Annotated in this window: 50 protein-coding genes (1 of these 50 running past the window's edge); 29 read left to right on the top strand and 21 right to left on the bottom strand. The window is 34.6% G+C overall.

The window, feature by feature from the left end; translation table 11 throughout:
• Positions 1–3,093 carry the 3' portion of a TraB/GumN family protein gene (locus tag Q0992_RS10395; RefSeq protein WP_299523529.1) on the top strand. It extends 438 nt beyond the left edge of the window, so the window shows 3,093 of its 3,531 coding nt (coding positions 439–3,531); its start codon lies off the left edge, out of view; its stop codon occupies positions 3,091–3,093.
• 2 nt (positions 3,094–3,095) lie between these two features.
• Here the strand turns inward: Q0992_RS10395 and Q0992_RS10390 are convergent, their stop codons facing one another.
• The gene (locus Q0992_RS10390; RefSeq protein ID WP_299523526.1) at positions 3,096–3,995 is read right to left on the bottom strand and encodes an AraC family transcriptional regulator; all 900 of its coding nucleotides are present in this window, start codon (positions 3,993–3,995) and stop codon (positions 3,096–3,098) included.
• 200 nt (positions 3,996–4,195) lie between these two features.
• Between Q0992_RS10390 and hemA the strand changes: the two genes are divergently transcribed.
• From hemA to Q0992_RS10355, 7 genes are all read left to right on the top strand, one after another.
• Positions 4,196–5,443: a glutamyl-tRNA reductase gene (gene hemA / locus Q0992_RS10385; RefSeq protein WP_299523523.1), complete on the top strand. Its 1,248-nt coding sequence runs from the start codon at positions 4,196–4,198 to the stop codon at positions 5,441–5,443.
• A complete protein-coding gene (gene hemC, locus Q0992_RS10380) occupies positions 5,436–7,013 on the top strand; it encodes a hydroxymethylbilane synthase (protein WP_299523520.1) in 1,578 nt (525 codons plus the stop codon). Before hemA ends, hemC begins: the two co-directional genes overlap by 8 nt.
• Positions 7,014–7,151: 138 nt before the next feature.
• Complete coding sequence (hemE, locus tag Q0992_RS10375) at positions 7,152–8,213, top strand: uroporphyrinogen decarboxylase (protein ID WP_299523517.1); 1,062 nt, start codon at positions 7,152–7,154, stop codon at positions 8,211–8,213.
• An 83-nt stretch (positions 8,214–8,296) separates the two neighbouring features.
• The gene (locus tag Q0992_RS10370; protein ID WP_299523514.1) at positions 8,297–9,079 is read left to right on the top strand and encodes an EI24 domain-containing protein; all 783 of its coding nucleotides are present in this window, start codon (positions 8,297–8,299) and stop codon (positions 9,077–9,079) included.
• Positions 9,080–9,616: a GNAT family N-acetyltransferase gene (locus tag Q0992_RS10365; RefSeq protein ID WP_299523511.1), complete on the top strand. Its 537-nt coding sequence runs from the start codon at positions 9,080–9,082 to the stop codon at positions 9,614–9,616. It abuts the gene before it with no gap.
• Between the two features lie 3 nt (positions 9,617–9,619).
• Positions 9,620–10,525 (top strand): oxygen-dependent coproporphyrinogen oxidase, encoded by a 906-nt coding sequence (hemF, locus tag Q0992_RS10360; RefSeq protein ID WP_299523508.1) that lies wholly within the window; start codon positions 9,620–9,622, stop codon positions 10,523–10,525.
• An 8-nt stretch (positions 10,526–10,533) separates the two neighbouring features.
• Positions 10,534–10,965, top strand: coding sequence for a PaaI family thioesterase (locus tag Q0992_RS10355; protein ID WP_299523505.1), 432 nt, complete (start codon positions 10,534–10,536; stop codon positions 10,963–10,965).
• 39 nt (positions 10,966–11,004) lie between these two features.
• Here the strand turns inward: Q0992_RS10355 and Q0992_RS10350 are convergent, their stop codons facing one another.
• Positions 11,005–13,641 (bottom strand): DEAD/DEAH box helicase family protein, encoded by a 2,637-nt coding sequence (locus Q0992_RS10350; RefSeq protein ID WP_299523502.1) that lies wholly within the window; start codon positions 13,639–13,641, stop codon positions 11,005–11,007.
• Between the two features lie 76 nt (positions 13,642–13,717).
• Between Q0992_RS10350 and hemB the strand changes: the two genes are divergently transcribed.
• The 13 genes from hemB (at position 13,718) to bglX (ending at position 28,820) form a co-directional block, all read left to right on the top strand.
• On the top strand, positions 13,718–14,707 hold the full coding sequence (gene hemB / locus Q0992_RS10345; protein ID WP_299523499.1) for a porphobilinogen synthase: 990 nt from the start codon (positions 13,718–13,720) through the stop codon (positions 14,705–14,707).
• Positions 14,708–15,132: 425 nt separating this feature from the next.
• Positions 15,133–16,530, top strand: a complete 1,398-nt coding sequence (locus Q0992_RS10340; protein WP_299523497.1) for a sensor histidine kinase KdpD — start codon at positions 15,133–15,135, stop codon at positions 16,528–16,530.
• Between the two features lie 12 nt (positions 16,531–16,542).
• Positions 16,543–17,232: a response regulator transcription factor gene (locus Q0992_RS10335; RefSeq protein ID WP_299523494.1), complete on the top strand. Its 690-nt coding sequence runs from the start codon at positions 16,543–16,545 to the stop codon at positions 17,230–17,232.
• 105 nt (positions 17,233–17,337) lie between these two features.
• Positions 17,338–17,877 (top strand): hypothetical protein, encoded by a 540-nt coding sequence (locus Q0992_RS10330; protein WP_299523491.1) that lies wholly within the window; start codon positions 17,338–17,340, stop codon positions 17,875–17,877.
• Between the two features lie 164 nt (positions 17,878–18,041).
• The gene (locus Q0992_RS10325; protein WP_299523488.1) at positions 18,042–18,476 is read left to right on the top strand and encodes a hypothetical protein; all 435 of its coding nucleotides are present in this window, start codon (positions 18,042–18,044) and stop codon (positions 18,474–18,476) included.
• 2 nt (positions 18,477–18,478) lie between these two features.
• Positions 18,479–19,597, top strand: coding sequence for a CNNM domain-containing protein (locus Q0992_RS10320; protein ID WP_299523485.1), 1,119 nt, complete (start codon positions 18,479–18,481; stop codon positions 19,595–19,597).
• Positions 19,597–20,070: a methylated-DNA--[protein]-cysteine S-methyltransferase gene (locus Q0992_RS10315; protein WP_299523482.1), complete on the top strand. Its 474-nt coding sequence runs from the start codon at positions 19,597–19,599 to the stop codon at positions 20,068–20,070. The genes Q0992_RS10320 and Q0992_RS10315 overlap by 1 nt, the downstream gene beginning before the upstream one ends.
• The gene (locus Q0992_RS10310) at positions 20,070–20,585 is read left to right on the top strand and encodes a DUF4442 domain-containing protein (protein ID WP_299523480.1); all 516 of its coding nucleotides are present in this window, start codon (positions 20,070–20,072) and stop codon (positions 20,583–20,585) included. Before Q0992_RS10315 ends, Q0992_RS10310 begins: the two co-directional genes overlap by 1 nt.
• A gap of 15 nt (positions 20,586–20,600) precedes the next feature.
• Positions 20,601–21,740, top strand: coding sequence for a serine hydrolase (locus Q0992_RS10305; RefSeq protein WP_299523477.1), 1,140 nt, complete (start codon positions 20,601–20,603; stop codon positions 21,738–21,740).
• Between the two features lie 91 nt (positions 21,741–21,831).
• On the top strand, positions 21,832–24,057 hold the full coding sequence (locus tag Q0992_RS10300; protein ID WP_299523474.1) for a S41 family peptidase: 2,226 nt from the start codon (positions 21,832–21,834) through the stop codon (positions 24,055–24,057).
• On the top strand, positions 24,057–24,770 hold the full coding sequence (locus Q0992_RS10295) for a 3'-5' exonuclease (RefSeq protein ID WP_299523471.1): 714 nt from the start codon (positions 24,057–24,059) through the stop codon (positions 24,768–24,770). Before Q0992_RS10300 ends, Q0992_RS10295 begins: the two co-directional genes overlap by 1 nt.
• 61 nt (positions 24,771–24,831) lie before the next feature.
• Positions 24,832–26,523: an ABC transporter ATP-binding protein gene (locus tag Q0992_RS10290; protein ID WP_299523468.1), complete on the top strand. Its 1,692-nt coding sequence runs from the start codon at positions 24,832–24,834 to the stop codon at positions 26,521–26,523.
• A gap of 2 nt (positions 26,524–26,525) precedes the next feature.
• Positions 26,526–28,820 carry a beta-glucosidase BglX gene (bglX, locus tag Q0992_RS10285; protein WP_299523465.1) on the top strand — a complete coding sequence of 765 codons (2,295 nt, stop codon included), beginning with the start codon at positions 26,526–26,528 and terminating at the stop codon, positions 28,818–28,820.
• 31 nt (positions 28,821–28,851) lie between these two features.
• Here the strand turns inward: bglX and Q0992_RS10280 are convergent, their stop codons facing one another.
• The 10 genes from Q0992_RS10280 to Q0992_RS10235 form a co-directional block, all read right to left on the bottom strand.
• Positions 28,852–28,977, bottom strand: coding sequence for a hypothetical protein (locus Q0992_RS10280; RefSeq protein WP_299523462.1), 126 nt, complete (start codon positions 28,975–28,977; stop codon positions 28,852–28,854).
• 244 nt (positions 28,978–29,221) lie between these two features.
• A complete protein-coding gene (locus Q0992_RS10275; RefSeq protein WP_299523459.1) occupies positions 29,222–29,875 on the bottom strand; it encodes a 3-oxoacid CoA-transferase subunit B in 654 nt (217 codons plus the stop codon).
• Positions 29,876–29,877: 2 nt separating this feature from the next.
• Positions 29,878–30,579, bottom strand: a complete 702-nt coding sequence (locus Q0992_RS10270) for a CoA transferase subunit A (RefSeq protein ID WP_299523456.1) — start codon at positions 30,577–30,579, stop codon at positions 29,878–29,880.
• 93 nt (positions 30,580–30,672) lie between these two features.
• Positions 30,673–33,024 (bottom strand): transglycosylase domain-containing protein, encoded by a 2,352-nt coding sequence (locus tag Q0992_RS10265; protein ID WP_299523453.1) that lies wholly within the window; start codon positions 33,022–33,024, stop codon positions 30,673–30,675.
• 8 nt (positions 33,025–33,032) lie between these two features.
• The gene (locus Q0992_RS10260; RefSeq protein WP_299523450.1) at positions 33,033–33,530 is read right to left on the bottom strand and encodes a gliding motility lipoprotein GldH; all 498 of its coding nucleotides are present in this window, start codon (positions 33,528–33,530) and stop codon (positions 33,033–33,035) included.
• Positions 33,514–34,698, bottom strand: a complete 1,185-nt coding sequence (locus Q0992_RS10255) for a regulatory iron-sulfur-containing complex subunit RicT (protein WP_299523447.1) — start codon at positions 34,696–34,698, stop codon at positions 33,514–33,516. The genes Q0992_RS10260 and Q0992_RS10255 overlap by 17 nt, the downstream gene beginning before the upstream one ends.
• 102 nt (positions 34,699–34,800) lie before the next feature.
• Positions 34,801–35,739, bottom strand: coding sequence for a radical SAM protein (locus tag Q0992_RS10250; RefSeq protein WP_299523444.1), 939 nt, complete (start codon positions 35,737–35,739; stop codon positions 34,801–34,803).
• Positions 35,740–35,822: 83 nt separating this feature from the next.
• The gene (locus tag Q0992_RS10245; protein ID WP_299523440.1) at positions 35,823–36,053 is read right to left on the bottom strand and encodes a ferredoxin; all 231 of its coding nucleotides are present in this window, start codon (positions 36,051–36,053) and stop codon (positions 35,823–35,825) included.
• Complete coding sequence (locus tag Q0992_RS10240; protein ID WP_299523437.1) at positions 36,053–37,297, bottom strand: peptidase U32 family protein; 1,245 nt, start codon at positions 37,295–37,297, stop codon at positions 36,053–36,055. Before Q0992_RS10240 ends, Q0992_RS10245 begins: the two co-directional genes overlap by 1 nt.
• Before the next feature lie 2 nt (positions 37,298–37,299).
• Positions 37,300–38,394 carry a rhodanese-related sulfurtransferase gene (locus Q0992_RS10235; protein ID WP_299523434.1) on the bottom strand — a complete coding sequence of 365 codons (1,095 nt, stop codon included), beginning with the start codon at positions 38,392–38,394 and terminating at the stop codon, positions 37,300–37,302.
• Between the two features lie 372 nt (positions 38,395–38,766).
• Here Q0992_RS10235 and recA point away from each other — a divergent pair, with 372 nt between their 5' ends.
• The 4 genes from recA to Q0992_RS10215 all read left to right on the top strand — a co-directional run bounded on the left by recA (position 38,767) and on the right by Q0992_RS10215 (position 42,420).
• Positions 38,767–39,771: a recombinase RecA gene (recA, locus tag Q0992_RS10230; protein WP_299523593.1), complete on the top strand. Its 1,005-nt coding sequence runs from the start codon at positions 38,767–38,769 to the stop codon at positions 39,769–39,771.
• 97 nt (positions 39,772–39,868) lie between these two features.
• A complete protein-coding gene (locus Q0992_RS10225; protein WP_299523431.1) occupies positions 39,869–40,288 on the top strand; it encodes a hypothetical protein in 420 nt (139 codons plus the stop codon).
• 51 nt (positions 40,289–40,339) lie between these two features.
• A complete protein-coding gene (locus Q0992_RS10220) occupies positions 40,340–40,885 on the top strand; it encodes an RNA polymerase sigma factor (RefSeq protein ID WP_299523428.1) in 546 nt (181 codons plus the stop codon).
• Positions 40,886–40,887: 2 nt separating this feature from the next.
• Entirely contained in the window at positions 40,888–42,420 is a 1,533-nt protein-coding gene (locus Q0992_RS10215; protein ID WP_299523425.1) for a hypothetical protein, read from the top strand.
• A gap of 105 nt (positions 42,421–42,525) precedes the next feature.
• Here the strand turns inward: Q0992_RS10215 and Q0992_RS10210 are convergent, their stop codons facing one another.
• A complete protein-coding gene (locus Q0992_RS10210; RefSeq protein WP_299523422.1) occupies positions 42,526–43,260 on the bottom strand; it encodes a 1-acyl-sn-glycerol-3-phosphate acyltransferase in 735 nt (244 codons plus the stop codon).
• A 103-nt stretch (positions 43,261–43,363) separates the two neighbouring features.
• On the opposite strand from Q0992_RS10210, the gene trpS reads away from it, so the two are divergent.
• Positions 43,364–44,335 (top strand): tryptophan--tRNA ligase, encoded by a 972-nt coding sequence (gene trpS, locus Q0992_RS10205; protein ID WP_299523419.1) that lies wholly within the window; start codon positions 43,364–43,366, stop codon positions 44,333–44,335.
• Here trpS and dprA read toward each other — a convergent pair.
• On the bottom strand, positions 44,332–45,462 hold the full coding sequence (dprA, locus tag Q0992_RS10200) for a DNA-processing protein DprA (RefSeq protein ID WP_299523416.1): 1,131 nt from the start codon (positions 45,460–45,462) through the stop codon (positions 44,332–44,334). The genes trpS and dprA overlap by 4 nt on opposite strands.
• 108 nt (positions 45,463–45,570) lie before the next feature.
• Here dprA and Q0992_RS10195 point away from each other — a divergent pair, with 108 nt between their 5' ends.
• The 3 genes from Q0992_RS10195 (at position 45,571) to Q0992_RS10185 (ending at position 47,462) form a co-directional block, all read left to right on the top strand.
• Complete coding sequence (locus tag Q0992_RS10195; RefSeq protein ID WP_299523413.1) at positions 45,571–46,509, top strand: SPOR domain-containing protein; 939 nt, start codon at positions 45,571–45,573, stop codon at positions 46,507–46,509.
• 59 nt (positions 46,510–46,568) lie between these two features.
• Complete coding sequence (locus Q0992_RS10190; protein WP_299523410.1) at positions 46,569–47,078, top strand: acyl-CoA thioesterase; 510 nt, start codon at positions 46,569–46,571, stop codon at positions 47,076–47,078.
• A gap of 162 nt (positions 47,079–47,240) precedes the next feature.
• Complete coding sequence (locus Q0992_RS10185; protein ID WP_299523406.1) at positions 47,241–47,462, top strand: DUF6515 family protein; 222 nt, start codon at positions 47,241–47,243, stop codon at positions 47,460–47,462.
• On the opposite strand, the gene Q0992_RS10180 is transcribed toward Q0992_RS10185, so the two are convergent.
• The 7 genes from Q0992_RS10180 to Q0992_RS10150 all read right to left on the bottom strand — a co-directional run.
• Positions 47,463–50,540: a choice-of-anchor D domain-containing protein gene (locus tag Q0992_RS10180; RefSeq protein ID WP_299523403.1), complete on the bottom strand. Its 3,078-nt coding sequence runs from the start codon at positions 50,538–50,540 to the stop codon at positions 47,463–47,465.
• Between the two features lie 4 nt (positions 50,541–50,544).
• Positions 50,545–51,606 carry a hypothetical protein gene (locus Q0992_RS10175; protein WP_299523400.1) on the bottom strand — a complete coding sequence of 354 codons (1,062 nt, stop codon included), beginning with the start codon at positions 51,604–51,606 and terminating at the stop codon, positions 50,545–50,547.
• A 115-nt stretch (positions 51,607–51,721) separates the two neighbouring features.
• A complete protein-coding gene (locus Q0992_RS10170; protein ID WP_299523397.1) occupies positions 51,722–53,398 on the bottom strand; it encodes a lipopolysaccharide assembly protein LapB in 1,677 nt (558 codons plus the stop codon).
• A gap of 64 nt (positions 53,399–53,462) precedes the next feature.
• Positions 53,463–54,686: a peptidoglycan DD-metalloendopeptidase family protein gene (locus tag Q0992_RS10165; protein WP_299523394.1), complete on the bottom strand. Its 1,224-nt coding sequence runs from the start codon at positions 54,684–54,686 to the stop codon at positions 53,463–53,465.
• Positions 54,686–55,477: a DUF4292 domain-containing protein gene (locus Q0992_RS10160; RefSeq protein WP_299523391.1), complete on the bottom strand. Its 792-nt coding sequence runs from the start codon at positions 55,475–55,477 to the stop codon at positions 54,686–54,688. The genes Q0992_RS10165 and Q0992_RS10160 overlap by 1 nt, the downstream gene beginning before the upstream one ends.
• Positions 55,478–56,839, bottom strand: coding sequence for a tetratricopeptide repeat protein (locus tag Q0992_RS10155; protein ID WP_299523388.1), 1,362 nt, complete (start codon positions 56,837–56,839; stop codon positions 55,478–55,480).
• A gap of 37 nt (positions 56,840–56,876) precedes the next feature.
• Positions 56,877–57,671: sugar phosphate nucleotidyltransferase (locus Q0992_RS10150; protein WP_299523385.1), on the bottom strand; the 795-nt coding region annotated here is incomplete at its 5' end.

The following is a 57,671-nucleotide window of genomic DNA, read 5'->3' as shown; positions in this document are numbered from 1 at the left end:
ATGTTTATTTATCAGGCTGGTAAAAAGAATGGCAAGGAAATTTACGGTTTAGAAGATTTGGCAGAATCGCGCTATTTAACTACAAAAGCAGCTTATAATGTTAATAAAAAGGACTTGGACCCTTGGCTTCAGAAACTTTATGCCAAGGAGAACCCTTATTTAATTCAAGAAAATCTTTATCGCGACAGAAACTTAGACCTTTTGGATTCCATTGGTGCTGGAGTCAATACAGAATTTTATAGAGAAAACATGCTCTATATTCGTAATGAAAACATGGTCAATTCTTTAGTAGGCTTAATGCCCAATAAATCTGTATTCGCTGGTGTCGGTGCCGCACATTTACCTGGCGATAAAGGCATGATAAATATGTTGCGTCAACGCGGTTATACCGTTAAAGCATTGACATCAGAACAAACGGATTACAGTAAAACCGAAAAAACCAAACTCGATAGTCTTTTCATAGCACCTACGTTAAAAATTCACAAAACACCTGATGGTTTTTTAGGCATAAATGCTTATGATGAATTACGTGAATTTTCTTATGGAGGTCAAAAGTATTATTTAGATCCAGATATGACCAATGGCGCATATTTAACCGTTAATAGAATAAGCCGTTTTATGTATCTCCCCAACGAAAAAGAGAATATAACACTTCAGGATATTGATGATTTATTGTATGAAGATATTCCTGGCGATATTGTAAAAAAAGGGGCGTTAAATACCCCATATCCTGGCTTAAGTATTGTCAACAAAACTAAAAAAGGAGAATTTCAAAAATACCATATCTATCAAACTCCTTTAGAGATTATCATTATAAAATATGCTGGTCGAAGTGATTTTGTATTAAAACATGAGGCTAAAATATTTAATTCCATTAGTTTGAAAACTCCTTCCGATTCAAATAAAAAGTTTGTTTCCCCAAATAAAAAATTCGAGGTTGATTTCCCTGCATATTATATAACAGGTAATATGCAAAATAAGGGCAAGAAGTTGTTAGAAGGCTATAAAAACGGTGCTTACTATTTTGTCAAAGAAGCGTCTCTACATGATTTGGGTTATATAGAAGAAGATAGCTTTGAAGCAAAATATTTTCACCATGCACTTTATAAGAGCTATAAGCTAGAAGAAGCCGAGGGTGGATTTAAAAAAGGCATCTACAAAACCTATGAGTCTCGTGCTGTTTTAGACTCAACTTCTGGTAAGAATTTGCATTTAAAAACCATAGTTAAAGATGGGAGTTATTATCTATTAGGTTATGTTGGGAAACATGAAGCCGAAAAAATAGACTTTTTTAATTCTTTTAAATTCAACACAACCGACTATGTAGGCTTTGAAAGAGTTATTGATACCTCTTTACATTTCTCAGTAAACACCAATACCAAGGCACCTTTGCCTAATCCTTATGGCTATGGTGGCATGTACAGCAACAATAAGGACACCAAGGATTATCAAGAAAAGAAAAAATCAACTACCTATTCTACCAAAGCCAATGAACAAATAGAGATTACAAGAACAAAGTTTCATGATCTTCAAATGTACCATAATGTAGATAGCTTATGGAAAGATACTGAACGCAAAGTAAACTATGGAAAACGACGTTATTATTTACCTAAAAAGAAATTCAGAATTGGCAATCGGGTAAAATCAAATAAAGGAGACATCTATACTTATAGCTTTACCTATGCAGATTCTAATAGCGCCAAGCAGGTAATGGTAAAGAATCTTTTAAAAGAAGGGGTTCTTTTTGAGCTTAAGACTTTAATCGACTCCATAAGTGGTCCGTCCAAGTTCGTCACCGAATTCTATGATTCATTTACTCCAATAGACACCTTAATGGGGAAAGATGTTCTTAAAGACAAAACCAGGCAATTCTTTGATGCACTTAAGGAAAATGATAGTATTGTTTTAGAGTCTTATAACCTGATTAAATTCAAGAAATACAATAGTAGGGATATTGTCTCAATACTAAAAGACTTTGAATTCGACAAAGAGCGCTTAAAAATTAAATCGCATTTGGTGAGTCAGCTTATTGAAATCGACTTAAAAAATAATCTCGATTTTATTGAGCAGTTGTATTATGACAGTTACTCTGATCCTCAGACTCAGTCTTCTATCTTAGAAGGCTTATTCAATTCTAACAAAAAAGAGAACTACGACTTGGCTATGAGTTTGATGGAACGCGATTTACCTCTAGGTGGTATTGGTGGTATTTTTTACAACTATTATCGCAAGGATTCTTTAGAATTGAAGGCTACATTGTACCCTAAAATTCTTCAATATAGTACCATTAGCGAATATAAGCAACCACTTTACGATTTATTGGCTCGCATTAAAGACAGTGGCTATATAAAAACTAAAACTTATAGCAAATACAAGAACCAAATCATTAATGATGGTAAGATTGAGGTAAAGCGCAGCTTAAGTAATTCAGGCTATGGTTATAATTCGTATTCCGATGATTTATCCACTTATGTCAATTTGATATATCCTTACAGGAAAGAGCGTACTGCAGAAGACTTTTTTGACAAAATGCTTAATGTGGATGAAACCTCTGCATTAGTAAGATACTATATTTTACTATCTAAAAACAAGGAGAAAATTCCTCAACAACTTATAGAAAAATTGGTTGAAGATGAAGAAAATCAGTACAAGCTTTTAGAAGAACTCGATGAGGCAAAACTGCTAAATAAGATAAAATCGTTAAATATTAGCCAACAGCAATTTGCCAAATCAAAGTTGTTATCACAGGCTAATTATGAAAAAGAAAAAGACTCGGTAACTTATCTTATGAAGCGTGATTTTAAAACCGAAAAAGGTAAAGATGCCGTGATGTATTTCTTCAAAATCGATAAGGATGATGAATACTCAGGCAAGTCCGAAGTATTGCATTATATCTCTTTTATTAAACCTAATGACCCTAAGCAATTGATTGTGGATTATTATAACAAGTCCGACAATTATGGGACCACGGTAGATGAAACCAAAGAATTAGAGGAACAATACAAGGAAATTATCAACTTAGCCATCTATAAAGACCGCAAACGGGTGACACCTAGTACTAATGGAAGTTATAATGGGTATTATGATTATTAGATCTAACCAGAGGCCGTAATATACTTCTTAGGCGTTGTCCCAAATTTCTTTTTAAAAGCCGCAATAAAATGGCTGGCCGTGCTATAGCCAACTCTTAGGCCAACTTCGTTAACATTATAATCACCAGATTCTAAAAGCTTCCGCGCTACTTCCATTTTATAGTCAAACAGAAAACCATAAACCGTATCACCATAAATCTGCTTAAACCCTTCTTTAAGTTTTTTTAGGCTTAAGTCTACCTGTTGGGCTAAATCTTTAAGGCTCGGGGGTTCTGCCATATGGGCTACAATAATGTCCTTGGCCTTCTTAAGTTTTGCGACATTGACCTCATCGACCAAAAATGGACATTGTTCAATGTCTGCATCTTCGTTTCTATTAAAATACAAGCTCAATAATTCATAGACTTTGCCTTTAAAATATAAAGGCTTTATGGAGGCATTAAGATTAAAGCTTATTAATTGGTTTAAAACCACAGCCATCGAAGGATTGATTTTACCATCTGTGTAGTATTTTTTGTTTTTATTCTCTTCAGATAGAAACGTGACATAATTAGCATCTTGAGAGAATAAGCCATGAAACTTCTCAATAGAAATAACGAAAGATACCAACCAAGAATGGGGTTGCAATGCTAAATGTATTGGTAAATCTTGTTGAGGATTGTACAACAGCAAAGAAGTTTCTTCTTTGATATTAAGTGTATAGTTACCATTATTAAACACAAAATCTGCTGAACCCTTAGTACAAAAATGAAATTGAATATACGTGCTATCAATTTCTCGCTCAAGAATTTGAACCGTATCATTTTCGTTTTTACAGGTTAACACAAAAAAGCCATCTCCGATAAAAGTTTCGTCAAAAGTACCTCTAGCGACACTTTTTGAGGCTATATTTTCAAAATTCATTCTATTGTTATTTAGATTCGTTCTAAACAAAAGGCTAAAAACCCCTTGATTTCACTGCAAAAATATGACAAAAATCATGTTTTATTAAAAAATGATCCCAAAAAACCAGAAACGATATTTTATGTTCTTCTAGCGTTATTTTTTTACTAGTAACAAAATTACATTTGCGTCGTTAATTCCCGAGTCAGGTAAACGAGCGAATGCAACAACACAAAACCACATACTTTTACGCGATTGGCCTTAGCTATCAAAAAGCTGATGCTGAGGTTCGTGGTCATTTTAGTCTAGGAGATGTAGAAAAGCAGAACTTATTGCTTCAGGCAAAAGCAAATGGCATTGATAGCTTAGTCGTCATTTCTACATGCAACCGTACCGAACTTTACGGCTTTGCCGAGCATCCTTATCAACTTATTCATTTGCTATGTGAAAATACTAAAGGTACTGTTGAAGAATTTCAAGAGGTAGCTTACATTCATAAAGGCAAAAACGCCATTCATCATATGTTTCGCGTTGGTTCTGGTTTAGATAGTCAAATCCTTGGTGATTTCGAGATTATTAGTCAGCTTAAATTCGCTGCTCGAAAATCCAAAAAAGCAAGCTTACTTAATTCATTTACTGAGCGTTTGGTCAACTCAGTGATTCAGGCCAGTAAACGCATAAAAAACGAAACAGAATTATCGTCTGGTGCAACTTCTGTATCCTTTGCGTCGGTGCACTACATTTTGAATAATGTTCAAAATATTTCAGAAAAAAATATTTTGCTTTTTGGCACTGGTAAAATCGGAAGAAACACTTGTGAAAATTTGGTAAAGCATACTAAAAATCCACATATCACTTTAATCAACAGAACCAAAACCAAAGCTGAAGAAGTTGCCGGAAAGTTTAATCTCTTGGTAAAAGATTATATTCAACTTGAAGAAGAAATTAATAATTCTGACATTCTTATTGTTGCAACAGGAGCATTAAATCCAACCGTTTATAAATCACTTATCACTACTAAAAAATCACTGTTGGTTTTAGACCTTTCTATTCCTAAAAACGTTAATGAGGACATTACGCAACTTTCAAACGTTACTTTGGTACATTTAGATGATTTAGCCAAAATCACAGATGATACTTTAGAAAAGCGTAAATCTTTTATTCCCGAGGCAGAGGCAATTATCGATGAGATTATGTCCGAGTTTAATGCTTGGTTGGATACGCTTAAATTTGTGCCCACCATTCAGGCTATAAAACATAAATTAAACGGTTTCAAAACCTCTGAATTAAATACACAACGTAAAAAAATGGCTGATTTTAATGAGGATCAGGCCGAGTTGATTACCAATAACATCATTCAGAAAATCACAAACCAATTTGCACACCATCTTAAAGCAGATGGTTCTTCGGATGAAAGTTTAGAGCTTATCAAAAAAATTTTCCAGTTAGAAACTATAGATAATGCCTAAAATTATCCGTATTGGCACACGCGATAGTCAATTGGCTATGTGGCAAGCAAAAACGGTTCAATCTCAACTTGAACATTTAGGTTATAAAACGGTTTTAGTACCTGTAAAGTCTACTGGAGATTTAGTATTAGACAAACCTTTGTACGAACTTGGCATTACAGGCATTTTTACGAAAACACTAGACATTGCCATGCTCAATGAAGAGATTGATATAGCAGTGCATTCACTTAAAGATGTTCCAACTGTACTGCCAAAAGGTATTGTACAAGCCGCTGTCTTAAAACGCGGCAATGTTAATGACACTTTAGTCTTTAAAAAGAATGAAGAGTTCCTGTCCACCAGAGATGCCATAATAGCTACTGGCAGTTTACGACGTCGTGCGCAATGGTTAAATCGTTATCCAACCCATACCGTTGTTGGTCTACGTGGCAATGTTAACTCCAGATTGCAAAAATTGGAAGACAATACGGATTGGAATGCGGCTATTTTTGCTGCTGCTGGTATTGGACGACTTAACATAAGACCAGAAAATGCAATAAACCTTCATTGGATGATTCCTGCACCTGCACAAGGAGCTATTATGGTCACAGCTTTAGAAACCGATAGCGACATTAGAGCTATTTGTGCTGAAATTAATCACGAAGAAACAGAAATATGCACTTCCGTTGAGCGCAAATTCTTAAATCTGTTAGAAGGTGGTTGTACGGCTCCAATAGGAGCTTTGGCTTTTATAAAAAACAGTGAAGTTAACTTTAAAGGAGTTTTGTTAAGTAAAGATGGTACTAAAAAAGTTGAAATCTCTAAAATTGTCCCGTTAGGTAAACATGGTGATTTAGCAGAATTCTGCGCCAATTATGTCATTGACAAAGGTGGAAAAACACTTATTGACCAACTGCAACGAAGTGATAAGTCTACGAACATCTATTCTACTAAAAAGTTGACTGACAACCAGCTTTTGTTATTTCATAATGAGGTTGTTGCAGAGAGTAATGATGCGATTAAAATTAGCTTGAATCGACTGTCGAAAAGTATCATTAGAAATGAAATTGAACATGTGATTATTACTAGTAAAAATGCTGTTGAAGCCCTATTGACTAATTTTTCAGCTCTAGAGTTACAATTCAAAAATATTTATTGTGTAGGTCGACGCACTAAACGTATGATAGAAAATCGAATTGGTAAAGTGACACATACCGAAGCTAACGCTAAGAAACTTGCCCAATATTTAGTGGAAAATCTAGAGAAAAAAGAGGTCACTTATTTCTGCAGTGATTTGCGTTTGGATGACTTACCCAATATTCTAAGTGAACACAATATTGTGGTTAATGAAATTGAAGCCTACCAAACCAAATTTGATGCTGACAAGGTTGAAGGAAGTATAGATGGTGTGATGTTTTACAGCCCATCTACAATTGAGAGTTTTTTGAAGCAAAACAAAGCGAATGGTATTGCTTTTTGCATTGGCGAAACAACTGCTAAAGCTGCCAAGCAACACTTTAAAGAAGTACGTGTAGCTAAAGTCCCAACGGTTGAAAGTGTTATTGAATTAGTGAACGAACATTATGTGTAGTTTTCATTACGAGGAACGAAAGTGATGTAGTAATCTCATTTCATAAATAAACGGATTGCCCCATCAAGCTAAAGCTTGATTCGCAATGACAGAAAAATTATAATAAAAGATTCCTGCCTTAGCAGGAATGACATAAATATGGAAAACAAAGAAAAAGAGATACCTGCTTCCGCAGGTATTCGCAACGATTTATACTTAAGAGCCTTAAAAGGAGAAACGGTAGAACGTCCTCCAGTATGGATGATGCGCCAAGCCGGTCGTTATTTACCGGAATTTATGGAAATAAAGGCCAAATACGACTTCTTTACACGTTGTCGTACTCCAGAATTGGCTAGTGAAATTACCGTACAACCGATACGACGCTACGAAATGGATGCAGCCATTCTATTTTCTGACATTTTAGTGATTCCTCAAGCCATGAATATTGAGGTAGAAATGAAACCCAACTTTGGGCCTTATTTGCCAAATCCAGTACGCTCGCAAAAGGATGTGGATAATGTTGTTGTCCCAGATGTTAACATTGAACTAGACTATGTAATGCAAGCCATAAAAGCGACAAAGGAACTACTTAATAATGAGATTCCTTTGATTGGTTTTGCTGGGTCACCTTGGACTATTTTGTGCTATTGTGTACAAGGTCAAGGCAGTAAAAACTTTGATAAAGCCAAAGAATTTTGTTTTATCAATCCGGTTGCGGCCCATCAACTCTTACAAAAGATTACAGATACGACCATAGCCTATCTTAAGGCAAAAGTAGAAGCTGGTTGTAATGCCGTGCAAATATTTGACTCTTGGGGAGGGATGCTATCACCTACGGATTATCAAGAATTTTCATGGCAATACATTAATCAAATTATCGAGGCCTTAAAAGATGATGCGCCAATGATTGCTTTTGGAAAAGGCTGTTGGTTTGCTCTAGGTGAAATGGCAAAATCTAATGCCTCAGCTTTAGGAATTGATTGGACCTGCTCACCACGTAACGCACGATATTTAACTGGCGGGAATATTACCTTACAAGGTAATTTTGACCCCTCGCGATTGTTCTCACCTCCTTCGGAAATTAAAAAAATGGTGCATGAGATGATTGATGCTTTTGGAAAAGATAAATACATCGTAAATTTAGGTCACGGTATTCTACCTAATATTCCATTAGATAATGCAAAAGCATTTATTGATGCTGTTAAGGAATATGAAGCTTAATTGTATAGAGCTTTTTTCGTAACAGTAAAGTGTTTAAAACGTCTTGTTTAAGAGTGAATGTCAATTAATCAAAAAATTGAATAATGATTCGTAATATATTTAGAGGACTTCAAATGTATTCAGGTGCTTATGGCTTAATTTCAAAACTGAAATTATGGAAGTACTTCGTTATCCCAATTATAATAAGCTTGGTTGTTTTTCTACTCATTTTTGTATCAGCTTATGGTTTATCTGATAATCTTGGCGAATGGATAGCCGGTATTTGGGTTTGGGAATTTGGCAAAGCCACCTTTACAGCGATTTCTACGTTTATTTCGGGCATTATCATTTTCGCCATTGGACTCATTATGTACAAGCATATCATCATGGCGTTATCATCACCTTTTATGAGTCCTGTTTCCGAAAAAATTGAAGCCTATTTTACGGGGAAACCTGCTAAAAATTACGTGAAAACTAATTTTTCCAAACAACTTATTCGTGGTATAAGAATAGGCTTAAGAAACTTGTTTAGAGAACTGCTTTACACTATTCCAATCCTATTGTTAAAATTTATACCTGTAGTCAATATTTTTTCTACGGCACTATTGTTTTTAGTACAAGCTTATTATGCCGGTTTTGCCAATATGGATTATACCTTAGAGCGGCATTTTAAATACAAAGAAAGTGTAGCCTTTATTCGACAGCATCGCGGTTTAGCTATAGGTAATGGAATTGGGTTTTTGCTGTTGTTGTTAATTCCTGTTGTTGGAGTAATCCTCGTATTACCATTGAGTGTTACCTCAGCTTCGGTCATAGCCGTTGATTTGTTATTTGACGATGATGAGGAAATCGGTTTTGAACCTTTTGATAAGATAGAACTCAACTAAATGATTGCTGCGTTTAACGGTTTTGAAATTAGCCCCATTCATGGAGGTGATGCGTGGAAGATTTGCAATCTCATGATTGCTAACGAAGATCGTTTTAAGTGCTATTTTCCTAAAACCTTAGAACAAAACTTAACTCCAACATTATCACAACTATTTGTTGAGAAGAAAGTAAAACAGTATGAAAAGAAAGAAGAGTTTCTATATACACTTAAGCATTCTGAAACCAGAGTACTTGCAGGGCTGATTTACATCAAGGAATTAGATTGGGACAAAAAACAAGGGGAATTTGCCTTTTGTATAGGTTATACATTTAAAGGCAAAGGACTCATCTCTGACGCCATCAAAGCTTTATCTGCCTATGCTTTTAACGATCTAGGTTTAGAAATCCTTCAGATTATAGTTAATAAAGACAATATCGGAAGCATAAAAGTGGCTACAAAAAATGGTTTTGTCTGGCAGAAAACATTAGACAAGGCCTATACACCACCAAGTGAACTTTCTTTGAATATGGAACTATATGAACTTTATAAATCTTAAATTTTGAAAGATAAATTTTTCAATTACATACATGAGCTTCAAGATACCATCACGTCTAAATTAGAGGCTATTGATGGTAAAGCAGCCTTTAAAGAAGACCTCTGGAAGCGACCAGAAGGTGGTGGAGGTAGAACTCAGGTTATTGAAAACGGTAATGTGTTTGAAAAGGGAGGAGTCAATATTTCTGGTGTTCATGGAGAACTCCCTGAAAGTATGCAAAATTACTTTGGAGTAAAAGATGCCGATTTCTTTGCCTGTGGACTAAGTCTAGTATTGCACCCTAAAAGCCCTATGGTACCAACTGTACATGCCAACTGGCGTTATTTTGAAATGTATGATAAAAATGGTAAAATTGTGGATCAATGGTTTGGTGGTGGACAAGATTTGACCCCTTATTATTTGTTCGAAGAAGATGCCCAGCATTTCCATACCGTTTGCAAAACAGCTTGTGATAAGCACAATCCTGAATTTTACCCAAAGTACAAAACCAGATGCGATGAGTACTTCTATAATTCTCACAGAAGTGAAGCACGAGGTATTGGAGGTTTATTCTTTGATTATTGCAAAAAAACCGAAGCTATGAGCATGCAAAACTGGTACGATTTTGTAACTGAAGTTGGTGATAGTTTTTTAGACGCTTATGTACCCATTGTTGAAAAACGAAAAGATTTGACTTACTCAAAGGAACAGCGCGACTGGCAAGAGATTCGTCGTGGACGCTATGTAGAGTTTAATTTAGTCCACGATAAAGGCACTTTATTTGGGTTAAAAACCAATGGTCGTATAGAGAGTATTTTAATGAGCTTGCCCCCACATGTGCAGTGGGTTTATGACCATAATCCCAAAAAAGGAAGTGAGGAAGAGCGCTTACTGAACGTATTAAAAAACCCTAAAGATTGGGTATTATAAATGTTGTAATGGAACACTACAAAAAACTAGAAAGAATGTATTTGAATGCAAATTTCAATCAAGAAATTTACCAATCAACTACAATTAAAATTGAAGAAGAAAAAGCAACAATACAGTTAATTGTAGAACCAAAGTACTTTCATGCTTTAGGCGCTATTCATGGCTCTGTTTATTTTAAACTTCTAGATGATGCTTCTTTTTTTGCGGTCAATTCCATAGTAGAAGACGTCTTCGTGTTAACGACAAATTTTAGCATCAATATTATTCGTCCTGTAAGCGAAGGATTAATCACAGCTGTTGGTAAACTGAAGTTCAAATCAAAAAACTTATTTATTGCTGAGAGTAGCTTATTGAATGAAGATGGAAAAGAAATTGCATTTGGTACTGGGCATTTTGCAAAAAGCAAAGTTCACTTATCTGATGAAATAGGTTACAGATAAGTTATACATTTTATAGTTCTATGGTTTTTTTGGATAAAACTATTTCCACACAGTAACATCATCGACATTACTTTTTAATTCATTCGTATGGTGAAATAATCTTGCCTTTAGCAAAATTCGTCTGCCCTCAGGTTGACGTGTAAATACTAATTTACTCATTCCCATAAATCGTAACCAATACTTATAAAACATCTGAGCGTCTTTTTTATTTTTTCCAAAAGCCTCAGGAACGGGGTAAAAATTCTCAATATTAAATCCTTTTTTTAAGAAATTGGTGCAAATAATGATATATCGTGGAGAGTCTATAGGCTCTAAAAGTTCGGTAAGTGTTTTTAGAAAGAAGCCCTCTTCATAATTACTTGCTCCTTTTAAATTACAGGTTACAACCCCATTATAGATTTCTTCCGAGTGCACAGTAATCAAACTTCTTCTTGTGTTTAATATCTGCATATCATTCATAGTCTCTAAAATCACTAAGCCCATTTGTTTGATTTTTTTATGTAAAAAACCATGTCGCAAATAGTAAACCGTTGTTTTATATAATCGATAACCAAAAATTGCAATCATAATTAGACCAATGAATCTTATAACAGAAAGTAAATCCTTGTTCAATGATATGCTTAAAGCTGCTGCAATGGTTCCGAAAAAAAAGGTAAAAAAGATGAGTCCAATTTCCATTAAAACTAATTTTGAAGCCTTGGCAAAATATATATTTCTTTGAGTTTTAAACTCTGGCACCTTATAATCTTCAAGTTTTAATTGTCGTGTTAATTTACTTCCGCTCCCAATGGAGTTTTTCCATTTTGTTGCGATTACAGCCCTTTTACTTGCACTTTCAATAGTCTGTGCATTTAAATACTCAACATCACTACTATTAATTTTCTGTGGAATTCCTAAGCGTTCATAACCATCTGTAATAAATGAAAGGCTGGTATTTGTTATCCCAACAAAAGCTTCGAATCTACGTTTTAACAATTCAATTTCTCTTCCTCCGTACTCATCTGTTGGGTCAATACATGCCAAATGCCAAATATTACTGGTCTTTTTAGGTTTATTGGCATCTGTTCTAATGGCACGTCCTCGCATTTGATTAGAGGACACAAAAGAGCCAACAAACGATGCTAAAATAAGGCTGTTTATAGAAGGAGCATCCCAACCTTCTCCCAATAAAGCCTTTGTGCCAATCAGCACTTTTATTATACCTTCTTCAAAAAGCCTAGTGATAATTCCTACAATCGCCTTATTAGATCGGTTAGAAGCATTAATCAACACAAAATCGTTATCGCTTTTCAGAGGTACAAATATGTAGGAGTCACCTTCACTATATGCATTAACTGCATGAATAATCGAATGATGAATAATTACGACAGTTCCAGTAAGAACTGCCAAATCTTTATTATTGGGAGTACTGGTTCTGATATAATGAAATATGGGCAATACTCCGATTTTATCTATAAACTCAGTGTCCTCATTGGGTATGTTTAAAAATTCTTTTCTCACATAGTCGGTTAAAACCACACAACTGAGATCTTCACTAAGCGCTAAACGTTCGGCATTTACAATATTTACGATACTCTCTAATTTACTCGGGCTAAATGCTAAAGACTTATAAAGTGTTTCGTTACCAGATAGATTGACCTTATTTTTTTCGAAAACATGAAGTTTCCTTAGGTCTTTTTCTATTTCTGAAAGGTAATCTTCATGCTGTTGCAAGTTTTCCCGATCGGTAACCAATAAGTTTTGCAATAGAATTTCTAACCATTCATTATTCAACTTAGGAAATTGAATATGATCAGATCTACGAATTCCTAAAAGCTCTAATCTAACACTATCGATTTTTACTCCAATAGCATTTAGTGTGATTAAAATCGATGAAAAGAAAGCTGTATTAGAATATAATATATCTGTATGTCCTAAAGGGTCTTTATATAATCGATGCTGCTCTAATAGTTGAATAAATTGTTCATTATCCAAAATCCGGGCCTTAAACTGCGCGATATTATCTCTATAGTTTGAAATAAAGTTGAGTTCAGAATCATAAGGTTTTGAGAAGTACACAAAATCTTGATGCGGACTTAAGTCCTTCTCCCTAATTAAATCCGGCACAGAAATTTCATCATCAACCTCACCGCAAAGTGTAAAGTACTTACTCACCTCCAATCTACTACTATCATAAGGGGGTGTAGCCGTAAGAGCTACTATAAAATAAGGATGGCTCTTTTTTAATGCTATTAAACAAGTCCACCAAGTATTTTTTAGATGATGCGCTTCGTCTAGAACAAGTGTCTCGATATTATGGTTCTTAAAAAAGTCTAGAAACTCATCTTCATTTTCAAAAGATTTATAAAATGAATGAAGGGACTGATACGTAGAAAATGTTACCGTACTAGGTTGTTTTATGTCTAAAGATATCCTTTCAAATGGTGTATCATCAGTAAAAAACGTTTGCAGCCTATCTTGCCATTGGTCTCTTATGGTAAGGGTTGGGGCTAACACCAAAGTTTTTTTGTCAATGCGTTTTAAAATTTCTATTCCTAAAATTGTTTTTCCTGAACCTGGTGGGGCGATAACATGAAAATGATTATCTGCAATATGCGTTTCAAAATTTTTTAAAAGTTTCTCTTGGTAATTACGCCAAGGAAATTGAAATTTTAAAGCATTAAAGAGATTTGACAATATCTAATGGTTATTAATGGTTAACTTTGTATTTGTTAAAAATAAGCATTATCAACATCATTTTAAGATTTAAAACATGTTCCCAATTAGAAGAAATAGAAGGCTTAGAACCAATGCAGCGATTAGAGGTCTGGTAAGAGAAACGATTATTACACCTAATGACTTTTTGGTCCCACTGTTTATAGTTGAAGGCAAAGGCATAAAAGAAGAAATTGCATCTATGCCCAACTATTATCGCTACAGTCTGGATTTACTTAGGGACGAAGTGAAAACACTTTGGAATCTTGGTTTAAAATCGGTGTTGCTTTTCGTAAAGGTTGATGATGCTTTAAAAGATAATAAAGGTAATGAAGCTTTAAACCCTAACGGTCTAATGCAACGTGCCATAAAAACCGTTAAAGACATTTGTCCGGACATGTTGGTGATGACTGATGTGGCTCTTGACCCTTTTTCGTCATATGGACACGATGGGATTATTGAGAACGGAAAAATCATCAATGATGCCACGGTAGAAGTGTTAGCAGAAATGAGTATTTCCCATGCCGAAGCTGGTGTCGATTTTGTTGCTCCTAGTGATATGATGGATGGGAGAATTCTTGGCATTAGAGAAGGCTTAGACCAATCTAATTTTTTGGATGTTGGGATTATGAGCTACTCCGCCAAATATGCATCTGCTTTTTATGGGCCATTTCGAGATGCGTTAGACTCTGCGCCTGTAGATATGATTAATGTGCCAAAAGACAAAAAAACCTATCAAATGGATTTTGCTAATAGGGATGAAGCCATACGGGAAACTGAAATGGATATCAATGAAGGCGCAGATATTGTTATGGTAAAACCAGGCTTGAGTTATTTGGATATTGTACGCGATATAAGAAACAGTTTTGAAATTCCAATTGCTGTCTATCAAGTCTCTGGTGAGTATGCCATGCTCAAGGCTGCCGCTGAAAAAGGTTGGTTAGATCACGACTCGGTGATGCTAGAACAAATTACCTCTATTAAACGTGCTGGTGCTGATATCATAGCGAGTTATTTTGCTAAGGATGTAGTTAAATTAATATCATAATAGAATTCATTACTCTCAATAATTAACCAAGACCTTACTATTACCTTCCACAAACATAAGCGAGTGAGGTTACTCATTGAGTCTTTTGATTAAGTGAGTTGATCATTTAATTCAGAAGGATTATCTTAAGTTAATACAATATCTCTCTAGGTTAATGCTAGGTTAACCTTACTCATTTTCTTTTTTGTGAAAAACCTTCACATTAGATTTGTACCATCATCAATCAAAAATTCATTTAATTATGAGAACTTTAAACAACAACCAAATCACAGAAAGAGATCAAAGAACTAAAGCGTATAACTGGAATACCAAAAGACGTTTTAGATAAAGATTTCAAAGTTAAAAACAGAGTTTACAGTATCATCAATCAAAGCAATCAATCAAAAAAACTGTAAACTCTGTTTTATTTATAATTTAGACTCTAAATGAAAAAAAAAATAAATCTCTTAATCGTTGGTTCTATTCTTGGCTTAATAGCATTATCTGTTATTCAGGCTTATCTCATCAATAATACTTATAAACTCGAAAAAGATGCTTTCGTTGAAGAAACCAAACGCGCTATTTTCCGTTTTGATGAAAATATTGCAGAAATAGATTCCATTTATGAAACCATCGGTGACCTGGTTATAAATCAAATCATCGATTATAAATTGGGAAGAATACAAAAAAATGAGTTTTTAAACGGAATTAACAACGTACAAGATTCTATTAATCCACGCTTTGTAGAATTATATCAAAATGCTTTTAAAGCACAAGGATTATCGCACCCTGTAAAATTTCAAAAACGTTTAAAATCTATCGTATTAATAGACTCTATCGCTAACGACACATTATTTTTCAAGTCTAAAAAAAATCAGACTTTATCTCTCTTAGGAGAAACTTTTGATATCGATAGTGCCTATAGCATTAATAATTCGCAAACGACTACAGATATAGAACGGGATTATATGGAAGATGGAGTACAGAAAAACATAACTTTTGAATTTCAGGTTGTTACCCAAGACTACTTTAACATTGATGGCTGGGAGCAAGAAGTTTTAAGGAGAATGTCTGGTGTATTAATCCTTTCAATATTCATTTTTACTTTGGTTCTGGCACTTCTTTACTATTCCATAAAAAGTCTAATCACACAAAAGAAAATTGCCGATATTAAAACCGACTTTGTCAATAATATGACGCACGAGCTTAAAACGCCTTTAGCTACATTGACCTTAGCCACCAAAATGCTAAAAAAAGAAGAAATACAACAACAGCCACAGCTGGTTGACAGTACTGTACAAACTATAGAGCGTCAAAACAAAAGGCTACAAAAATTGATAGACCAAGTATTGAACAATAGCTTAGGTTATCAGGAAATTCCGTTAAATAAAGAAACCGTAGCTATCGAAAAGTACATCAGTACTGTCTTAGATGATTTTATGTTGTCTGCTAAGTCCAAAAACATAGATCTAAACAAGACATTTTCAATAGCGCAAAAAACCATTGATCTCGATAAATTCTACATTACGACAGCACTTCTAAACATTTTAGAAAATGCTGTAAAATACTCTGAAGACAAGATTATCATAGACTGTAATATTGAGAGTCATTCAGAACTAAAAATTACTATAAAGGATAATGGTATCGGTATTTCGGATAAGGATAAAAAACAAGTCTTTGAAAAATTCTTCAGAGCAGGAAATAAGGAAATCCATGATGTGAAAGGTCTGGGGTTAGGCTTATACTATACCCATCAAATCATAAAAGCACATAACGGCACCATTGCTGTTGAAAGTACTGAAGGTAAAGGCACTACATTTATTCTAAGTATTCCATTTAATTAAAAATCACAGAAGATGAAATACATTTTACTAGCAGAGGATGATTTGGATTTTGGAAATATCCTAAAACAATATCTAGAAATGTCGGGCTTTATCATTAGTTGGGCTAAAGATGGAAAAGAAGCCTTAGAACTTTTTAAAAAAGGAAGTTTTAACATCTGCGTTTTTGATGTAATGATGCCAAAGATGGATGGCTTTACATTGGCAGAAAAAGTCATTGACATTGCGCCAGAAACTCCATTTATTTTTTTAACCGCCAGAAAAATGAAAGAGGATAAAATTAAGGGCTTAAAGCTTGGTGCGGACGATTACATAGTAAAACCTTTTGAAGCTGACGAGTTGGTACTTCGATTAAATAACATTTTAAGAAGGACAGAAAAAACATCTAGCAATAAAACTCAACTGGAAGAGACCATTACAATAGGATTATACACCTTCAATATGCTAAGATGCGAACTCGTTTGTGGAGACTACAAAAAACAATTGACTCAAAAAGAAGCAGAACTTATTCGTTTCTTATACCAACATAAAAATCAGTTGTTAAAACGGGAAGACATCCTAAACGCAGTTTGGGAAAGTGATGATTTTTTCTCTGGTCGAAGTATGGATGTATTTATAAGCAGACTCCGCAAATACTTTAAGCTAGACCCTTCTATTTCTATTGAAAGCATTAGAAATATTGGTTTAGAATTTAAGGTAAGTTAATAGAATTTTATTCCTTGGTTAATGCTAGGTTAACGCCTAGCATTTTCTTTTTTGCCCCAGATTTGTCAGCTACATTTGTCTTGTTCAATCATAAAAACACATATCATGAAATTTAAAAAATCAAAAAACGGACAAGACAGTATTAGAATCAATACCATAAAAAGAACATTCTGTTTAGTACTAATCATTGCTTTATGCTCTACTCTAAGTTTAAGTGCACAATCCACACCTGAAACACCCGAACCACCAGCAACGCCTAAAACTACCTCGAGTAAATCCTATTCAGTTACAGTTGAAAATGATAACAATGAAAAGCACAACATTTCAGTATCAATATCAGTTTCTGATGATAAGTATAAGTTCAGAGCGCGTTATCACCAGTCAAAATACGAAGGTGCAAAAGCCATTTTATTAGACCAATTAGGTAAAAGCAACCTTAAAATAAACGGCAATACATACTTATGGATTAATAAAGGTGATGATGATATTTTTGAGTGTAAACTAACAAAAAAGCACTTAAGAATATATTTAGATACAGAAGCTGTGTCACAAGCCTACATTGACAAAATTAAAGCCTTGGGTAATGAGTTAAAGGCCTACATTTCAAATCATAAGAGCAAGGATGAAAAGAAAGTAAAACGCTAAAAAAATATAGAGTCAGGTATAAAACAAGACTTGTTTTAATTTTCTATGCCCTTAACCTTAATTAGGTTAAGGGTTTTTTATAGAATTTAGAATCTATAGTTTGTAATTTCGTAACTTCGTATTTAACTATATTAGTTACAGCAATCTTTATTTAATATTTCAACATGAGATTTTTCAAAATTATCTGCCTTACGCTTTTAATCTTTTCGTGTTCATCAGATGACGGCCCTTCTATTGATTTGTCTTTGCTTTACGGTCAATGGTTTAGTACAAATACGTGCCCATCACAAAACAATATTACGTTCAATAATAATGGCAGCTATATAAGAATTGGATCTGGAAATTCCTGTGAAGAAAATTTAAATGATACCTATCAATATACTGGACAATTTAATGTTAGTGGAAATAACATAAGTTTCAATCAGCAAACAGAAACTTTAATAGAGGAAGGAGAAGGAAATCTATCTGTTGACACTTTTCCGGTTGAATTAATTAGCCAAAAAGTAACAATACTCACTGAATCGGAGCTAACGATAGAGCGCGTTTTTGATTATGGCGATGGCAATAGGGAAACTACAAATTCCAATTATACAAGATAGCTATGGGCTTACTCATTTTCTACGCTATAATTTCCATTTTCTTTTCATTTTTATGCTCTATTTTAGAGGCTGTTTTGTTGAGTATCACACCCACATTTATTAACGTTAAAAAGAAAGAGGGTAAAGCGTATGCCAATGATTTGGAAGACTTAAAAAAAGATGTTGACCGACCATTAATTGCCATTCTCACACTCAATACTATTGCACATACAGTCGGTGCCATATTGGTTGGTGTACAAGCCAAAGTGGCCTACGCGGAATCATACGGCTCGGAAACCATTAGTGTTTTTGGGATTAAATTTACTGAAGACCTTATGGTTGGTGTTGTGTCAACAGTAATGACGATATTGATTTTAGTAGCCTCTGAAATTATCCCGAAAACGATTGGTGCTACCTTCTGGAAACAATTGGCAAATTTTACGGCTAAAGCCCTAAATGTGCTTATTTTCCCATTAAAGTGGACCGGTATTTTATGGCTTCTCCAATTAACAACTAAATTAATCGGAGGAAAAGGCCATGGCAGTGTTTTAAGCAGAGAAGGTTTTGTAGCTATGGCAGATATTGCCCAAGAAGAAGGTGTTTTTGAAGAAAGTGAAAGTAAAGTGATTAAAAATTTACTAGGATTCAAGGAAGTACAAGCTAAAGATGTTATGACACCAAGAACAGTTATGAAAACTGAAAACGAAAGCATGACCATTAAGGATTTTTTTGATGCCAATCAGAATATAAGGTTTTCTCGCATTCCAATTTATACCGATGAAAACGATAATATTACAGGGTTGGTCTTAAAAGATGATGCTTTCAAGGAAATGGCATTGGGCAATGGTGAAAAAATACTCTCTGATATTAAACGAGATATTATCATTGTCAATAGAAGCCTGCCAATACCAACACTTTTTGAAAAATTAGTGGAAAGTAGAAACCATATGGCTTTAGTGGTAGATGAATATGGCTCTGTTAGTGGTCTAGTAACTATGGAAGATGTTATTGAAACACTACTCGGATTAGAAATTATGGACGAAAGTGATAATGTGTCCGATTTGCAGTTGCTAGCTAGAAAAAGTTGGGAAGCCAGGGCCAAACGCCTTGGGTTGATAGAAAATGATAATCCCGAAAATTAATGGAGACCTGCTATATCGAAACACCGCTTGGGCATGCTAAAATTGTTGGTGATGACAATGGCATTACATCCGTTTCAATATTAGACACTAAAGAAGAATTATCTGAGCTTATTCCTGAATCGCTTCTTGATTGTGCCACACAGCTTAAAGCTTACTTTAATAATCAACTTAAATCCTTTGACCTCAATTTAAATCCCGAAGGTACCACATTTCAAAAAAAAGTTTGGAACGCCTTGTTAGATATCCCTTTCGGGAAAACCACAACCTATCTGCAACTATCAAAACAATTGGGTGATGTTAAAGCCATTCGTGCTGTAGCAAATGCTAACGGCAAAAATCCGCTTTGGATTATTATACCATGCCATCGTGTTATTGGTTCTGATGGTAGTTTAACAGGATATGCAGGCGGGTTACACAGAAAACAATGGCTGCTTAATCACGAAGCAGAATATAAACAGCAAACTTTGTTTTAATGTACCAGACTGCCACAAAATTCCTTGCTCGTTTTTTTAAACCCGCTACCATTTATAGATACGGCTTTAACTGGTCTCCCATGTATAGCCGCACCACGGCAAAGCTCATCAAAGTGAGTGATGATTTACATTATGTAAAGATTCGCCTAAAACTCAGCTGGAAAAACCGCAACTATGTAGGTTCTATTTTTGGTGGAAGCATGCTAAGCGCCACCGACCCTATCTATATGGTTCAACTTATCCAAATCCTAGGAAATGACTATGTGGTTTGGGACAAGTCGGTTGATGCACGGTATCGAAAACCTGCCAAAACCACTATTTATGGTGAATTTAAATTCACAAAAGAAGAAATAGCTGCCATAAAACAAAAAGTAGCTGAACATCATGAAACAGAAATTGTAAAGACCATGAGCCTTGTAGATGATAAACAACAAATTATTGCTACTTTTAATAAGACACTTTATATCGCAGATAAGGGCTATTACAAAGAAAAGCTCAAGAAACGTAAGACATAATTAATTCTTCACTCAATGAAAATTATAAAAAAGTTACTCAAATGGATTATAGGAATTGTTGGTGTATTGATCATAGCCGCCTATATTTTTGACTATGATTATATTTTAAAGGGTGTTCGCGTGGTTTATTTTACGGGTCATGTTACTGCATTTATTGACGACTATCCATATTTTGAAAATGATACGATAAAAAAAGGAAACCATACCGATGTTTGGGCTAAGCATAAAAACTACAACACCATTAATCCTACTACTAGACTAACCGAAACCAATGATGAATTTGGTACTGTAGCCTATATGATTATTAAGAACGATAGTATTTTTTATGAATGGTATGCTGATGGCTATAGTGTAGACTCTAAAACCAACTCGTTCTCTATGGCTAAGAGTATTACGAGTTCTCTATTGGGTAAAGCGATTATGGATGGCTATATAAAAAGTCTAGACCAGCCAGTGGGTGATTTTTATCCCGAATTTAAAGACACTAAAACCACTGTTGGAGACCTATCCTCTATGTCATCTGGATTGGATTGGATGGAACATTATACAAGTCCCTTTTCCATTACAGCTAGGGCAAATTACGATGATGATCTAGCAGAAACAATTTTAAATCAAAAAGTCATTAAAACACCAGGCAAAGAGTTTGAATATTTAAGTGGAAGTACCCAATTATTGGGAATGGTCATTGAAAAAGCCGCCCAGACGAAACTATCAGATTACCTTTCGGAAAGTTTTTGGCAACCACTCGGTGCAAAAAGTGATGCCTTATGGCAATTAGATGATGATGAGAATCAACTGGCGAAAGCGTTCTGTTGTATTTCTAGTAATGCGAGAGATTTTGCAAGGTTTGGTAAGCTTTATAAAAATCATGGTAAATGGAATGGAAGGCAAATCCTTGATTCGAGTTTTGTAGCTAAGGCCACCACAAATAGATTTGAAGGTCAGCCCTACGGTTATGGCTTTTGGATTAGCGATTATATGGACAAGCATATTTTTTTAATGCGTGGTATTTTAGGACAGTATGTAATTACCATTCCAGAGGATGATGTTATCATTGTAAGATTGGGTCATCACCGTAGTGCAGAAATGATAGATTCGTTCCCTATAGATTATTACATTTATATTGATGAAGCATATGAAATGTTGGGCTTATGATTTCTAAATCTTAAGATTATGTTATTTAACAAATTTTAAATAACTTATAAGAATATTCTTAGTTTTTTAGGTTGAAATTAAACTATCAATTATGAAAAAAAATCAACTCTGCCTCCTTTTTGTTTTTGTTTCTTTTTTTATAACTGCACAAAGCAATCATAATTTCGATTTTGAAATATTAGATGGAGACAAATCTAAAGACTGGACTTTCTTTGGTGATGGTAATCATAAAATTGACTTTGATAAAATTATTGCCAAAAACGGATCAATCTCCGGCTCTATAAAGAGTACCAATAATGGTAATGGGTTTAAAGCCTTGTCGTATTCGATTCCTGCAGATTTTGGAGGTAAAAAAATTAAACTTTCTGGCTACTTAAAGGTTGAAAATGTAAATGGCTGGGCTGGTCTTTGGCTTAGAATAGACCCTAATGTTGGTTTTGATAATATGCAATCTAAAAAAATTGATGGCACCAATGATTGGAAAAAATACGAGATAGAACTTGATTATAACAATAAAGCAAAAACCATAGTTTTTGGTGGATTACTAGTAGGTTCTGGTAAAATTTGGGTTGATAATTTTACCATTACTGTAGATGGAAAACCACTTAGTGAAGCCCCAGAACGCGAACTTTCTAAAGCGCAAAAAGATAAAGAATTTGATGCAGGTTCAGATATTTCTATCACAGATTTAAATGACTCTAAGATCAAGGATCTAACACTATTAGGACAAATTTGGGGATTCTTGAAATATTATCATCCCGAAATTGGCAAAGGCAATTACAATTGGGATTATGAACTTTTTAGAATGCTTCCTGCATACCTCAACTCAAAATCAAACTCTGAGCGAAACTCAGTTTTACTAGCTTGGATTAACAAATATGGAGATATAAAGCCATGCAAATCTTGTAAAGATATAGCTGAAGACGCCTTTTTAAAACCCGATTTTTCTTGGATGGCTGACAAATCTATCTCTAGGGAATTACAAGAAAAATTACAATACATTCAAAAAAACAGACATCAAGGAACGCATTATTATATCGAAATGAGTCCTTATGTGGGCAATCCAGATTTTGTAAGCGAAGAACAGTATGCAGACATGCCATATCCAGATGATGGCTTTAGATTATTATCTGTGTATCGCTATTGGAACATGATTAATTATTTCTTTCCATACAAACACCTAATGGATAAAGATTGGAATTCTTGTTTAAGTGAATACATTCCTGAATTTTTAAACGCTAAAAACGAATTAGAATATGAGTTAGCTGCGCTTAAGATGATTGGAGATATTAAAGATACGCATGCAAATCTTTGGGGTGGAAATAATAAAATCCAAGAACAAAGAGGCGAATTTCGATCACCAGTACACGTAAAATTTGTTGAAGATCAATTAATTGTTGATGCTTTATTTGAAGATGAAAAAAGTAAAAATAGTGGCCTTAACGTTGGTGACATTATTACACATATTAATGACAAGTCCGTGGATGACATTGTAAAAGACATATACGATTTTTATCCAGCTTCAAATCAACCAACACGTCTTAGAGATATAAGTTTCGATATTTTAAGATCTACCCAAAACACATCTGATTTAAAAATTATAAGTAATGGTAAACCTAAACACATAACTTTAAATTTATACAATCCAAAAGATATTGAAGGTTATTACAGATGGTATAAAAGAGAAAGTGAGGGTAAAAGCTATAAAATGCTAGACAATAATATCGGTTACATTACACTAAAAAACATTAAGCAAGAGGATGTTGATGAAATAAGAAAAGTATTTAAGGATACCAAAGGCATTATTATAGATATTAGAAACTATCCTTCAGCTTTTATGCCGTTTAATTTGGGTACATTTCTAACCTCTAAGAGTTCTGAATTTGTAAAATTTACTAACGGAAGTGTGGACTATCCTGGCGAATTTACTTTTGGCAAAACCCTTTCTGTACCCTCTAAAGGAAAGACCTATAAAGGGAAAGTGATTGTTTTAGTCAATGAAATTTCACAAAGTCAGGCAGAATACACAACCATGGCCTTTAGGGCTGGAGATAATGTAACTGTGGTTGGAAGCACAACTGCTGGTGCAGATGGTAATGTCTCTACAATTTTTTTACCAGGAGGCTTACGTACCATGATTTCTGGTATAGGTGTATACTATCCAGATGGTACCGAAACCCAACGTGTTGGGATTGTCCCTGACATTGAAGTAAAACCAACCATAGAAGGTGTTAAAAATGGTCGCGATGAACTTATGGAAAAAGCCATTGATATCATTAATACAGACATACAGAAGACAAAAAATATCAAAGATTAATGATCTCTAAGCTAAACCTCGAAAACATATTATTCCTTGATATTGAAACCGTCCCAGAGACCAAAAAATTCTCTGATTTAGATGCAACTAAACAAGAGCTTTGGGAAGCCAAATCCAAGTATCAACGTAAAGAGGATTTTTCTGCCGAGGAATTCTATGATAGAGCTGGCATTTGGGCTGAGTTTGGTAAAATCATTTGTATTTCTGTTGGTTATTTTAATATCGAAGGAGACATAAGAACCTATAGAGTCACTTCGTTTCATGGTGATGAAATCAAGATTCTAAAAGACTTCAAAAATTTGGTGATATCTCATTTTAGCCAAAATAAACATCTGCTTTGTGCCCACAACGGAAAAGAATTCGATTTTCCTTACATAGCAAGACGAATGATTATTCATAACATTGCACTGCCTTATAAGCTAAATCTCTTTGGCAAAAAACCATGGGAAGTACCACACCTAGATACCCTAGAACTATGGAAGTTCGGTGATTACAAAACTTATACCTCTCTAAAACTGTTGACCAACGTTCTCGGTATCCCTTCCCCAAAAGATGATATCGATGGGAGTGAAGTCTATCGTGTATATTATGAAGACAATGACATGGATCGTATTATTAATTATTGTGAAAAAGATACTATTGCCGTGGCACAGGTATTGTTGCGTTTAAGGGGTGACAATCTACTTCATGATAGTGAAATTAAACATGTGTAGTAGCTACCAGGTGTGCCTTGTTTTTTTGTAACTTCACTTAACCTAGTAATTAATCGTATTAATGCAAAATAAAAAGCTACTTGCTGTAAATGATCTTTCCATTTCATTTTTTAGTGATAAGTCAGAGCGTCAAATTATTAAGCATATTTCATATGCGCTAAATAAAGATGAAATTGTAGCCATTGTAGGTGAATCGGGTTCTGGTAAATCTATTTCTTCTTTGGCTTTAATGGGTTTGTTACCAAAACGTATTTCTAAAATTACCTCCGGGTCTATTTTATTTAATGACAATGACTTGGTGTTATTTTCAAATAAAGATTTCAAAAATATTCGAGGAAATGAAATCGCTATGATTTTTCAAGAACCCATGAGTTCTTTAAATCCATCTATGCGATGTGGACAACAAGTTGAAGAAATCTTAAAGCAACATTCCCCATTATCAAAATCTGAAATTAAGATTGAAGTGCTTTCACTTTTTGAAAAAGTAAAGCTCCCTAATCCACAAAGAATATTTTCATCTTATCCCCATGAAATTTCTGGTGGACAAAAGCAACGTGTTATGATTGCTATGGCCATTGCATGCCAACCAAAACTTCTCATTGCCGACGAACCTACCACAGCATTAGATGTAACCGTACAAAAAGACATATTAGAGTTGCTTAAAGAGATTCAAAAGGCAACAAAAATGAGCATCCTATTTATTTCTCACGATTTATCTTTAGTCTCAGAATTCGCCGATAGGGTTTTGGTTATGTACAAAGGGAAAATTGTTGAGCAAGGCAAGACTTCTACAATTTTTAACAACCCTCAACACAATTACACAAAAGCATTAATCGGCGCAAGGCCTTCTACAGATATTAGACTAAAAAAGCTCCCTACCATAAAAGATTTTATGGAAGATACCGTTGATCGGTCAATTATCTCTAAGGAAGATCGTGCGAAATACCATAAAAAACTATATGCGCAAGAGCCTCTTCTTGAAGTTATTGATATAGAAAAAACATATCTGAAAAAAACAGGAATTTTCTCTAAAAGTATTCCTTTTAAAGTAGTAAATGGGGTGAGTTTTAAAATATTTCCTGGAGAAACTATCGGATTGGTTGGTGAATCTGGATGTGGAAAATCTACTTTAGGAAATGCCATACTACAATTAGACAAGGCAACTTCTGGAATTATAAAATTCAAAGGCAAAGATATTACCACTTTAAATAAAAATGAATTACGCCGGCTGCGTAAAGACACTCAAATTGTATTTCAAGATCCATTTGCATCGCTAAACCCTAGGTTAACTGTTGGTAATGCAATCCTAGAACCTATGAAAGTTCATAATATCGGAAATTCTAGCATGGAACGAAAAGAAAAAGTTTTAAACCTATTACAAAAAGTAGGTTTGGATAAGGACGCCTTTAATAAATATCCGCACGAATTTTCTGGTGGCCAACGCCAGCGCATAGGCATAGCCAGAACCATTGCACTCGAGCCTCAACTCATTGTTTGTGATGAGTCTGTCTCCGCTCTCGATATTTCGGTTCAGGCGCAAGTATTAAACTTGTTAAATGACTTAAAGTCCCAATTTGGATTTACATATATATTTATCTCTCACGACTTAGCTGTGGTAAAATATATGGCTGACCAATTGTTGGTAATGAATAAAGGAAAAATTGAAGAACAAGGAGATGCAGATGAAATTTATGAATCCCCAAAAAAAGCATACACTAAAAAACTAATCGACGCAATCCCTAAAGGCATCTAAATATGATATTTAGAATAAACAAAATAGTTTTAAGTTGCTTATGCTTAATACTTGTGACGAGTTTCAGCTGTACAACAAAAGACAACTCAAAATTGAATAAGAGTAATATATTAGACCATAAAGTCGACTCGCTTCTAGCGCTTATGACACTTGAAGAAAAAGTGGGACAAATGAATCTCTATAATGGTTTTTGGGAAGTTACAGGACCTATGCCACAAGAAGGAGATTCAAAAACCAAATATGACCATCTTAGAAAAGGATGGGTTGGAGGTATGCTTAATGTTAAAGGTGTTGACAATGTGAGGAAGATGCAACAAATAGCTGTAGAAGAAACAAGACTTGGTATACCTCTTATCATTGGCTATGATGTGATTCATGGTTATAAAACATTGAGTCCTATACCATTGGCAGAGTCTGCAAGCTGGGATTTAGAAGCCATAGAAAAATCCGCAAGAATCGCTGCGGTTGAGGCCTCAGCTGCGGGTATCAACTGGACTTTTGCGCCTATGGTCGATATATCGAGAGACCCACGTTGGGGGCGTGTTATGGAAGGAGCAGGAGAAGACCCTTATTTAGGAAGCAAAATTGCTGCGGCTAGAATTAAAGGCTTCCAAGGAGAAGATTTAAGTCGACCTAATACCATTGCAGCCACCGCCAAGCACTTTGCCGCTTATGGTTTTACAGAAGCCGGAAGAGAATATAATACGGTTGATATTAGTACTTCTAAACTGTATAATATGGTCTTACCGCCTTTTAAAACTGCTGCAGAAAATGATGTGAAAACATTTATGAATTCGTTTAATGATCTCAACGGAGAACCTGTAAGCGGAAGCAAATACTTGCAGCGAGATATTCTTAAAGGAGAGTGGAACTTTAAAGGCTTCGTCGTTTCGGATTGGGCCTCCATTAATGAAATTATTTATTGGGGACGTGCCAAAAACAAAAAAGAGGCGGCCGAAATTGCATCAAAAGCTGGTTCTGATATGGATATGGAAGGTTATGTCTATATAAAAGAACTCGTAAACTTAGTTAAAGAAGGTATTGTTGATGAGCGTATTATCAATGAAGCTGTTGGCAGAATTTTAAGAGTAAAATTTGAGCTAGGGCTTTTTGATGACCCCTATAAATACTGCAATAAGGAGAACGAAAGAAAATTAATAGGTCAGGCATCACATCATGAAGCGGCTTTGGACATGGCCAAAAAATCAGTAGTGCTACTGAAGAACGATAACAATCTGTTGCCTTTAAAAAAGGAAGGGCAAAACATTGCTCTTATTGGACATTTGGCAAACGATAAGAATAGTCCTTTGGGCAGCTGGCGCATTGCTTCAGATGATAATACCGCTATCTCAATTTTAGAAGGCATGAACGCCTACAAAGGAAATAAACTCACTTATAAGAAAGGAGTCAACTTATATGAAGGTATTACGGCATTCGCTCAAGAAGTAAAAATCAATACCACGGATAGAACAGGAATAACAGAAGCGATAAACACAGCCAAAGATGCTGATGTTGTAGTGATGGTTTTAGGTGAGCATGGATTTCAAAGTGGAGAAGCCAGAAGCAGAACCCAATTGGATTTGCCAGGACTTCAGCAAGAGCTTCTTGAAGCTGTTTATAAAGTAAACAAGAATATTGTTTTAGTTTTACAAAACGGAAGGCCATTGGCTTTAGAATGGGCCGCTGAGCATATCCCTGCTATTTTGGTGAGTTGGCAACTTGGTACCCAAACAGGTAATGCCATAGCACAAGTACTATATGGAGATTATAATCCTAGTGGAAAACTACCTATGACATTTCCGAGAAACGTAGGACAAATACCCATTTACTATAATTATAAAAATACCGGAAGAGCAACAAATAGAGAAGGTAATGTCTTTTGGTCGCATTACATAGATCAAGAGAATACACCATTATTCCCTTTTGGTCATGGTTTAAGTTATACAAATTTTGATTATTCAGACCTCACCATTGAAAGCCAAAGTTATTCTATAAACGGCACAATTAATATTTCCGTTAGCGTTTCTAATGTTGGTGATTATGATGGTAAAGAGGTGGTGCAACTTTATATTAGGGACCTCGTTGGAAGTATCGTTAGGCCAGTTAAAGAATTAAAAGGTTTTGAACTTGTTAGCCTTAAGAAAGGTGAAACTAAAAGAATAGATTTCAAACTAACCAAAGCAGAGCTTGGCTTTTATAATAATAATGGTGAATTTATAATAGAGTCAGGGGATTTTGAAATCTTTGTCGGAGGAAGTTCAGATACTAAACTAAAAGAAAATTTTACCTTGAAATAAATTAAAAAATATTCATGCTTACCGCAACAGGTTATAGCATGAATATTTTCTTAGTTAATTTTAGAACACCTGAAACTACACGTGCCATTTCCTTTAAGTTTGAAAGGAAAACACTTTCGTTTAAAGTTGGTTCTGGTAAATTTGATTTGGTTTTCATAAGTTAAGGTTTATGGTAGATTTGGGGCAAAAATTAATACATTAAGCTTATGGTAAATCTGGGTTAATTTAGTTTTTGATTTGGGATTGCTAATATGAGATAATATTTTAATTTACCTGTTATAATACATAAAAAATCGATAAAAAGCATTTATTTTTAACATTTGTAATCTTATTCGTCTATTTTTTCTTACAAAAAAGCCACATCTTAAATGTGGCCAAATCAATATAAAGAAAATATATTATTATAATTCCATCTCTGGTATATCCCCATCAACAATTAAATGGCCTTCCGTAGCACTTTTAATAGCTTCGACCGAAACACCTGGTGCTCGTTCTAATAATTTAAATCCTTCTCGAGTTATTTCAATAACAGCCATATTAGTGACTATCTTTTTTACACATCCAACGCCAGTTAAAGGCAAATAGCACCTCTTAAGAAGTTTGGACGCACCAGCACGATTCGTGTGCATCATAGCGACAATAATATTTTCTGCGCTGGCTACTAAATCCATTGCCCCTCCCATACCTTTAACCATCTTTCCTGGGATTTTCCAATTGGCAATATCTCCATTCTCAGCAACTTCCATGGCACCAAGTATGGTTAAATCGACATGTTGCCCTCTTATCATCGAAAAGCTCATTGCAGAATCAAAAAAAGAGGCACCAGGTAATGTTGTTATCGTCTGCTTACCTGCGTTAATAATATCTGCATCTTCTTCACCTTCAAAAGGAAATGGCCCCATTCCCAAAACTCCATTTTCGCTTTGAAATTCTACTTCAATATCTTCCCTTACAAAATTGGCAACCAATGTAGGTATACCAATTCCAAGATTTACATAATAACCATCTTTTACCTCTCTGGCTATTCGTTTTGCTATTCCGTTTTTATCTAACATACTTAAGCCTTTGGTCTAACTGTTCGCTGTTCTATGCGTTTTTCAAAATGTACTCCTTGGAAAATGCGTTGTACAAATATACCTGGAATATGAATCTGATTAGGGTTTAATTCACCTATTGGCACTAGTTCTTCAACCTCAGCAACAGTAATGGCAGCGGCACCGCACATGTTAGGATTAAAATTCCTTGCAGTTCCCCTAAAAATTAAATTACCAGCAGCATCTCCTTTCCAAGCCTTAATAAATCCAAAATCAGCTTTAAATGCCTGTTCCAGAACATACATTTTTCCGTTAAATTCTCTGGTTTCCTTGCCTTCTGCAACTTCAGTGCCATAACCCGCAGGGGTATAGAATGCCGGAAAGCCAGCTTGTGCCGCTCTGGCACGTTCAGCTAACGTACCTTGAGGAATCAATTCTACCTCCAACTCACCTGAAAGCATTTGACGCTCAAACTCATCGTTTTCGCCTACATAAGACGATATCATCTTTTTAATTTGTTTTTGTTGTAACAACAAACCCAAACCAAAATCATCAACACCTGCGTTGTTGGAGATACAGGTTAAGCCTTTTATATTAAGTTTTACCAATTCTGCAATGGCATTTTCAGGAATGCCAGACAAACCAAATCCGCCAAACATAAAGGTCATATTATCCTTTACACCCTGCAAAGCATCAGTAACACTTGCTACTTTTTTATTAATCATGAGGTAGAAAATTATCTTTTGAAAAATACAAAAGACTATGCAGATTTCATACTAAAATCAGCCAAAATATGTCGAACAAAATAAGGCATAAAATCAAAAGTCGACTTCAACTTCGTCATCATCGTTTTTACCTGAATCCGAACCAAGATCCCCTTCATCGACTGCAGTACAATCCACATTGATAGTAAGTTCTTCGGGTTCTTCGAATTCGCCTCTAGAAACATCTAAAGTTTCATCTTCGTAACAGGCCCTCATGTATAAGGCCCAAATCGGTAAAGCCATAGATGCCCCTTGCCCATAGGTTAAATTACCAAAATGAGCAGCTCTATCTTCTGCACCAACCCAAACGCCAGTTACCAGATTGGGCACCATTCCCATAAACCAACCGTCACTTTGGTTTTGTGTGGTACCTGTTTTTCCTGCTATAGGGTTATCAAATTCATATGGATAACCTGTGATAATTTCTTTATAAACAGGTACTTTACCTGCCCAACTATGTCGCAACCTTCTCCCTGAACCTGCATTAGTAACTCCCTCCATAAGATTTATTGCCACATAAGCCACCTCTTCACTTAACACATCTTTACTTTCTGGCGCTACTTGATAGAGAATAGTACCGTTTTTATCCTCTATTCTTGTGACCATTACAGGTTTATTATAAACCCCTTTATTGGCAAAAGTCGAATACGCTGCTACCATCTCATAAACACTTATATCTGCTGTGCCAAGTGCAATAGCTGGTACAGGTAAAATATCTTGCTCAACACCTAACTTTTTAGCCATTTCTACAACAGGTTGTGGCCCAATTTCATTCATTAAACGTGCCGTAACCGTATTCGTTGAACTTGCCAAAGCATCTTTTAGTGTCTGAATACCTGAATAGTTACCATCAGAATTTTTGGTGGTCCAAGGTTCTGGATTACCAAACTTGTTAGCCTCGATTGTTATAGGTGTTCTTGGAAAAGAATCACATGGTGACACTTGCAACTGGTCTATAGCTGTGGCATAAACAAATGGTTTAAATGTAGAACCTACCTGACGTTTTCCTTGCTTTACCATATCATACTGAAAATGCTTATAATTCATTCCGCCTACCCAAGCTTTAACATGGCCTGTTATGGGATCCATTGACATCATACTGGGATGCAAAAATGATTTGTAGTAACGCATAGAATCTATAGGTTTCATTACCGTATCTACTTCGCCTGCCTTGCCATCAATCCATTTAAAAACGGTCATCTCAACAGGTTTATAGAAAGAAGCTTCAATTTCTTTGTTAGATTTTCCCTGATTTTTTAAGATTCTCCAACGTTCCCCTCTTCGCATACCATCTTTCATAAGCTTATCGATTTCAGATTTATCGAGTTCTAAGAATGGTGCTGTAGGGTTTCGTTTTGGTGTATTTTGATGGTCGAATTCTGCTTGTAACCTAGGCATATGCAATGCTATGGCGTCTTCAGCATATTTTTGCATTCGCGAATCAATGGTAGTAAATACTTTTAAGCCATCGCTATATAAATCATATTTACTTCCATCTGGTTTTCTGTTCTTTTTGTCATTAGCCCATTCTTTCATAAACCCTCTAAGGTATTCTCTAAAATAGGTAGCAATGCCTTCACGATGGGACTCTGGAGTATAATTTAAATCCAGTTCAGTGGCTTGTAATGAATCTTTGATTTCTTCAGAGATATACTCATACTTGTGCATTTGAGCTAAGACCACATTTCGCCTGTTCTTTACACCAACTGGATTTCGTCTTGGATTATAAAGCGATGAATTTTTAAACATCCCAACCAACATCGCCGACTCCTTTAAATCCAAGTCTTTCGGTTCTTTTCCAAAATAAATTCTAGAAGCTGAACGAATGCCATCCCCATTGTTCCCAAAATCGTAGATGTTAAAATATTGGGCAATGATTTCTTCCTTAGTGTACTGGCGTTCTAACCTTATAGCAATGATCCACTCCCTTACTTTTTGAAGTCCTCTTTGTATTTTATTTCTAGAAACCTGATCAGTAAATAATTGCTTTGCTAATTGTTGTGATATGGTACTTGCACCACCTCCTCTACCTAGTTGTAAAAAGGCCCTTAAAGTTCCTCGGGCATCAATGCCAGAATGATCATAAAATCTGACATCTTCCGTAGCAATTAAGGCATCAATGAGATTTTGTGGTAAGTAATCATAACCCACAGGTGTTCTATTGTCATTAAAATAGAATTTACCTAGTGTTTTACCATCGGAGGAAATAATTTCAGTTGCTAAATTAGTTTCTGGATTTTCAAGCCTGGTATGATCTGGCATCTCACCTAAAAGTCCCCAGGATGCCAAGAGGAATAATAATACAATGGCAAGTATACCTCCTGTAAAAAGCATCCAAAACCATCTTATATATTTTGAAAAGTTTAAGGCTTCAGCTTTGGTTTGCTTTGTTTTCTTTTTAGCCATAATGCTTCTTATTGCGTGTGTTCTACTCTAAAACCAATATCCGTTACACCCTCTAAATTATCAACTCCGTTGACACTTCCATTTTTTCTCATGGCGTGCTGAATATTAATAACATAATCCCCTTGTTCGCTAAACCTAAAGGGCGATTTATAGCCTCTGTACCACAGTTTATTTTCTTTGATGTCTGAAAAACCTGACCCTAAAAGCTCACCATTGGGTGCTGCCATTTTATACTCTAATGTATCCTTAACCGCTTTTCCATTTGGGTAATTTAATTCTACAATAAGAAATAAATTACTAAATGGATAATCATTGGTGTTTCTGAGATTAACGTAAAGATTATAGTTGTTTAGAGTATCAGGTGCTTTAAAATTAAAACTTGCTATAGAGTCTTTGTGCCATTTATTGGAAACCGATTTATATTCATCATATACCGCCTTAGAATCACAACTTGTAACTAATAATAAACTAACAAGTAATAGTAAACAACTAGTTCTTTTTTGCATTTTGCTTCTGATTGCGATTTCTATTGCGGTTTTTGTTTCTGCTCCTATTATTTTTACGTTTCCTTTTTGATTTTGGATTATCGAAACGCGTTAAACTATCCTGACCTACAACGTTCTCAAATTCTGTTTTAGTGTCTAAAACATGTTCTGTAGCATACTCTTCTAGGCTTATGACTTTTTCTTTATTCTTATTTTTAGAGATGATTTCGTTGGCTTGTTCGGCAGTAATCACATGCCAGTTCATCCATTCACCTTCGTAAGCATACCACATCAGCCCTTTGAAAATATCTGTCTTTTGGCAAACGGCTACTCCTTTTTCTGTGTAGAGTTTAGTGTCATTTTTAGGAAAACCCTTAAGCGCATCTAAATAAGCATCTAATTCGTAATTTAAGCAGCATTTTAGTTTTCCACATTGACCTGCTAATTTTAATGGGTTTAATGATAATTGCTGATATCTCGCCGCAGATGTGCTTACGGATCTAAAATCGGTTAACCATGTAGAGCAACATAATTCCCGTCCACAAGAACCTATACCACCTAGCCTAGCTGCTTCTTGTCTAAAGCCTACTTGTCGCATTTCGATTCGCGTTCTGAACTCACGTGCAAAAACCTTAATGAGCTCTCTAAAGTCTACACGCTCTTCTGCCGTATAATAAAAAGTTGCTTTGCTACCGTCCCCCTGGTATTCTATATCAGAGATTTTCATTTTTAAATTTAGGTCAATCGCAAATTGGCGTGCCTTTACCTTCATTGGCTCTTCTTTATCTCGCGATTTTGACCAAATATCAATATCTTTTTGAGAAGCTTTTCGGTAGATTTTTAAAACATTTTCTGAATCTTCGATGTCAATTTTCTTACGTTTCATTTGCACGCGAACCAATTCACCTGTTAAAGTGACCATACCAACATCGTGCCCTGATTTTGCTTGTGTAGCAACAATATCTCCGATGCTTAATGTAAGACTTTCTGTATTTTTGTAGTATTGTTTTCTCCCGTTTTTATAACGAACCTCAACGCCTTTAAAAGGTTCTTGTCCATTTGGAAGCGACATATTGGCTAACCAGTCAAAAACAGTGAGTTTGTTACAGCTATCTGTTCCGCAAGTCCCATTATTTTTGCATCCTTTTGGTTGACCGTCTTTACCAGTTGTACAACTGTTACAAGCCATAAATCTTATATATGAACCGTAATTGTACTAATTACGTGTATAGTTAATATTGTTTAACGTGTAAATATAAGATTAATTGGAGTGACTTAAAAAGTCTTTGATTTAATTAAATTCTATTTCGTAATTAAGCCTTGTAGATATGGATTTTAGTTCAGCTTTTGATTTGAAAATATTTTTGAATAATATTTGGCTCCAACCTATGCTCTTACTAAAATCATTAAAGGATTGTTCACGCCAATTGAAACCTTTTTTCCAAAAGTCTTGTGGTGAAACATAGCAAAAGGTATAATCAAGCACAAAACTTGATACGTTTTCATTCGACAATTCAGAAATAGTATTGGGAGCTAATAATACAATTCTATTCTTTTTACAGGTTTCTCTAATCGTTTTTATTACATCTGGATAATCACTTTCTAAAGATGAAATATCAAAATCATTATATTCTGTATTGCCTATTTTCCGTATGGGCCGTATTTGAAAAATGTCAAAACTCTTAGGGCTAAAGTATTTAAAAATATCCTTGAGCTCGTAAAAGTTATCTTTATTGAATGTGTAGTTTATTCGAACTTTAAAATTGTACGTTTGCTTTAATTTTTCAAAAGCTTTAAAGGCATTTTGAAACTTTTCATAACTCCCTTTTTTCATAAAGTTTTCATAGGATTCCTTATGAACACCATGTAATGAAATTGTAAATTCATTAAGGCCCGCTTTTAGAAGCTCTTCAATCTTTTCTTCGGTTAACAAATTGGCATTTGTGGTAATTGAAATGTATGGTATATGGTATTGTTTACCAAGTTCTACTAATCGAGGTAAGTGTTTGTAAAGTGTTGGCTCTGTACCGCAACCCAATTGTAACTTTAAAGCTCTGCTAAAGACAGCTTTGGCTACTAATTCTAATTCACTTTCTTTAAACTGACCCTTAAGCTTTTTTACATAATCTTTATCTGTAAAATAGCACATTTTACAGCGTAAATTGCATGCCATTACAGGGTCTAAGTTTACCGCCAAATAACGTTTATTGAGTTTATGTAATATATACAAGCCTAGAAATTTAATTCTATGGCTTTTAATTTTTCTGTTTAATCTTAATAGCTTGTATATATTCATGAATAAATCTTAAACAATTAACTTAGTTTTACTGAAATTATTTTCACAGGACACACTTTTGCAGCTTGATTACTTTGCTCATAAATTAGATAATCCTTTGATTTTAAAGTATGAAAGCCTTTCTTTTCACTGGCGCGCAACAACACGGACTTCCCGTCTTTTTTTGACATCTGAAATTGCTCTGGCGCTATCTCCACACAGTAGTTACACCCAATACATTTATTGCGTTGTAAGGTAATTACAACCATTATGCTTCAACTTTATGTTCTACAATCTTATACAATTTATCTGAAGTACGAATTCTAAAATCCAGAGGTATAGTCACAGAATCTCCTTTTTTGGCCTTATCTAATTTTTGGTCATTAACCAACATCTCATTCAACATAAATTCTTTAGCACCAGTAGTTGAGCCCGTAATTAGTACAGCATCCCCAATTTCAAGATCATAAGCATCTATCTTAAACTCGCCTATTTTTGCTTTTGGGTAATAGTGCAAACCTTTACCAAGGTATACCTTTTTCTGAGTAGCATGGGAGCCCGAACCTTTACTCCACTCTCCTAATCTCTGACCTAGGTAATATCCATTCCAAAAGCCTCTGTTGTAGACTTTTTCGAGCTGTTGCATCCAAGAAATCACCTTTTCTTTATCATAAGTTCCATTAGCAATACTATCTATTGCTGCCCTGTAGCAACTAATTACTTTTGCCACATATTCTGGTGCTCGGCCACGGCCTTCAATTTTAAGCACTTTAATCCCAGCGTCTATAACTTCATCCAAAAAGTCTATAGTACATAAATCCTTGGGAGACATAATGTACTCGTTATCCAGTTCCATTTCAACGCCTGTATCTTGGTCGATAACGGTATACTTTTTTCTACAATTTTGCTTACAAGCACCACGGTTCGCCGAGGAGTTATAGGCATGTAAACTCATATAGCACTTACCCGAAACTGCCATACATAGTGCCCCATGACCAAATATTTCGACCTCTACTAAGCGCCCAGAGGGTCCCTTAATTTGTTCTTTTTTAATCTGCTCAGTAATTTTTTTAACCTGACGCAAACTCAGCTCTCTGCTCAAAACCATAGTATCTGCAAACATAGCATAGAACTTAACCGTTTCTATATTGGTGATATTAATTTGGGTAGAAATATGAACTTCCATATCAAATTCTCTAGCAATTGCAATAACTGCTTGATCCATTGCAATAACAGCTGTTATGTCAGCTTCTTTAGCACTCTTCACTAATGTCTTCACGATAGATAAATCGTGATCGTATATAATAGTATTTAAGGTAAGGTAGGTTCTTACATCTTTTTCTTTGCAACGCCTCGATATCTCTTCAAGGTCGTCCAAAGCAAAATTTATTGATGCCCTGGCTCTCATATTGAATTGCTCAACACCAAAATACACCGAATCAGTTCCATTATCTAATGCTGCTTGTAATGATTCAAAATTTCCGGCAGGAGCCATTAATTCAATTCGATTCATAACTATTTTAATATTTTGGTTGACGCAATATTAGGCATTGAAAAATTATCTGAAATATTTCTCAAATCCTTTTTAAACGATAAGTAATCTGCTCTTCCCTTCTTAAAAATATCATTACTGTTGCCTTGTCCTTTTCGCAACGCCTTTTGCTCTTCGTAAGGTAATTTTATAGTTTCTTGACATTTACTTGAGCAGCAATTATCCATTTTTTCCTTGCATTCATCACATTGAATAAACAGTAAATGGCAGGCTTCATTAGCACAGTTGGTGTGCGTGTCAGCGGGTTTACCACATTGATGACAATTGGCTATTACATCGTCACTTATACGTTCCGAACGTCTTTGGTCAAACACAAAATTCTTACCAATGAATTTATTTTCTAAACCTTCTGCCTCTACTTGCCTTGCATAATTAATAATTCCCCCTTCTAGCTGATAAACATTTTTAAATCCTTTATGCTTATAATATGCGCTTGCCTTTTCACATCGAATGCCTCCTGTGCAGTACATTACTAAGTTTTTATCCTCTTTATGTTCTTTTAAATCTTCTTCTATTAAATCTAAAGACTCTCTAAAAGTATCAACATCTGGCGTAATGGCATTTTTAAAATGTCCTATCTCACTCTCATAGTGATTACGCATATCCACCAAAACTGTATCTGGATCCTCAATCAGCTCATTAAATTGCTCAGCGCCTACATGAACTCCTTTGTTGGTAACGTCGAAAGTAGCATCATTTAAACCATCAGCTACGATTTTATGACGCACTTTAACTTTAAGCTTTAAAAACGCAAAATTATCATGCTCAATAGCAATGTTTAATCTTACATTTTCTAAGAATGATATTGTATCTAAATGATTTTTGAAGGCATTAAAATTTTCTGCTGGTATAGACAACTGAGCATTAATGCCTTCAGTTGCAATATATATTCTACCCAGAACGTCGAGTTGGTCCCAAGCTAAAAACATATGGTTTCTGAAAATTTCAGTATTGCCAATTTTGGCGTACTTGTAGAAAGAGATTGTTAAGCGGTCTTTGCCTGCTTTTCTTATAAGCTCTGCTCTTTCTTTAGCACTTAAGTTATTGTACAGTTGCATGCTATACTAATTTTAAGGTTAAAGATTGGGTGCAAAGGTATAATTTTTAGAAAACTACAATAAAAAAGCACCTTTAATTTAAAAAGGTGCTTTCCTAACTAACCACTAACTTAAAACTAGTTGAAAAGGTGATTAACTTTGATTTATCGGCTGTTGAAATGGACAACAGCCGAAGAACCATGTGCCTTGCTAATTGGTGTTTCTAAAAAGTAAAACTCTTTGGTAGTAGAGCATACTTTTAAAGATAATCATAGCAATTTTTTCCTTTTTCATATAATAGATGTAAAAAGTGTAAAATGGTTGCGTCATAAAATTGAAAAAAATAAAATAAGTGGTATTTTTGATATCAATTTAATTAAGAAAATAGTAGAGATGAGTAGTGAAAAAGATGCAAAATTAAAAGCCTTAAAATTAACCTTAGATAAGCTAGATAAAGCTTATGGCAAGGGAACCGTAATGAAAATGAGTGATCAAGCCATTGAGGATATTGATGCTATTTCATCTGGTTCTTTAGGCCTAGATATTGCTTTAGGAGTTGGAGGGTATCCAAGAGGACGAGTAATAGAGATTTATGGACCAGAATCCTCTGGTAAGACTACATTAACACTTCATGCCATTGCTGAAGCTCAGAAAGCTGGTGGTATTGCGGCCTTTATTGATGCAGAACATGCCTTTGACCGTTTTTATGCTGAAAAATTAGGTGTTGATTTAGAAAACCTTATCATTTCTCAACCTGATAATGGCGAGCAAGCTTTAGAAATTGCAGATAATTTGGTACGTTCTGGTGCGATTGATATTATTGTGGTCGATTCTGTTGCTGCTCTAACACCAAAAAGTGAAATTGAGGGAGAAATGGGTGATTCTAAAATGGGGCTTCATGCGCGTTTAATGTCTCAGGCTCTTAGAAAATTAACGGCCTCCATTAGCAAGACCAATTGTACTATGATTTTTATTAATCAATTACGTGAAAAAATTGGAGTGATGTTTGGTAATCCTGAAACAACAACTGGTGGTAATGCTTTAAAATTCTATGCTTCTGTGCGATTAGACATAAGACGTTCTACGCAAATTAAAGATAGCAACAGTAATGTAATGGGCAATAAAACAAGGGTTAAAGTTGTAAAGAATAAAGTAGCTCCTCCTTTTAGAACTGCAGAATTCGATATTATGTATGGAGAAGGTATTTCAAAAGTAGGGGAAGTCCTGGACTTGGCTGTTGAACATAATATTGTTAAAAAGAGTGGGTCGTGGTTTAGCTATGAAGACACAAAGTTAGGTCAAGGGCGTGATGCAGTAAAATCTTTAATTAAGGACAATCCCGATTTAATGGATGAACTAGAAGAAAAAGTCCGAGCCTTAATCAATGAAAATCAATAACTTATAAAAAATCCTAAATTTCGTTAGGATTTTTTTGCTTTTAGACGCAACCTTTTTTAAGTTTTTGTATCTACTTATATACATAATGTACAGTAACATGAAGAAATATGTCTATCAGTTTTTGATGTTCATGGTGATTTTCACTTCTTGTAATATTGAAAATGATAATACACTAAATTTTTATCTCGAAGTAGTGCCGATTGAGAGTGTTGATGTGCCCGAAGAGTTTATTCTTGGTCAAATACACGAAATATCCGTTACATATACTAGACCTAATTCATGCTATGAATTTAATGACTTTATTTACTCTGTGCAGAATAATGTACGTTCTGTTGCAGTTGCAAATACTGTTTACACTAACATTGAATGCATGTCATTGTCAGAAGATGTAACTGTAAGTTTTGATTTTGTAGTGTCGTCATTAGAAACCCATGTTTTTCAATTTTATCAAGGTACTAACGATGATGGCATTGATCAATATCACATAGTTGAAGTTCCGGTAGTGGAAGGTGATTGATTTTATATCGATACCCTTAGAAAGCTATTAATCATAAACAAATAAACGCATGTGAGTTTAGATAGACTCATAAAAAACTGTATAAAACAGGATGCTGAAGCCCAAAGTCAATTATACAAGCAATATGCAAGTAAACTATTTTCACTTTGTCTTAAGTATTCTAAAAACTATGTGGAGGCAGAAGATAATCTGCACGACACGTTCATTACTGTATTTAGTAAAATAGATCAGTATAAAAACAAAGGTTCTTTTGAAGGTTGGTTAAAACGAATAACAATTAATACCGCATTACAAAGATACAGGGAAGATGTCGGTGTTTATGATATTGTAAATGAAGATAACATTGAGGATGTATCGATAAATCTAGACGATAGTGATTTAAGTATTGATTTTTTATTGAAAATCATACAAGAATTACCTAATAGGTATAGATTGGTCTTTAACCTATATGTTTTAGATGGGTATTCGCATGTTGAAATAAGCGAGTTAATTAATATTTCTACTGGGACATCTAAATCTAATTTAGCAAGAGCTAGATTAATTTTAAAAGAAAAAATTGAGGCTTATAAAGCGAATTTGAATTCGCAATCATTATAATGATGAACGAAAAGAAAAATATTGATAGACTTTTTCAAGAAAAGTTTAAGGATTTTGAAGTGGCACCAAACGATGCCGTTTGGAATCGTATAAATGAAAGTCTTCCCAATAACAAGAAAAAGCGTAGGGTGGTTCCGATTTGGTGGCAAATTGGTGGTGTAGCCGCTGCAATTGCTTTACTCTTCACTATTGGAGTTTCAGTATTAGACTTCGGGAATACTGCAACTGAAAATCCAACTATTGTCGATACTGAACAAAACGACCCTGTAAACAAGAACACGGTCGAAGATTCATCTATTGATGAAAATAAAAGTCAAAAGGATTTAAATCAACATGATGATTTGCGAGATTTCGAAATAGTTGATTCTGATGATATGAAAGAATCAACTATAGACAAGTCTTCACAAAATCATCCCTTGAAAAAGGAAAATAGTCCTAAAGAATTAACGACACACAATCCGTCCAAAACAAACACTGTTGTTAATAATAATAAAGGAAAACCCGTATCTAAAAAATCCAAATCTTTGACAACAAAAACTTCTGATAAGCTTTTGACCATTGCTTCAACTGAAGATGACCAGAAATCTAAAGACAAATCTAAGCTAGACGATATTGAGAAGAAATCTACAATTAAAAAAGCGATTATAGATAACAAAACTGCTGTTGCAGAAAATTCGAGCCCAAAATCTTCAGATTCCGAGTCGGCTACCAATGATTTAGAAAAAGAAACCTTATTAAAGGAAGAGACTGATAAAGCATCTATTTTAGATGCCATAGCCAACAACACTAAAGACATTGATGAAAAAGAAGAAGATGAACAAAGCAGGTGGAGCATTACACCTAATGTTGCGCCTGTTTATTTTAGTTCTTTAGGTCAAGGGTCTACCATTCATAATCAATTCAACAATAACACTAAAAGTAGCGATATTAATATGAGTTATGGTATTACAGGAAGCTATGCCATCACAAAAAAATTAAGTGTTCGTGCCGGAGTCAACCGTGTTGATCTTAATTATGCCACTGCTGATGTTATTGCCTTTAATGGTGCAGATACAGCTTCGAGAAGTGCAGATGCTCAAGGAAATATCAGTTTTAAAAATAATCAGTTTGTATCGCTTGTTAGCTTAGATATATTAAACAGGTCTTCAACTCCTGAAGCACTTAATACAAAAGTTACAGGAGATATTGATCAGCGTTTCGGTTTCATAGAAGTGCCTTTAGAATTGGAATATCGCTTATTAGATAAAAAGTTTGGGGTCAATGTTATAGGTGGTTTTAGTACATTCTTCCTAAATCAAAATGAGATTTATGCAGATATTGATGGCTCATCCACTTTAATCGGTGAGGCCAATAACATTAATTCAACAAGTTTTAGTGCCAACTTTGGTTTAGGTTTGGATTATGACTTGTCTAAACGATGGAATATAAACCTTGAACCTCAGTTCAAGTACCAAATAAATACATTCAATAATACATTTGGCGATTTTAGACCATTCTTTATTGGAGTATATACAGGATTAAAATTTAAGTTTTAGGTTAATTTAAGTTAGGTTAAGTTATTGCGAACAGAAAGCAATGATGAATGCAATGATGATAAAAGCTACTCGTGGTTAGGGTAGCTTTTTTTAATTGATTACGGATTATTCATTCATTGTTAATTCTTCTAAAATCATAGCTCTAGCCTCTTCGTTTAGGGCTTTGGTGTCCTCAATCTTTAATCCGTTTGTTTGTAAAAATTTATGAATTTTAACCTTCATTCTTCCTGGACTACCGCTAAAGAAGGTATATGAAAATCGTTTTTTATTATCGTAAAACGTCATCGGTACAACAGGGATTTGATGATTTATGGCCAAACGAAACGCCCCGTCTTTAAAGTCATCCAATATAATATGTTCCTCTGGGACACCTCCTTCTGGAAAAATGCATATACTCAGACCTTGTTTCAATCTTCTTTGTGCTCTTAAAAAAACTGCTTGTCTACTCTTAGCACTGCTTCGGTCTACCAAAATACAAGTACGCTTATAAAAAAAGCCAAACAAAGGAATTCTAGCCAATTCTTTCTTACCGACAAAAACAAAAGGGTTTTTTACCGAAACCAGCATCAGCATAATATCGGTCATTGAGGTATGGTTTGCAATAAACATATAGCTTTTCTTAGGATCTGGTACTTCCTCTTTTATTACTTTATAATTAAAGCCCATACCCAACAAAATAAATTTTGCCCAAAAACGTGCTAGCTTAAAAAAATAAGGATACCATTTTTCCCTAGATATAGACAGTAATAAAATGGGGAGCAATACAATAATTGGTATGACTACCAAAACATAAAACCAAATACGATATAGAACCCAAAAAGGATATTTTAATATGGCCACGGCATCAAAACTAAGTAAATAGTTCTACTAAAAAAATTATCTTTGCTTTCCTATTAAGATTTAAGTTTAATTAAATAAGATATCTGCCTACGCAGGTAATATTATGGCAAGAATACTAACAGGCATACAAAGTACAGGCACGCCACATTTAGGCAATATTTTAGGCGCCATTTTACCTGCAATAGAAAAAGCAAAAGATGCGGCTAATGATTCGTATTTATTTATTGCAGACTTGCATTCTTTAACGCAGATTAAAGATGCCCAAATGCTTCGCAGCAACACTTATTCTACTGCTGCTACTTGGTTAGCCTTTGGTTTGGACATAGAGAATAGTGTATTCTACAGACAGAGTGATGTACCACAGGTTACCGAATTGGCATGGTATCTTAATTGTTTTTTTCCTTTTAAGCGGTTAGAACTTGCACATAGCTTTAAGGATAAAGCAGACCGATTAGACGATGTCAATGGAGGTTTGTTTACGTATCCTATGTTAATGGCAGCCGATATTTTGCTATATGATGCCGAAATTATCCCTGTGGGTAAAGATCAGGAACAGCATATAGAAATGACACGTGATGTGGCATCGCGATTTCATGCAAAAATGGGAGATGAAACCTTTGTCTTACCAAAAGCTGATATACAAAAAGAAACCATGCTCATTCCTGGTACTGATGGTGCAAAAATGAGCAAGAGTAAAGGGAATATTATCGATATCTTTTTACCTGAAAAACAACTGCGGAAGCAAATTATGTCTATCCAAACAGATAGCACACCTCTTGAAGACCCTAAAGACTGGGCAACCTGTAATTGCTTTGCTATTTATGAATTACTGGCTTCTAATCAGCAAATTGCTGAAATGAAAGTCAATTACGAAGGTGGTAATTACGGTTATGGCCATGCCAAGCAGGCCTTATATGAGCTCATTTTAGAACGTTTTGCTGAGTCTAGAGAACGTTATAATTACTACATGGCCAACCTCAATGAAGTTGATGCTGCCTTAGCTAAAGGAGCTGCCAAGGCTAAATTTGTGGCTGATGAAGTTTTAAAGCGTGTGAGAGCTAAGGTTGGGTATTAAACCAATTCAAACAACTTTCCTGGCAAGGGTCTAATGACGCCTTTAAGTTCCATATTGAGTAAGATACCTGCTAGTTTATAAGTTGGTATGTTACATTCTAAGGCAATAACATCAAGCAACTGTTTGTCATTTTCTTTCAAATAATTATAAATTACTTTTTCATCAGCTTCTAGTTCAACAAAGAGTTGCTTTTGTAAGGCTGGTTTAGTTGCTGAGCCCTGTCGAAGGGTCGAAGTATCGCCTTCTAGTCTCCAATTTAGTAAATAGGGCACATCCATAGGATGAGACAACAAATGTGCTTTCTGAAACTTAATCAAGTTATTACAGCCTACGCTCTGGCTATCGGTAGTTCGACCAGGAACGGCAAAAACCTCCCGATTATAAGAATTGGCAATATCAGCAGTCACTAAACTTCCACCTTTTTCAGCAGACTCAATAACAATTGTTGCTTCACTTAGACCTGCAATAATGCGATTTCGTTTTAGAAAATTATTTCTATCAAAAGCATCGGTACTCCAAAAATCTGTATAAAATCCACCATGTTTCTCAATATCAGCTACATACTTCTTATGGACTTTAGGATAAATCTGGTTTAAACCGTGCGCCAGACAGCCAATGGTTTGTAAATTATGGTTTAAAGCCGATTTTTGTGCCGTAATATCCGTGCCATAAGCAAACCCAGATACAATAACTGGGTTGTATGGAGATAAAGCTTCTACTAATTTTTCACAAAAGGCAATACCGTTTGTAGTTATTTTTCGAGTGCCAACAATACTGATTATTGGTTGTTGTTTTATGTTGATTTTACCTGATTGAAATAAAAGAATTGGGGCATCAATACAATGCTTCAGCTTTTCTGGATAGGTTTCATCCGTGAAATAGTGAACTACAATATTATTGTCCTTTATGAATTGTAATTCATTTTCGGCTTCTTCTAAGAGAATTTTATCAAAAAGGCCTTCAATAGTAATGGTGCCTACCCCATCTATTTTTAAGAGCTTAGATTTCTTCTCTTTTAAAACTGCTTCTGCAGAACCGCAATGGTTTATTAATTTCTTGGCTGTAGTTGCCCCAATTTTGGGTACGTGTTGCAAGGCTAGAGCATAAATTAATTGCTGGTCTGTCATTAGTATGAAACTGATTTTAAACCTACAAGAAACTAAATTTTTCTGATGTTAATAACTAAACACCCTTAAACTTCTTTCACTTTCAAAAATTTTTAACTTTGTCTTATTATGCAGTTAGAGACTTACATTGGCGACCTTTTATACCGTTACGATTGCGTCACTATACCGAGTTTTGGTGCTTTTTTAACCAATCGTGTTTCGGCTAAAGTTCATGAAACGACGCATACATTTTACCCGCCTAAAAAAGTGTTATCTTTTAATGAGCAGCTTCAAAACAATGATGGTTTATTAGCCAATTATATTGCCGAGATTGAAAAAATACCCTATACAGCTGCTAAAGATAGGATTTCAAAGCAGGTAAAAGCCATTAAGTCGTACCTTATTGAAGGTGAAACCATACAACTGGAAAATATTGGCGAACTTATACTCAACAACGAAGGTAAAATAGTATTTAACCCTTCTAACCATATCAATTATTTAACCGATGCTTTTGGGTTGTCGCACTTTACATCTTCAAATATTAAACGTGAAACCTATAAAAAAGACGTAGAAGCCATTGAAACAGGTACTCCTATTGCTTTTACTCCTGAAAGACGTTCTAATAACAATTGGTTAAAATATGCTGCTGCGGCTGTTATTGTATTGGGTTTAGGTTCTTATTTTGGCCTCAACTATTACAACAATACTATTGAAAACCACAATCAGTTAGCACAGGAAGAAGCTAACGCACAGCTTGATGCCAAAGTGCAAGAAGCTACTTTTATCATCAGTAATCCGCTACCACCTGCTACACTATCTCTAGAAAAGCAGACTGGAAATTATCATGTTGTTGCTGGAGCTTTTAGAATTGAAGCCAATTCTGATAAAAAAGTTAATCAACTCAGAGCATTAGGTTACAAAGCCAGAACAATTGGTAAAAACCGTTATGGTTTGCACGAAGTAGTGTACTCAAGTTTTGAAACAAGACTTGAAGCGTATCGCGCTCTTTACAAAATACGTCGTGAGCACAACCAAGATGCTTGGTTATTGATAAAGAAATTAGATTAACCTTTTCTTATCCATTTTTAATTTAAATCACTTTATCTTTGCACAAATTTTAAGAATTTATGCAGCCTAGAACCGCATTTCAATCTAAAACTGTTGTTACTGATTTGGTTTTACCTAGTGAGACTAATCCTATTAATAACCTCTTTGGTGGGGAGTTATTAGCACGAATGGATAGAGCCGCTAGTATTGCCGCTAGACGACATTCGCGCCGTATCGTGGTTACTGCTTCTGTGAATCATGTGGCGTTTAACAGATCTATTCCACTGGGCAGTGTTGTTACGGTTGAAGCTAAAGTGTCTAGAGCGTTTACCTCATCCATGGAAGTGTATCTCGATGTTTGGATTGAAGACCGAGAATCTGGTGAGTGCATTAAGGCTAATGAGGCTATTTATACCTTTGTCGCCGTTGATGAAACCGGAAGACCTGTTAAAGTTCCTGAACTTATACCAGAAACCGATTTGGAAAAAGAGCGTTATGAAGCCGCCTTGCGCCGTAAGCAGTTGAGTTTGGTTTTAGCAGGAAAGATGAAACCATCAGATGCCACAGAGCTAAAAGCTATTTTTGAGTAATTCTTTTGTCATTCCGCACTGTCCCACTGAGCGTAGTCGAAGTGTGATGCGGAATCTGTTCAATTCAAGCCAAATCTTTATAAGTAGATTCCTGCCTTTGCAGGAATGACAAATTAAACCTTTTTAAATTTCTTAAGTCTTATCATAAAACCAAATCTATTTATGATGAGAATTTTAATTTACACCTTAGTTTTTGTTTTTGCATTAAGCACTAGTTCTTGCGCAAGACGTGTTGTAGTAACTCAACCTGCTACTTCCGTGACCGTAGTCAAAAAACTACCTAGACAATATAAAATAGTAAGAGTTAATGGAAAGCGTTACTATTTCTTCAATGGACGGCATTATAGAAAGACCAGAAATGGATATGTGGTGGTGAGAGTTTAACTAGAACTTAATTACTTTTTCTTGATAAATTTTATCATCGGTCTTTAATTGAAAAAAGTATAGTCCATTCTCAAAATGACTTATATCGACCTCAGCAGGTAACGAACTATATTCCTTTACCAGTTTACCTAAGTTATCATATATAGTTAATTGTCCATCTTCAAACTCGAGCTCTATAAAAATAATTGAGTTAGAAGGGTTAGGATGTAGCTTTAAACGCTCTGCATTGGCATCATCAATATTTAAGGTAGCAAATAAGAACTCTTCGGTTAAAACCGAACTCCAATTATTATAAATATCCTTGAATTGAAAATGGATATAATTGGTTGTATTATTTGATAGACCAGAGATATTTATATCCTCTAAAAACATATAGGTCATATCTGGTCCAACTGTTTCTGAGACTCTATTTTCAAAATCATCATTAAACCAATATCTGTAAGCAGAAATCGCATTGCTTCCCAAACCTTCTGGTGTCGTGTTATATACAAACTCGGATACTATTGATGACCAAGCACCTCTTTCATCTTTAAATCTGATGTGAAATTGATGTAAGCCCTTATCTAAAGTGCCAACATCAATATTTAGGTTTAAGATTAGTGGATTTGTACCATCTCCATTTCCTGTTGTTCTACTAGCATAGTCATTGTCAAACCAATATTCGTAATCTGTAATGGTATTTGCTCCTGATATGGTCGCGTTTTGTACATAGACATATTCTGATAAAACAGAAGACCAAGAGCCATTTTCATCCTTAACCCTAAAATGAAATGTATTTAATCCGTTACTTATGTTAGAGGTTGAACTATCAAAATTTAAACTCTCAATGGAATTATTAGAACCTAAGCTAGTGGTCTGCCTACCAAAATAGTCATCATTAAACCAATACTCATAAGACGACAACTTTGGTGCATTGGGATTATTAATGGTGTTTACACCATTTCCTATTAAATCAGCGGTATCTAAAATGGTGTTGTCTTGAAAACTAGCTTCTATTGTCGCTGTTTTTTCTCCTATAGAATCAGGGTCAAAACTTATGATAACCGTTTCTGAATCTCCTGGATTAAACAATTTTGGCAGTTCGGGTTGTTGCACAATAGTAAACAAACTTGCGTCATTACCTGTAATATCTATATCTGCAACTGTATAAGGCGCGCTACTAGAATTTGAAACGGTTAGTGTTACCAATTCTGTTCCTCCATAAATATAGACATCACCAAAATCATAAATTGGGTCAGTATTGGTATCGTAATCTGTTTCTGCAGTTTCTACTGCCAAACCACTTAATTGAATATCTAATTGAGGATTATTGGCTGAGGAGTTATTGATTCTGAAAACAACTTCTTTTTCTCCTATTGAGGTTGGTGCAAAATCTACCTCAAAGGTTTGTGTTTGATTGGGTTGAATATCAAACGGAACTGTTGGAAAAGTAAAACTAAATTGACTATTATCTGAGCCAACTAATTGAATACTGGAAATATTTAATGGTACATCGCCAATACATTGAATAGTGATTGTTTGTTGTGAAGAATTTCCTAAAGCTGTTTGTGGGTATTGAACTTCATTAGATGAAACTAAAACTTGTGCATCTATGATTTCGTCTAATAAATCTTGTTTTAAAAAATCAAACAGAAAAGTATCCAATCCATTAGCATCCAACATATCGAACCTGCCTTTTGCTATCTCATCATGGTAATATCCTCTAAAAGGTCTAACCTCTTGTAATTGATGCCCTTGATATATCGCGCTTAGAAAAGGTACTACTCCATCATTAACATGCCCCAAGTTTTTAAATGCTTTTTCTATTTTAAAATATCCTTTACTAATTAAATCATCAGAAATATTAGTTTCCTCTCTTGTATCAAATAATCCTCCTGCATAAGCAATAATCTTATTGTCGAAAGTAGTATCTAAATTCATTTTCTCGCCATTTAGCCATGTGTTTTCCTCATTAGGATAAATATCGTAATCAAAGTAGTCATCGTAATTATCCCATCTTAAATCCCATCTATTAACTTTGGTTGATGTTGGAATTGAAAAAACACCATACATTGTATAATTTATCCCTAACCAAGCAACATTTAAATCAAATATTAATTCATTAAAAAGTGCATAATTATAGGATGATACATCTGTGACAATACTACCATTTGCTACAGGGCTTCCATGATGAGGTGTCCCTAACGTTATTAATTTATCTACTCTTTCACCACCTTTTTGATTCGGAAAAGGTCCAACTAATCTGTTTCTGTTCAAAAAAGACCTTGAAACCAAGCCTCCCATACTATGAGCAATGATTGTGATTTCTCTATCATGGAACTCAACATAGTTATCATCTAGCTCAATTCTTAGTTGATGCCCTAAATCATCAACAGTTACGATGTTAGAATTATACTTAACATAATATGGCTTATATTGACTTTTTAAATCTTCTTCACAAACGAAATATCTTAAAAAATTAGTCCAAATATTTATGTTGCCCTCTGCATCCTCGCCTTTTGGTTGCCACCCATGTATTAAAAGTAATGGTGTCCTATCATTTAATTCATAATTATCTGCGACACATTGAATATCATCTAATGCGTTAATATCCACAGGGAAAATATCTAGTTTATCCCTTAATCCGACAAAAACGGATTGTGTAACGACATTATTAGAAATATTGGTTTCGCCATTATCAATGTCTTGTTCAATCCAAAAAATAAAATAGTAGGTTTTGTTAGCTTCAATATCTAACGGAAGTCTTATATATCCTTCCCAAAATTCTTTTCTTTCTGCTATATCACCTACACCTAAACCGATTAAATTAGTAAATCTGTCTTGGGAAATTTCCCCATCTTTTAGTTCTATGTCGCCTGATAGGTCTAAATTTTCATCCTCAGATAAAAAAATCTTAAAATCCACTACAGATGCTGAACTTGTACCATTATTTATTACATTAATTTCCCAAACTAATTCCTCTCCTTTGTAATGGGTAGCTCCTGGCGCACCTACAAAATAAGACTGAAATCCTAAATCCGACTGCGTAAAACCAATCAATGAGCATAAGCCCAACACTAAAAACACTATCTTTTTCATAAGGCTAGTTTTGTTGTGCTTCAACTTCAATTTCTACTGGTAAATCCCCATTTTCATTGGTAGAACCAGATATGTTTTTAGAAACGATATGTGGATTAAATGGCACAGAACCATCTTTCCATGGGAAACGGCCTCCGTAGATGCCTATTTGACCTCCATCGTTTGCTGCGGTTAATAGTGGTGAATTGTCTACTAAATGTAAATCTGATTCATATATTAAAGAAATGTTATTTGAAATATAATTACTAAAAATATCATTAAATGTAAGATTCGATATCAGCAGATTATTACTCAAAAAATTTGAGTTGCTAGTTATTGTAGAACCCCCTAAACCAAAGTTATTTCTAAAAGAACTATTTGTTGAACTTGGAATAATTCTACCACTCATACCAACATTAAATATGTTATTTATCACGTTGCAGTTATTTGCATACATCAATCGAGTTGAGTTCAACCAATTTGAATCATTTGTAAGAAAAATATTATTCTCAATTGTAAGGTTAGTAAAATAGTGGCTTCTCCAATTGATTATATTATTAGAGATAGTTCCAGAGGGTAATATTCCATTGATTTCTCTTATATCGATTCTATCGGTTATCGATTTTGTCATAAATAAGTTTTTAACAACACCTGTAACACAATTAAATCCATTTGGTAAATTAACCCTATCGATAACTAAGCCATCAATGTCTGAATTGACAACTATATTACCTTGTGCATTAACATTCGTAAATGCTATCCCAGTAACAGAACCACCACCACCTGTAAAATATTGAAGTTGTGGTAAGTCAGGGTTTGAGGATGAAAATATTGTTGAACCAGTAGAACTTGTATTGTCTGGGTTGTGACCTACACCTATAATATGAAATTTCGTATATATACTACGGTTTACATTAAACGAGCCTCCAGGAAAATAAAGTGTATCTCCTTCGATGGCATTAGTAAAAGCTTCATCTACATCTTCATAGAAATCTGGTTCTCCACCATTCTGTACAGCTATAAGTTTTTGTGAAAAAGCGTAATTTAGACAAAAGGCAAAGACAAGAAAAAGTAATGTTCTTTTCATAGTTTTGAGAATAATGGATTAATAACTAATCACAATACTACTTAAAAACATTATTTAAATCAAGGCTTTAGTATCTTTATTTTCAGCATATTACAAGTTTTACCCTTAAGGGTAATTATTTTATACTGGCTTTATATAGGTTTTGTTCTTTATGGTATAGGTCTATGGCGTTTTTCTGTCTAAACTGTCCATTGCCTGATTTTAATTTGCCATAAAGGGATTTGCGCCAGTTTTTAATGGTGTCAATAGATTTATGGAAGTGCTCTGCTAGCTCTTTTTCGGATAAGCTGTCAACTATTTTTAACCAAAGTTGATATTCTCTTTCCTTAAGGTCGTATTTGTGGATTAAATAGTGTTGCAATCCTTCATTAAAAGCTAAAAATAACTTTTGCTTTTCCAATTTAGATTTCATTCTCCTATATAGAAACCATAATCCCAGACTTAAAACAGCTAGAAGAATAGTAGAAATTAACCAAATGGTTTGTTGTTTGCCTTTTAATTCTAACTCTTGTTCGAGAATTGTAATTTCATTTTGGGCCAATTCCTTTTCTTTTTTTTCGGTTTCATACTTGGTATTCGCATCAGCTAATTGGTTGGTAAAATTTTCGTTTAACAGTAAACTATCCCTAAGTTTGGTAAGTTTCTCGTGATAGATTAAGGCTTTTTTATAGTTGTTGTTAGCCTTATAGGTTTTGTAGGCTTGGAAATAAATATTTATGTTTTGTTCGTCTGATTGTGTGGAAGCAAATTCTAATGCTTTAGAAATATACTTGTCCGCTTTTAATCGATTGCCAACCAAAAAATATATTCTTCCTAGCTTTATATAAAATGAAGATAAATACTTATCTAATTCTTTTAATTTTAAATATTGGCTTACATAACTTTCTCCAATTTCTATAGCCTGTTCAAGATTATTCTGTCTTTCGTATATGGTAAAAAGCTTCTTTTTTATATTTAATAAACCTTTTTTGTATTCATATTTTTTGAATATGTCATATGCTTTATTATAATACTTTTCAGCTTTTGTCAAATCTTCCCTGTCTAAATATACATTTCCCAAATGAATGTAAGCAAACCCTTCCATATTTGGGTTCTTTTTCTTCTTGGAATATTCTAACTCAAGTAAATAATACTTCTCGGCCTCTTCATAATTTCCCAATTCAAGATTAATAAGACCTAGGTAGTAATAATTAAAGCCATTATATCTGTTGATGTCATACTTGATAGATGTTCCTAAGTTATCATATGTTAATTCTAATGCTTTAATGTAATCACTCTTACCGATTAGGCTCTTAATCATGGCCGTTCTAACCATTAATAAGTATTCTATCTTTTCAATAGAATCTTGTCTGTTTTCAGACATTAAATTTCTCTCAGAGATATTCTTAGCTTTTTCAAGATAGAAAAAGGCTGAATCCGTATTGGATTTTTCGGTGTAATAAGCGGCAAAATTTTGATACGTGGAAACCACTTTATTGGTGTCTAATTTAACAGCATTGGCTAGAGTTTTCTTGTTGTAGAAATCGACACTATCGAATTGCATTCGTTTTAAATAATAATAAGATAGTTTTCTATTAGCAAAATAGAGATATTCGTCGTCCTCTAGTTTCTTCCCTGTTTTTAACAATTTGTGGCTCCATACACCAATACTATCTGGACTTTTTCTTAAGTTCTTATTTATTTTCCTTGTTAGAGAATCTGCTATTTCTCTATACTCTTGAGTATAAATAGAATTTAAAAAGAATAAGGGTAAAAATAAAAGTGAAAGTAATCTTGATTGTTTTAATCTCATTACCATTCTGATTATGAGGCAAATATAATTATCTTTTGATTATCATAAATAGAAAACTACTCGTTTAATACTTTGCTAGCCAGGACTCAGGATTAAGAATTTGGTTGTTTTTATTAATTCTAAAAACTAAAAGAGTTTCTCCCCTAATTTTATTTGTAAAAACTTGACCAATGACTTGTCCTGTTTTTATTTTATCTCCTGATTTTACATAGACTTCCGAAAGGTTATAGTAGATAGTAAAATAATTCCCATGGCGAATTAAGATACCTGGATTAGCATTTTTAACTATCATTATTTTTGCTACTTCTCCATCAAAAACTGCTTTAACCTTGGCATTTGTCTCCGTTGCAATTTGGATGCTTTTATAGTTGTTTGTTACAGAAGCATCAGTTAACGAACGTCTTTTGCCAAACTTACCCTTTATAACACCACGAGATACAGGCCAACCCAGTTTACCCTTGTTAGCTTCAAAATTTGAAGCTAATTTCTTAGCTTCTGGTGTTAGAACAAATTTTCCTGTAGAGGTTTTCTTTCCTGCCTTTTTATTTGATGCAGCAATAGCCTCTCTAATTAAACGGTTAATTTCTCGGTCTAAGCGATCTGCTTCTTGCTTTTTCTTTTTGATCTGAGCTGCGAATTTGCTCATGTCAGCTTTTATTGAAACCATTAACACTTCTCTTTCTTTTCGCTCTTTTTCAAGTTCGCGTTTAGCAATTCTATTATCTTCAATAAGCTTTTGTTTATCTTTTTTCTGCTTCGCTAATTCAACATTCAAAGCTTCCAATTCTTTGGTTTTTGCTTTTATGGCCTCGCCTTGTTCCTTTTGGTAATTAGTATATTGTCTTATATACTGTAATCTTTTATAAGCTTGTTTAAAGTTGTTAGATGAGAGTAAAAACATAACCTTACTTTGTTCTGACTTACTCTTATAGGATTTAACCACCATAGCCGCATAATCCTCCTTAAGTTCCTGCAACTGAACTTTGAGACTAGCTATTTCATTTTCATTAGTATTGATTTCGCGGGTTAACAGATTAGCTTGTTGATTGGTGATTCTTATAAGGTTCTCCCTCCTGTTGATTCTGTAATTTAAATCTTCTATTAGCGTAATCTCGGACTTTTCTTCCTTTTCTTTGTCAAACAATAATGCCTTAAATTGTTTCATCTCCCTAATGATCTGCTGTCGCTGGGCTTCCAATTTTTTTTGTCTGTCACTTTGCGCAATTAATGCCGTTGAAAAGAGCAAGAACCCTAAAAGAAAGATTATATTTTGGTATTTTACATTCATTACCTTATCACTATTTCTTTATATCCTGAAGGAATCCTGAATGGAAAACGAACTTCCTCATTCAATGCTAACGATTTAAATTCCATTGTAATAGCAACCTCATCTGTATTTTCTACGGCAATGATTCTAATATTTTTAGGTAATACTTGTTTATCTACTTCTTGATACGATTTGTAGTCTACTTGAAGTATTCGCTTTTGTAATTGCTGGAATAGCTGTAAGCTATCCATCTTAAAATGTGATGGATTGATTAAATAAAATAACTCTAAAAGGGCATTCTGATCTTTGGGCTGCAACGCATAGGAATTTTCATTAACAGAAATACTATGCGGTTGATCCTTTAGGCTAAAAATCGCTTGACCAAGCAAGATATTCTGAACTTTTAAAAAGTCTAGTTCCACTCCAACAAAATCACTCAGCAACTTGTAATCGCCATCAAAATATTCATTATCTAATTTACTGTAAAAACGAACTTTTTCTGGCGTTATCATCATTCTGGCTAAACCTAGTTTTGCACTTAACCAAATCACTTTGTCCTTTTCAATTCTTAAATTAAACGTTGAGCCTTGTTCCTTTTGGTTCTGAGTAATATCAATTCTAACTTTACCTTGAAGCGTTTGAAAATCCGTATCACTCTTTTGATGCTGCTTAATAACCTGCTTTGCGGAAAGCTTATCACTGGCCTCTCCTGATGCAATAACACTTTTGGCCGATTTACAATTGACCAGTAACATCAATAGTGCAAACGTTAAGGCTATTTTATTGAATTTAATTATTCGGTTAAAAGTCATCTATTGTTGGGCTTTTATGGCTTGTGCCTTTTTAGCAAACGTTTCCGATTTGCTAATATTATTCATGGCTTTGTAGGCTAAGCTTAATTCTGAATAAAAATCAGCTTCCATTTTTGGGTTATCTATTAAAAAATCTAACCCAATTTCTAAACTCTCAATGGCTTTTTTATGAGCACCATTTTTGTTGTTAGCGACACCATTAACCAAATATAGAATAGGTTGAGCAGGATATAATTCTAATGCTTCTTCGCTACCAGCCACAACAGCTTTATAATCTTCAATATCTAGCTGCAATAATAGTACATTCTTAATTAGCTTAAAATCACTCGGGTCTTGTTTTAAAGCTTCTTTAAAATTGGCTAAAGCCTTTATCTTATCTCCGGCTTTTAGGTAGTATTGTCCCAAATCACTATGGGTTTGCGCATCCTTGCTCTCGTCAATCAAAGCAGTAATATCTACCAAGTCACTTTCATATTGAGGATGTTTAGATACAAAAGCCACAAAATCCTTTAAAACTTTAGCCTTGGCGTCTGCATTAATTTCTGGACTTGTTAATGCGATTTTTACAGAGTTAATAGCGTCTTCAACCCTGTCATCCTCTAAATAAAACTTATACAGTGCCAAATGTACAAACTTAGACTCTGGTTTTATCTTTAGAAGATTTTGAGCAGCTTTATACGCTTTCCTTTTATTTCCCGTTTGGCTATATCTATAGATGAGCTTTAAATGGTTCTCTTCATTATTAGGGTTATTGGCAATGCGTTGCTCTAAATTGTCTATACGGTCACCAGTATTGCCAGTGATACTGTAGATATCGTTTCGCATGGCATCTCTTGCCTCACTTACTCCCAATTCCTTATCTAGTTCGTCTAACAAGTCTAATGCTTGTTTATAACGTTTTTCCCTAACGTATAATGCTGCCAAATCCTCCTTATAATCTGGATGGTATTTTACCAATTGCTTAATGGTTTTAATGGCATTGTTTATATCATCTTGTTGGAAATACACATCATACAACTCATCTAAAAACCACTCATTGTCGGGTTGCATGTTAATGGCTTTTTTGAGGTAGTCCTCTGCAGCACCAAAATTTTTGAGCTTATTGTAGTTCTTGCCAAGTTCAAAATAAATAATAGGTTTTTTGCTATCAAGGTTTAAACATTTATGCAGTGCTTCAACAGCTCTCTCATAGTTCTCAATGCCTTTTTGTTTAAGAGCCTCAAAAAAGTGTTCTTGAAATTCGTCTTTTACATTTCCTAAATCATCATCTGGGCGTTTATTAAAATCGACTTGGGCAATGGTCGATTGGGGAATAAGTAATATTCCTAAAACAAAAAACAATATGTATATTGCTTTCTTCATGAGAATTTAACGCCTTTTAAGGAGTGACGAACAATTTTTATTCCAAAACCGAATAATCGCCTATGCTAATTTTTGTGAAACCGCCATCATACTTAACATGGCTACCTATCATTGCTTCCTCTAAATTAGCGTTTTTAATAGTAGTTTGGTTTTGAATTAAGCTATTTTTAACGCTTGAATCTTCTATAATACAATCCTCACCAATAGAAACGTAAGGACCGACCGACGTATTGCGCAAGATTGTTCTTGCACCAATAAAACAAGGTTCAATGATATTAGAATTCTCAATTATTACTGAGTTATCAATCAACTGCTCTTCATTATCCGATTGTAAAAACCCTAGCATTTTAGCGTTCGTTTCCAATGTTACATTTTTATTGCCACAATCCATCCACTCGTCGACAGTACCTGTTTTAAATACTTTTCCATCTGCCATCATACGCTTAATACCATCATTAATTTGGTATTCGCCGCCATTAGTTACATTTTCATCCAAAACTTCTTGAAGCTTTTCTTTTAAAACTGCCACATCCTTAAAGTAATAGATGCCTATTACCGCTTGGTCACTTACAAATTCTTTTGATTTTTCAACGAGCTCCACGATATTCTCATTATCATCTAGCTTTACGACTCCATAAGCTTCTGGATTATCGACACGCTTTGTCCATATAACGCTATCGGCTAAAGGATCTAATTCAAACTCCGCTCTAATCAATGTATCTGCATAAGCAATTACCGCAGGACCAGACAATGACGGCTTAGCGCTCATAATGGCGTGCCCTGTTCCCAGAGGTTGATCTTGTCTGTAGATAGAGGCCTTAGCATCCAATTC

Source organism: Winogradskyella sp. (assembly GCF_028289625.1).
In the GTDB taxonomy this organism is placed as follows: domain Bacteria; phylum Bacteroidota; class Bacteroidia; order Flavobacteriales; family Flavobacteriaceae; genus Winogradskyella.
Note: the sequence above shows the minus strand (reverse complement) of the source record. Positions and strands in the feature narration are given on the sequence as shown.

Bases quoted from the DNA above. Each gene is read 5' to 3' on its own strand.
- Q0992_RS10390 (WP_299523526.1), bottom strand. From the start codon at position 3,995: ATGAATTTTGAAAATATAGCCTCAAAAAGTGTCGCTAGAGGTACTTTT.
- hemA (WP_299523523.1), top strand. From the start codon at position 4,196: ATGCAACAACACAAAACCACATACTTTTACGCGATTGGCCTTAGCTAT.
- hemC (WP_299523520.1), top strand. From the start codon at position 5,436: ATGCCTAAAATTATCCGTATTGGCACACGCGATAGTCAATTGGCTATG.
- hemE (WP_299523517.1), top strand. From the start codon at position 7,152: ATGGAAAACAAAGAAAAAGAGATACCTGCTTCCGCAGGTATTCGCAAC.
- Q0992_RS10370 (WP_299523514.1), top strand. From the start codon at position 8,297: ATGATTCGTAATATATTTAGAGGACTTCAAATGTATTCAGGTGCTTAT.
- Q0992_RS10365 (WP_299523511.1), top strand. From the start codon at position 9,080: ATGATTGCTGCGTTTAACGGTTTTGAAATTAGCCCCATTCATGGAGGT.
- Q0992_RS10355 (WP_299523505.1), top strand. From the start codon at position 10,534: ATGGAACACTACAAAAAACTAGAAAGAATGTATTTGAATGCAAATTTC.
- hemB (WP_299523499.1), top strand. From the start codon at position 13,718: ATGTTCCCAATTAGAAGAAATAGAAGGCTTAGAACCAATGCAGCGATT.
- Q0992_RS10340 (WP_299523497.1), top strand. From the start codon at position 15,133: ATGAAAAAAAAAATAAATCTCTTAATCGTTGGTTCTATTCTTGGCTTA.
- Q0992_RS10335 (WP_299523494.1), top strand. From the start codon at position 16,543: ATGAAATACATTTTACTAGCAGAGGATGATTTGGATTTTGGAAATATC.
- Q0992_RS10330 (WP_299523491.1), top strand. From the start codon at position 17,338: ATGAAATTTAAAAAATCAAAAAACGGACAAGACAGTATTAGAATCAAT.
- Q0992_RS10325 (WP_299523488.1), top strand. From the start codon at position 18,042: ATGAGATTTTTCAAAATTATCTGCCTTACGCTTTTAATCTTTTCGTGT.
- Q0992_RS10320 (WP_299523485.1), top strand. From the start codon at position 18,479: ATGGGCTTACTCATTTTCTACGCTATAATTTCCATTTTCTTTTCATTT.
- Q0992_RS10315 (WP_299523482.1), top strand. From the start codon at position 19,597: ATGGAGACCTGCTATATCGAAACACCGCTTGGGCATGCTAAAATTGTT.
- Q0992_RS10310 (WP_299523480.1), top strand. From the start codon at position 20,070: ATGTACCAGACTGCCACAAAATTCCTTGCTCGTTTTTTTAAACCCGCT.
- Q0992_RS10305 (WP_299523477.1), top strand. From the start codon at position 20,601: ATGAAAATTATAAAAAAGTTACTCAAATGGATTATAGGAATTGTTGGT.
- Q0992_RS10300 (WP_299523474.1), top strand. From the start codon at position 21,832: ATGAAAAAAAATCAACTCTGCCTCCTTTTTGTTTTTGTTTCTTTTTTT.
- Q0992_RS10295 (WP_299523471.1), top strand. From the start codon at position 24,057: ATGATCTCTAAGCTAAACCTCGAAAACATATTATTCCTTGATATTGAA.
- Q0992_RS10290 (WP_299523468.1), top strand. From the start codon at position 24,832: ATGCAAAATAAAAAGCTACTTGCTGTAAATGATCTTTCCATTTCATTT.
- bglX (WP_299523465.1), top strand. From the start codon at position 26,526: ATGATATTTAGAATAAACAAAATAGTTTTAAGTTGCTTATGCTTAATA.
- Q0992_RS10280 (WP_299523462.1), bottom strand. From the start codon at position 28,977: ATGAAAACCAAATCAAATTTACCAGAACCAACTTTAAACGAAAGTGTT.
- Q0992_RS10275 (WP_299523459.1), bottom strand. From the start codon at position 29,875: ATGTTAGATAAAAACGGAATAGCAAAACGAATAGCCAGAGAGGTAAAA.
- Q0992_RS10270 (WP_299523456.1), bottom strand. From the start codon at position 30,579: ATGATTAATAAAAAAGTAGCAAGTGTTACTGATGCTTTGCAGGGTGTA.
- Q0992_RS10265 (WP_299523453.1), bottom strand. From the start codon at position 33,024: ATGGCTAAAAAGAAAACAAAGCAAACCAAAGCTGAAGCCTTAAACTTT.
- Q0992_RS10260 (WP_299523450.1), bottom strand. From the start codon at position 33,530: ATGCAAAAAAGAACTAGTTGTTTACTATTACTTGTTAGTTTATTATTA.
- Q0992_RS10255 (WP_299523447.1), bottom strand. From the start codon at position 34,698: ATGGCTTGTAACAGTTGTACAACTGGTAAAGACGGTCAACCAAAAGGA.
- Q0992_RS10245 (WP_299523440.1), bottom strand. From the start codon at position 36,053: ATGGTTGTAATTACCTTACAACGCAATAAATGTATTGGGTGTAACTAC.
- Q0992_RS10240 (WP_299523437.1), bottom strand. From the start codon at position 37,297: ATGAATCGAATTGAATTAATGGCTCCTGCCGGAAATTTTGAATCATTA.
- Q0992_RS10235 (WP_299523434.1), bottom strand. From the start codon at position 38,394: ATGCAACTGTACAATAACTTAAGTGCTAAAGAAAGAGCAGAGCTTATA.
- recA (WP_299523593.1), top strand. From the start codon at position 38,767: ATGAGTAGTGAAAAAGATGCAAAATTAAAAGCCTTAAAATTAACCTTA.
- Q0992_RS10225 (WP_299523431.1), top strand. From the start codon at position 39,869: ATGAAGAAATATGTCTATCAGTTTTTGATGTTCATGGTGATTTTCACT.
- Q0992_RS10215 (WP_299523425.1), top strand. From the start codon at position 40,888: ATGAACGAAAAGAAAAATATTGATAGACTTTTTCAAGAAAAGTTTAAG.
- trpS (WP_299523419.1), top strand. From the start codon at position 43,364: ATGGCAAGAATACTAACAGGCATACAAAGTACAGGCACGCCACATTTA.
- dprA (WP_299523416.1), bottom strand. From the start codon at position 45,462: ATGACAGACCAGCAATTAATTTATGCTCTAGCCTTGCAACACGTACCC.
- Q0992_RS10195 (WP_299523413.1), top strand. From the start codon at position 45,571: ATGCAGTTAGAGACTTACATTGGCGACCTTTTATACCGTTACGATTGC.
- Q0992_RS10190 (WP_299523410.1), top strand. From the start codon at position 46,569: ATGCAGCCTAGAACCGCATTTCAATCTAAAACTGTTGTTACTGATTTG.
- Q0992_RS10185 (WP_299523406.1), top strand. From the start codon at position 47,241: ATGATGAGAATTTTAATTTACACCTTAGTTTTTGTTTTTGCATTAAGC.
- Q0992_RS10180 (WP_299523403.1), bottom strand. From the start codon at position 50,540: ATGAAAAAGATAGTGTTTTTAGTGTTGGGCTTATGCTCATTGATTGGT.
- Q0992_RS10175 (WP_299523400.1), bottom strand. From the start codon at position 51,606: ATGAAAAGAACATTACTTTTTCTTGTCTTTGCCTTTTGTCTAAATTAC.
- Q0992_RS10170 (WP_299523397.1), bottom strand. From the start codon at position 53,398: ATGAGATTAAAACAATCAAGATTACTTTCACTTTTATTTTTACCCTTA.
- Q0992_RS10165 (WP_299523394.1), bottom strand. From the start codon at position 54,686: ATGAATGTAAAATACCAAAATATAATCTTTCTTTTAGGGTTCTTGCTC.
- Q0992_RS10160 (WP_299523391.1), bottom strand. From the start codon at position 55,477: ATGACTTTTAACCGAATAATTAAATTCAATAAAATAGCCTTAACGTTT.
- Q0992_RS10155 (WP_299523388.1), bottom strand. From the start codon at position 56,839: ATGAAGAAAGCAATATACATATTGTTTTTTGTTTTAGGAATATTACTT.